The following is a 57,671-nucleotide window of genomic DNA, read 5'->3' on the forward strand; positions in this document are numbered from 1 at the left end:
TGGTCATGCAGCGCGCAAAGCTGAAAAAGGCCACGATGAACCGGCCTGTCGCCACGTTAAAAATCAACCGGGGCAACCTGCCCGCCATCAAGCTCGGGGCCGCGCAAATGCGTATCTCCCGGCGTAAGGGCAACGTGCGCGGGCAGGGCAGCGTGCTGAAAATCGGGCGCTTCACGTTCCGCGACGCCTTTATTCAGCAGCTTGCCAACGGACGCTGGCACGTTCTCCAGCGCTCGGGGAAAAGCCGGTACCCGATTGACGTGGTGAAAATCCCCCTGACGACGCCGCTGACCAACGCCTATACGGTGGAGACAAACCGCCTGATGCAAAGCGATATGCCCAAAGAGATGGCGGCGGCTCTGAAAAATCAACTGAGGCTTATCGTTAAACGATGATAAAGCACCCGAAAATCCGCAACGCCGTGCTGGACGCACTCAAGCTTTCGGTGACCGCCCCCTCCGTGACCTGGTATGACGGTCGCCCGAGCTTTTTGACCGCCGAAGACCTGCCCGCCGTCGCCGTCTATCTTTCGGGCGCTGAACCTACCGGGGAAACCCTCGATGAAGACGAATGGCGGGCAACGCTTCACGTCGAGGTTTTTCTCAAGGCGGTGAGCCCCGACACCGAGCTCGACCGGTGGATGGAGCAGCATATTTATCCGGTGGTAGGCGACATCCCGGCACTTTCAGACCTTATCGAAAACATCACGCCGGAGGGCTACGACTACCAGCGCGATGATGAAATGTCGACGTGGGGCTCTGCTGACCTGCGTTACACCCTGACTTACTTAATGTGAGGAATCTATGACCACACAACTCGAACCGACCAAAGGCGCGGGCACCACGCTTTGGATTTACACCGGCAGCGGCGATCCCTATGCCAATCCGTTATCGGATCAGGACTGGACGCGGCTGGCGAAAATCAAGGAGCTGACGCCGGGTGAAATGACGGCGGAATCCTACGATGACACCTATCTCGATGACGCCGACGCCGACTGGAACGGCACCGCGCAGGGGGCTAAATCGTCGGGTGACACCTCCTTTACGCTGGCCTGGAAGCCGGGCGAAAGCGGCCAGCAGGATCTGGTTAACTGGTTCTACGACGGCGCGGTGCGCGGGTACAAAATCCGTTACCCCAACACTGCCGTGGACGTTTTCCGGGGCTGGATCAGCAGCCTGGGCAAAGCGGTACCGGTAAAAGAGGTGATCACCCGCACGGTGAAAATCACCAACACCGGCAAGCCGGCGCTGGCGGAGAGCAATCAGGCCGCCGCGGTTCCGGTCTCGGGCGTCACCGTCACCCCGTCCGCCGCGAGCGTCGTGGTCGGGCAGAACAGCGTCATTGGCGTCACAGTCTTGCCTGACGGCGCGACCAACGGTTCTTTCAGCGCGGCGTCATCTGACCCTTCCGTTGCCACCATCACCGTCTCCGGCAAAAACGTGACGGCCAAAGGCGTCAAAGCGGGCACGGCGCAAATCATCATCATGACCAATGAGGGTCAGAAAGTGGCCATCTGTAACCTGACCGTCACGGCGGCCTAACGGAGCGAGCATGTTTTTAAAGTCTGAACTGTTTGAGTTTAACGGGGCGAAAACCACGCTGTATGAGCTCTCGGCGCTGCAGCGCGTTGAGTTGCTGCATTATCTGGCGGCGCAGGAAAAGGCCCTGCCGAAAGATGAGCCTGATGATCAGACTCTGGCGTCCGCGCTGGTCGAGCTCAATATCCGCGCCGGCGCGATGATCATTGCCATGTCGCTCTGGCACAGTGAGTCGCCAAAGCCGGATATTCACGACCTGCAGCAGCAGGTCATGAGCACCTGGCCGGTCGAGGCCATCGGCAAAGCGGATACGCAGGTCAAAATCCTGTCCGGCATGCTGAACCCGGAGCAGGGCGAGGTCACCACGGAAGCTGCGCCCTCAGAGTCGGTCGCTGAAGAGGAGACGGCGGAAAAGCGCTAACCCGTGAAAAGGGCTTTGTTATGCAGCTGGCGCGCGAGTTGAGACGACCCAACTGGCGCACCATGCTTTCAAACATGTCCTCCAGCGAGCTCGAGGAGTGGCATCAGTTCTATCAGACCCATTACTTCGAAGAGGCGTTACTTGATGCCCACTTTGCCTCGCTTAGCCTCCATATTTTATCGCTGGTGTGCGGGGAAACAGAACTGACCGCGGGCCATTTTAGCCTGCTTAAACCCAAGGTCGTGGAAGAAAATCACGAACCTGATGATGAACAACTAATGGCGATCGCAGAAAGCCTGCCAGGAGGAGTGCGCTATGGCCCAGCCAGTGGGTGATCTGGTCGTTAATCTTGACGTTGACGCCGCGAAATTCAATGAACAGCTCGGCTACGTGCGTAAGCAGTTTACCGGGCTGAGCGCCGCCGCCGTTGAGACGTCCGCCCAGGTTCAGCAGTCCTTCTCCCGTCAGGAGCTGGTGGCAAAACGGGTGGGGATATCCGTGGGGCAATACAACAACGCCCTGCGCAACCTCCCCGCACAGTTTACCGATATCGCGACCCAGCTCGCCGGTGGGCAAAGCCCCTTCCTTATCATGCTCCAGCAGGGCGGACAGGTTAAAGACTCCTTCGGCGGCGTATCGAACCTTTTCCGGGCGATTCAGGCGGCGCTCTTTGGCGTCAGTGATTCGGCTGACAAGTCTGAAGATTCGTTATCTGAGAATGCCAATGCGCTGGCGGAGAACGCCGAAAATCTGGGGAAGGTGCGTGGCCTGCTCACGCCGGCGACCCTGGGCTTTGTGGCGCTGGCCGTTGCCGTGGTGGCCGTGGCCTATTCGTTTGTAAAGGGTCAGGGGGTGCTCAGCGAATTTAACAAATCGCTGGTGATGACCGGTGACCGCTCGGGGCAGACTGCCAACAACCTGCTGGTTATGGCCGAGGCGATTGTGCAGGGCGGTGACTCCTTTACCGCCGGTACCGCGGCGCTCAATGCGTTAGTCAAAGCGGGGGCCAATCTCGGGGAAAACTTCCTGGGCGTGGCCACCTCCATTTCGACCCTGTCCGACGCCACCGGCACCAAAGTAGAAGATTTAGCGGCGGCGTTTGGCCGCATTACCTCGGATCCGCAAAGCGGGATGCGGGCGATGGCCGAGCAATATGGTCACGTTACCGCCCAGCAGCTGGACTACGTGAAAAGTCTGCAGGACTCCGGCAAATATACGGAGGCGCTTAACTACGCGAACACCGCTGCCGCCGCCGGCTTCAAGGACATGGCCGGGAACATTAAAGAGAACATGGGCGCGCTGGAGACCGCGGCGGACTACGTCGGCGACTCCTTCAAATCCATGTGGAACCGCCTGCTGGATATTGGCCGGGCGGACTCGCTTCAGAAACAGCTCGCGGACGCCACGGACAGGCTGTATGAGCTGGATAAAGGGCTGAGAAACACCGCCGCACAGGGGCAGCAGCGGTTTGGTCTGGAAACGGCGCGCGATCAGGCACGCCAGATGGTCTCCTCCCTGACCGAGCAGCTTCACGCCGAGCAGCGAAAAACCGACGAAAAACAGAAGCAGTCAAACCTTGAGCGCAGCTCGCTTCAGAATCAGCAGCACTTCCAGTCGATTTCTGACGCGGGTCAGAGCAAGGAAGAGCAAAGAACGCAGGAGTACCAGCGTCTTAATCAGTACATTGCCGAACGCCGCCGGCTTAATCAGGCGCTGAGCGACGATGAAATTGCCCAGATTAAAAAGGGTATTGAAGAGAAATATAAAGATCCGAAAACGCCCAAAGCGAAGGCGATCACCACCTCAGCGGGGGACAAGGCGACGGATAATGCGCAGGGTGAGCTGATGACCCTGCAGGCCCAGCTCAAAGTCCTGCAGCAGCACACCAGCGTGAACGACGTTATCAGCCAGCAGCGCAAAGACCTGTGGCAGACGGAGAATCAGTATACGGTGCTGGAGCAGGCGGCCAGCACCCGCCAGCTGTCTGCGCAGGAAAAGTCCCTGCTGGCGCATAAAGAAGAAACGCTGGAGTACAAACGGCAGCTGGCGGCGATAGGGGATAAAGTCGCGGCCCAGCAGCGTCTTAATGCGCTCTCCGATCAGGCCGATAAGTTTGCCCTGCAGCAGTCTGCAAAGCGCGCTGCGCTGGATGCTCAGGCGGATGGCGTTTCATCAAAACAGGCGGAAAGAGCCGCGACGCTGCAGCGTCTGCAGGAAAGCTATGCCTTCAATCCTGACGCTCAGAAACGGGTATTGCAGGAGCAGCAGGCAACGTATGCGGCAGAGGACGCGCTTCGGTCGAACTGGGTGGCGGGCGCGAAGCAGGGCTGGGCCGAATACGCCGAATCTGCAACCGATGTATTCACTTCGGTGCAACAGGTGGCGCAGGCGGGATTCAACGGCCTTGCTGACAGCCTGACAAGCCTGACGACCACCGGTAAAGCCAGCTTTAAAGAGTTTAGTGTCTCTATTTTAAAAATGATCGGTCAGGTCATCAGCCGGTTAATCGTGGCCTATACCGTCCAGACCGCGCTGGGGTGGATCAGCAGCAGCGCGTCATCTTCATCCTCAAACACATCCTTCTCATCAGGGGCCTACAGTAATTTGCAGCTGGCTTATAACGGCGGCTATATCCGCGAGTTTGACGTGGGCGGCTACACCGGGCACGGCGGTAAGTATGAGCCCAAAGGCATCGTTCACGGCGGGGAGTTCGTTTTCACCAAGGAGGCGACTAGCCGTTTGGGCGTGGCTAATCTTTATCGCCTGATGAAGGGCTACGCCACGGGTGGATACGTGGGATCCGGCGGGGCGGCGGGCAGGTTCGGTGCGACCGACATCAGCGTTTACGCCCCGGTGACCATCGGCGAGCAGTCTTCATCGAATGACGTCAGCAGCAGCGATACGGCAAACACCGCCAAACAGCTGCAGGGCATTGTTCAGCAGACAATATCGGACAGGCTCAGGAAGGAAATGGCTCCCGGCGGCCTGCTGTATAAAAAATAACTCCGCATGACGCATTCTGTAATTTTGGGAGAAGTGATGCCTACAGACACCTTTACCTGGCGAACGCAGAAAAGCGCCCAGGGTACTGATACGGTCAGAACGCTACAAGCGCAGTTCGGCGACGGCTACAAGCAGGTTGCCGCCAGTGGAATAAATGCCAAAGCTGAAACGTGGAACCTGAGCTGGACGGGTAAAAAATCGGAGGCGTCGGCGATCCGTCAATTTCTTCTGAGCCACGTGATTTCATCCTTCTGGTGGACGACTCCGTGGGGAGAGCGGCTCCTCTGGCGGGTAAAGTCTGATTCGGTGTCGGTCAGCTTTCCCGCGGGAGACAAGGCGACGCTGAGTTTCACTTTCGAGCAGGCGTTTGCACCATAACCATTTTGTATTACCTTACGCTCGCTCGGTGTTAGGATAATGCCATTTGTAACGGATGGGGATAGGGAAATGAAGGCTAAAATATTATTGTTTGCCATTTTTGCGTTAGTCGGTTGTCAATCACTAAATGATACACGAGGTAATGGTGAGGAGTTGACATTTATATCAAGAAATAGCGTTGACGAAGTTTCGCAATGCATTCTTGTTAAATGGCAAAATGAAAAAGATATTTTCGGTGTTCCCTATGGTGCATTCATTCAGCCATTTCCAGATGGAAAAACAGTCTATGTGAATGGTAATTATTTCATAGCTGATGTGACATCATCTGGGATAAATAAAACTACAGTTAAATTATATCAACTAGTATCGAAAGATAAATGGATTAAAATTACTAATAGCTGCCTTTAATCGATGCATTTAAAAGTAAAACACTGATAAAACAACTAAGCCCGCTTTATGCGGGTTTTTTATTGCCCGGAGTAAATATGAGTTTTAATCAGGATGTTCAGGCGCTGGAGCCGGGTCAACTGGTTCAGCTTATTGAAATAGACGGTACGGAATTTGGGTTTGATACCATCCTCAGATTTCACGCGCATAACATCGATGCCAACGGCTGGAAGTCATTTGCTGCTGAAAACCTGCCTTCAATTATCTGGCAGGGTAATGAATACGATCCGCACCCCTATGAGTTAACCGGTCTGGAGCTATCCAGCACAGGGTCGCAGCCAACGCCAACGCTTTCGGTAGGTAACGTGGGCAACTATGTTACGGCGCTGTGTCTGCAGTACGACGACATGGTGAAAGCGAAAGTCAAAGTTCACACCACGCTGGCCAAATATCTTGATGCTGCGAACTGGACGGCGGGAAACCCTACTGCCAGCCCGATTGATGAACGCGTACAGCTTTACTATATCAACGCCAAAAAAGCCGAGACGCGCATCCAGGTAGACTTCGAGCTGTGTTCGCCGTTCGATGTTCAAAGCCTGCAGTTGCCGACCCGCCAGATAACCCCGGTGTGCACCTGGTGCATGCGTGGATGGTATCGAACGGGGACCGGCTGCGATTACAACGGCACTAACTACTTTCTGAAAGACGGCACGCCGACGAGCAATCCCGCGCTGGATGTGTGCGGCGGCCGGATGTCGGATTGCAAGTTGCGTTTGGGTACCGAAAACCCGCTACCCTTTGGCGGCTTCCCGGCGGCCAATCTGCAGGGGAAATAATTATGCGTGAAAAACTCATCAGCGAAATCCGCGCGCACGTGGCCGCTGAATATCCGAACGAAGCCTGCGGGCTGATCGTCGAAACCGGTACCGGACAGCGTTTTATTCCCTGTCGCAACATTGCCGAAAACATGGCTGAAACCTTCATGCTGTCGCCGGATGATTATTTGGCGGCGAACGAGATCGGGGAGGTGATTATGGTGATCCACTCACACCCCGATGTGGTGCAGCTGGTGCCGTCAGAAATGGATCGCATCCAGTGTGACCACTCCGGCGTGGAGTGGGGGATCATGTCGTGGCCGGACGGTGATTTTTGTACGCTGTCACCGCGGGGCGACCGCGAGCTTGCTGGCCGCCGCTGGGTGCTGGGCCATGCTGACTGCTGGTCGCTCATCATGGACTACTACCGTATGGAGCACGGCATTGCCGTAAATAATTACTCGGTTGACCGTGAGTGGTGGGTCGACGGGAAAGAAAATCTTTATGACGATAACTGGCTAGCGGAAGGGTTTGTAGAGGTCGATGCTAGCAGCATGCAGCCGGGCGACATGATCATGATGTGCGTACAGGCGCCGGTGACCAATCACGCGGCGATTTATCTCGGTGATAACATAATGATTCACCACATGTTCGGCAACCTCTCTGCACGCGTTCCTTATGGCAAATATTATCGGGATCGGACGGTTCGCGTCGTCCGGCGGAAGGAGTTAGTTAATGCTTAAGACCATGACCCTTAAAGGTGCAATCGGAAAGAAATTCGGCAGGGTTCACCGTTTCCACGTGGCGGACATCAACGAGTTTTTGCGCGCGATGTGCTCCCAGGTGAAGGGCTTCAAAAAGTACGTTTCAAACGCCCATCTCAACGGGGTGAAGTTCGCTTTCTACAGCGGCAAAAACAACATCTCGCTTGAGGAGTTCGACATGTCCGCGGCGGCGACCGAGTACACAATGGTGCCGGTGATTGAAGGAGCGAAACAGGCAGGCATGTTGCAGATCGTGATTGGCGCTGTTGCTTTAGTGGCGGCCTTCTTTACCGCTGGCGCTTCATTCGCGGCGTTTGCCGGGATCAGTGCGGCCACGGCGACGGCAACCACCACAGCGCTGATAGGTATTGGTCTGAGTATGACCATCGGCGGCGTGGTGCAGATGCTTACGCCACAGCCCAGTTTTAACGTCGGGGCATCGTCTGACTCCGACAATAAAGCCAACTACGCCTTCGGCGCACCGGTCAACACGGTGGCAATGGGATACCCCGTGCCGCTGCTTTACGGCCAGCGTGAAATCGGCGGCGCAATCATCAGCGCGGGGATTTTCTCCAGCGATCAGCAGTAACCGTAATACAATTTTCAATTAACCCGCTCCGGCGGGTTTTTTTATGGGTGAAATATGCGACTTCTTGACGGCGAAACCATTATTCAGGGTGCGAAAGGCGGCGGCGGGAGTGCTCATACGCCGGTCGAACAGGCCGATGATCTGTTGTCCGAAGCGAAACTTAAGATGGTTCTGGCGCTTTCCGAGGGCGAGATTCAGGGCGACCTTATCGCGCAGCAAATCTTCCTTAACAATACCCCGCTGGCGAACGATGACGGCACCTATAATTTCACCGGCGTGAAGTGGGACTACCGTAAAGGCACACAGGACCAGACTTACCTGCAGGGCATGCCTGAAATTGATAACGAATCCTCGGTGGGCATCGAGGTGAAAGCCTCCACGCCGTGGACCCGGCAATTCTTAAACCTGATGCTCGATGCTGTCCGGATCAAGCTGAGCCTGCCGATTCAGTACCAGTACAAAGAAAACGGCGACATGGTCGGCACTGTCACGGAATATGCCATCGACCTTTCTGTCGACGGTGCGGCGTATAAAACGGTCGTCAACGGCAAGTTTGACGGAAAAACAACGTCAGAATATCAGCGTGACCATCGCATCGATCTGCCTGACTCGGCGTCAGGCTGGACAATCCGCGTGCGCCGCATCACTCCAGATTCAACCTCAACCAGGCTGATTAACGCCTTCAAGGTGTTTTCTTTTGCTGAGGTCATCGACAGTAAGTTGCGCTATCCGAATACCGCGCTGCTTTATGTCGAGCTCGACTCCAGCCAGTTTAACGGCAGCGTGCCGAAAACCACCTGCAAGCCAAAGGGTAAACTGATCCGCGTACCGACCACCTATGATCCGGTGACCAGAACCTACAGCGGGACGTGGTCAGGTGATTTCAAAATTGCCTACAGCAATAACCCCGCGTGGATTTTTTACGACCTGGTGCTCGATGAAATTTACGGCATGGGTAACCGCGTTGACGCAACCATGATCGACAAATGGGAGCTGTACAGCATCGCCCAATACTGTGACGCTGCAGTGTCCGACGGAGCAGGAGGCACAGAACCACGTTTTACCTGCAACGTGTTCATCCAGAACCAGCAGGACGCCTACACCGTATTGCGGGATCTGGCCGCCATCTTCCGCGGCATCACCTTCTGGGGAAACGACCAGATTTTCGTGCGCGCCGACGTTCCGCAGGACGATGTGGATTTTACCTACCACAGCTCAAACGTGGTCGACGGCATGTTTACCTACGCCGGGGGCTCCTATAAAAACCGCTTTTCTTCCTGTCAGGTCAGTTGGTCAGATCCGATTAATCATTATTCTGACACGATCGAGAGCGTGTATGAGCCTGAGCTTGTCGCCCGATATAACTGGAATGAGACACAGCTGACGGCCATTGGCTGCACATCTCAGAGCGAGGCGCACCGCCGCGGGCGCTGGGTGATCCTGTCCAATGCGAAAGACGGCACCGTGTCCTTTGGCGTTGGGCTGGACGGTTACATTCCCATGCCGGCAGAAATTATTGGCATCGCTGACCCGTTCAGAGCCGGGAAAGCCAACGGCGGACGCATCAGTGCGGTTAACGGCAACAACATTACCGTTGACCGGGTAGCGGACTACGGCATCGGCGCCCGTCTGGTAGTGAATCTGCCCGATGGAACGGCGCAAACCCGGACGATCAGCGGCGTCAGCGCTGATAAGAAAACGTTCACCGTTGCTACTGCCTACCGCATGACGCCGGTGAGCGGCGCCGTATGGGCCATCGACAGCGATAACTTAGCGATTCAATATTTTCGTATCACGTCAATCTCATCGAACGACGACGGCACGTTCACGATTGCGGGCGTGCAGCATGACCCGAATAAATACCGTTACATCGATGACGGGGTGAAAGTCGATTCAGCACCGATCACTGTGACGCCAACCAACGTGATGAAGGCACCGGCAAATATCGTGGTCACAGAAGTTGACCATATCGCGCAGGGGCTTACCGTCGCGTCGCTGCAGGCGTCCTGGGACAAAGTGGAAGGGGCGATCAATTACACCGCGCAGTGGCGCAAGGACAACGGCGACTGGGTTAACGTAGGTAAGACCAGCGCGCAGGGTTTTACCGTTCAGGGAATATATGCGGGCGTGTACGACGTGCGCGTCCGGGCGATCAACGCCGTCGATGTATCCTCTCCGTGGGGATACGCGGATTCGACCACGCTGAACGGTAAAGTGGGTAAACCCGGCACGCCGACAAATCTGCTCGCCAGCGACAACGTCGTCTGGAATATCAACGTGACCTGGGCATTTCCTGCAGGCAGCGGTGATACCGCCTATACCGAGTTGCAGCAGTCCACGACTGATGACCATCAAAACCCGACATTGCTGGTGACGGTTCCCTATCCGGGTTCGTCGTATCAGCACGGACCGATGGCGGCAGGCGTTCGCCGCTGGTACCGCGCCCGGTTGGTTGACAGGATTGGTAACGCAGGGGAGTGGACTGAATTCGTCATGGGGACGTCATCGGTCGACGTGTCCGAGATACTGGGCGACATCGCCGAAGAAGTGCTGAATTCTGACGTGGGCAAGCAGTTAGTTTCTCGGGTTGATTCTGTAGAGGATAGCGTCAAAGAGCTGGATGACGCTGTCACGTCTGCCAACGATAAAATTGATGCAGCTAATACCCACATCGATCAGGTGAACACGGATCTGCAGGGCAAGGTTACTGCCGCTAATACTCACATTGACCAGGTGAATACAGACCTGCAGAAGAAGATCACCGATATCACCGGCGGAGACGCTTCATCCATTGCTGATGTCATATCGCAAATCGAGACATTGCAGGACGTTGATTCCTCGATGGCGACGCGAATTGATGCGGTTGTGGCGAAAGCCGACGGCAATACCGCAGCGATTGCCAGTGAAGCCACCGCGCGGGCAAGCGCTGACTCAGCATTGAGCACCCGCGTAGATACAGTCACTGCAACGGCGAACAACAACAAAACCGCAATCACCACGGAAACAACGGCCCGAACTACGGCAGATACCGCGCTCGGTACCCGTATCACGAACCTGACGACCACCGTTGGCGGCAACACCACGGCCATCACCACTGAGCAGAAGGCCAGGGCGGATGCCGACTCTGCACTCGGCACCCGCATTGACTCAGTGAAGGCAACGACCGACGGCAACACCGCTGCGATTGCCAGTGAAACAACAGCCAGAACGAGTGCTGACAGTGCGCTGAGCACCCGAATCGATACCGTGACCGCGTCAGCTGGAAGTAACGCCGCGGCGATAACCGCCGAAGCGAAATCCAGAGCCGATGCGGATGGCGCCCTTAGCACGCGTATTGACTCAGTAAAAGCGACCACTGACAGCAACACGACTGCCATTACGTCGGAAACCACAGCGCGAACTTCTGCTGACAGCGCCCTGGGTACCCGTATCGACGCTGTTAAAACCACGACAGACGGCAACACCACCGCCATTACGTCAGAAGTGACGGCGCGGACGACCGCTGATAATGCCCTGGGATCAAGGATTGATAGTGTTAAGGCCGCGACTGATTCTAATACGGCATCCATTTCATCTATTCAGACTGCCCAGACCGATGCCGACCAATCCATGACAACAGTGATCAACAACAATGAGTCCAGCTACATCGCCAGCATTGAAACGTCGCTGGCTAATGACCGTGACTCGAAGGAGCAGCGAACGGCAACAGGCCAGGTTAAACAGCAGGTTGTTGAGTTCAATGCGCGTATTACTGAAACGCAAAGGACCGTTGCTGACGGGCAGCAGGCGTTCGCTGAATATCAACAAACGGTATCCGCATCAATTCAGGATCTGAACGATGCTAATTCTGAGCTATCAGCGACGGTGCAGACAACTTCATCGGCACTGGTTGACCTGAACGGTAAGGCCTCGGCGCAGTGGGGCATTAAGTTAGGGATAAACAGCAACGGCCAGTATTACGCCGCCGGTATGGGGATCGGGCTGGAGAATACGCCTGCCGGCATGCAGTCGACGGTGGCGTTCCTCGCAAATAACTTTGTGGTGATGTCGGACGTGAACGGCGCGCCGAAAGCGTTTTTTGCCATTCGCAATGGGCAGACTTTCATGAATGAAGCATTTATAGGTGAAGGCACCATTGATAACGCCAAGATCGGCAACTTCATTCAGTCAACGAACTACGTGGCTAATGTCTCCGGCTGGCGGCTGGATAAAGGCGGCACCTTTGTTAACTTTGGCTCTGGCTCCGGCGGCAAGATGAAAACCACCAACTCTACGATCAGCGTTGCAGATGGTAACGGAGTGCTGCGCGTGCAGATCGGCGAACTGACGGGGGTATTTTGATTGGCGAATTTTGGTATTCAAACCTGGAGTGCTTCGAGAACCCCAAATAATACGGGGCTGGTGAGGATCCTGATACTGGGCTCTATCTATCTTTCAAAAGACCAGGTGTCGGGGGCATGGTCGTATGCCGTGCCCGCTGGTTATATGGTGGCCGCCATGCAGTCTCCGGTCATGGGGGCTGCGCTTTCATCGGCCCGGCGAAAAATCACGACGACAACGACCGGCGTATCCCTCTCAAATGCCGGTTCTGATTATTCAACCGGGACGTTCACGGCGGCAGAGGGCTGGCTAATCGTCTACTTAGTGAAGCAATAACATGGCAAATTACGGGGCAATATTGGTCGATGAGTACGGTATTCCATTCTCAACGCCAGACACGACGCCGATGAGTCTGATCTCAAAGAATGTGTACAACTTTGGCGGAAGCGGTGGGGTGATTAACTTAGCCGTCTCTGTTTCCAGCCCCTTTGTTGTTGCCTTTAAATCCGACGTAACCGGTGTCTATGGACGGCTGGATAATAACGGTGGGGCATACACGCTTACGGTAGGCAGACTTGCCGGCGGCAGCGTAGGTAACGTCACTGTTTATATTTTTGGCATCGTCATCCCCCAGCCGAAACCGGCGTGGGGGATAGCGATAAACGACGCTCAGGGACGGTGCATACTGACCAATGAAACCAAGGTGATGAATCCACCCATCGCTGTTGGAACGCCGGGTAATCCGGCCAACCTGGGGTACAACATCGATACCACACTCAGCGGAAATTACGCGGTAATGCCACAGATGACGGGCTTAATGGTAGGCGTTATTCATTCTGGGGGCGCAACGCGCCCTTTCCAGTCACCCATTCAGACCTATGCATACTTCAACGGGTCAACTACTCGAATATCCTCTACCCAGACAGACAGTCCGGGAGGTGATCAGCTCGAGAATGTTGGCTATGCAAACTCAAACGACGTGGTATACGCACTTGATGTATCTGCTTATTAATCAATTAATTGAGATAAACGATCGTTTTCAACGATCAATTTCAGACAATTGATCTATTAAACCAATTATACCCTCATAAATATCGTTGTTATCGTTCTGTCATCAATATTTGTGGGACATAAAAATGACAAAAATTATGATGGCAATTGGTCTGGCGGTTTTGGTTTCCGGGTGCTCAGGCATTCTTGAGAAGCAGGCGCCCGTCTGTACTGGAACAGCATTGATCGCAGGGCAGGAAACTACCGTACAGATTTATGGCGTACGCAAGGTTGCCAGCCAAACCCAGTATAAAGCCGGTGACCCTTTTGGCTGGCGCTGGGTTAGCAGATCAAACTTCACATCGACGACGTGTGAAAAATAAATTACCCAACCTAAACAGACCCGCTTCGGCGGGTTTTTTATTATCTGGAGTAACGCAAACATGGCTTGGTATAAAACAGGCACAGTCGCGGTGGCGGCAACAAAGGTCACCGGTACCGGCACTAACTTTTTGGATGCCAAATTCGGCATCGGACCGGGGCAGGCCTTTTTGCTCCCAGCATCGGGTACCGTTAAAATCTATGAAATCGCCAGCGTTGAGGATGCAACTCATCTGACTCTTACCACATCAGCCGGAACCGTGGCTGCTGGAGCCGCTTACGCGGTGATGAGCTTTTATACGGATTCGATACCTGACTTTTCCAAACGCCTGGCCGCGCAGCTGGGTTACTACCAGTCACAGATGGACGGTTGGCAAACTATCATGACGGGAACTGGCGCTGTCAGTGTGACGGCCCCTGACGGGACGGTGGTAAATATCAGTAGTTTTGCAAAACTGACGTCCGACATGGCAAAAGCTTACACCGACGGTGGTCTTCTGAATGCTACGGTGACGCCAAACAGTCTGGGGAATGTGACTGATTTCAATATTTACTACCAGACAGCAAACGCGAATGCGATCCTTGACAACGGATACCCGATTGCAAAAGCAGGGACGCTTTATGTGACTAAGTCAGCCTATGGCTGCCAGCAAATGTACATCACATTCCAGGGAGAGGCGTTTGTTCGTGGACTCACCGGTGCTTTCACCCCAGCAGCGCCTAATTGGTCAGACTGGTGGCCGATTTTCACAGGTAAAAATATTATTCCTGTTGCCAATGGAGGAACCGGGGCAACTACAGCCGCCGCAGCACGTACCGCATTAGGCGCAGCGCCCACTGCTGCCCCAGTGTTCACCGGGGGGGTAACTCTGAATGGGACTGTTGCTATTGAAGGGACGCAGTTAAACCTAAGGGCTTCCGCATCCTCTGGCGGCTGGCCGTTCTTCGTCACTTTTATGGCTGGCCAGGGTAATAACCTTGCATATTCTCGTATGTACTCCGAGAACAGTGGTGATTTGACAATGGCTACAGCTGTGAATGGTAGCCCCAAATATTTCCAACATACTGCCAGTGGGGATCTTCTGGTTCCGAGGAATATTCAGTGTGTGTCCCTTACTCAAACGTCTGACCGTGATAAGAAAGACTTCATCACGCCGATCCTCAATGCGCTGGATAAAATTAACGCCATTGACGGCGTTACCTTCACATGGAAGACGGATGGCACACCATCAGCGGGTGTGATTGCTCAGGATTTGATGAAAGTGTTGCCTGAAGCCATTGGCTCGACCTTCGATGAGAACGACGAGTACGGCACAGAGGAACAGCAGGTAGAGAAGCAAGTTATGGACGAAGAGGGCAATACGACCAGAGTGACTGAAACGGTCAGCGTGACCAAGCTGGTCCGCAAGCGTGACGAATCGAAACGGTCATACACTGTGGAATACAACGGTGTTATTGCGCTGGCCGTGCAGGCTATCAAAGAGCTTTCAGAAAAGGTTGCAGCAATGGAAGCTTACATCGGGCCTGAAAATCTGGCCACCATGTCAAAAGAACCCACCACATAATTTCTTCCCTTGCCGATCAGCGGCATAACAGAAATGTTGATGATCGGGCTTTTCAGCACGTAATGCCCATGATTATACTGTATGCATGAACAGTGTTTATGGGCGTGAATTATGAATATCTTTTACCCAATTCCTGAGCCAATAAAGCTCATGATCCCTTTCTTTCAAGATAAAGTACAGGCAGGATTTCCTTCTCCTGCACAAGACTATATTGAGAAAGGTATTGATTTAAATGAGCTTTGCGTGAATCACCCTGCAGCGACTTACTTTGTAATGGCAACCGGCATGAGCATGATGGATGCGGGCATCTATGAGGGATCATTGCTTGTGGTTGACCGCAGCCTGCAGGCAAAGCACGGTGACATAATCATCGCTTCATTGGCAGGAGAATACACAGTCAAACGGCTTTGTACGCACCCAGTCTTTCAACTTGTGCCTATGAATCCCGATTTCCCCCCAATTGTCTTGCATGACGGCGGTGATGAGTTGGAAGTCTTCGGGGTCGTCACCTTCAGTATTAACGGGTTTCAATAATGTTTGCCCTGGCTGATGTGAATAGCTTCTATGCCAGTTGCGAAACTGTGTTCAGGCCGGACTTAAAGGGGCGACCTGTAGTGGTTCTCAGCAACAACGACGGGTGTGTCATTGCCAGAAGTGCTGAGGCCAAAAAGCTTGGCATCAAGATGGGCGACCCATTTTTCAAAATGCGTGACCTTTTCGACAAGCACAATATTGTCACATTCAGCAGCAACTATGCGCTTTATGCAGACATGAGTTCACGTGTCATGACCGTGCTTGAGGAAATGTCTCCGGCGGTCGAGGTCTATTCTATTGACGAAGCCTTCATGAATTTACAAGGCGTCAGTAATTGTCAAAATCTGGAAGAGTTCGGGCGCGAAGTGAGGGCGAAAGTTCTGCAATGGACTGGGCTCACGGTTGGCGTAGGCATTGCGCCAACTAAGACTCTCGCTAAGTTGGCTAACCATGCTGCAAAGAAATGGACGAAGACAGGAGGTGTTGTTGACCTTTCACTACTTGCAAGACAACGTAAGCTTATGGCCTTAGTGGACGCTGGGGATGTGTGGGGTGTGGGTAGGCGTATATCGAAAAAGCTTAATGACATGGGCATAAAGACAGCACTGCAGTTAGCGGATACGCCAACGCCGCTGATCCGTAAGAATTTTAATATCGTGCTTGAACGCACAGTAAGAGAGCTGCGCGGTGAGCCGTGTTTAGAGCTTGAGGAATTTGCGCCGACCAAACAGCAAATCGTCTGCTCTCGCTCATTCGGTGACCGGGTGACGGAATATGACCTGATGCGTGAAGCGATATGCAGCCATGCAGTGCGGGCGGCAGAGAAGCTGCGCGGGGAGCATCAGTACTGTCGCCATATTTCTGCATTCATCAAAACAAGCCCGTTCGCTGTGAATGAAGTCTATTACGGCAAAACTGCAGGTACAAAGTTGCAGATTCCCACTCAGGACAGCCGCGATATCGTAGCCGCTGCCACGCAGTGCCTAGATGCAATCTGGCAGGATGGCCACAGGTTTCAGAAGTGCGGAGTTATGCTGGGTGATTTTTATAGCCAAGGGGTGGCGCAACTTGGTCTATTTGATGAGTACAAACCACGTTCAAATAGTGAACAGTTGATGGCTGTGCTTGATGGTATCAATCACAGTGGAAAAGGGCGTGTCTGGTTTGCGGGGCAAGGTATTCAAAAGTCATGGGAAATGAAACGCCAGATGCTATCTCCCGCCTACACAACGCGCTTCAGTGATTTGATGCGCGTGAAAGTCTAAATGAGCGGATCAGATATTGGTTCAATCAACTCAGGTCCGTTATTTCTGATACTACCTACCTTCTTTGTTACCGGGTGCCACTCAAATTTACCCGGTGGAACAGACTCTGTTTCGGCAATTTCAAGAGCCCGTTCAGGGGAAGTATCAACATCCAGCCATTCCAGCGCTTGTACGCGGTCAAGAACGAGCGGACGGCGGTCATGTATGTCTAACAGCCCTTTATCACTTGCTGCCGTTACAATAACGAAACCATCATCGTCCGGAGCTTCTGGCGCCTCCGGATGAAAACGGCTTATGGCAGCGAAGAACAGCGGAGTGTGTGCTCTGTGGTAAATGAAGTACGGCTGTTTGATCTTCGCGTCAGAAGGGTCTTTCTTCCATTCAAACCACCCATCGGCCATTACTAATGCCCGCCCATTTTCGAACAACGGTTTAAACATGCGGCTCGTTGCGACCGTTTCGACGCGTGCGTTTATCATGGGCGGACGCTTTGACTCTTTCGCCCATCCTGGCTGATATCCCCAATTCAGCGGGTCAAGATAGATTTTATCGTCACGCTGATTGAGCAGAAGAACGCGAGTACCAGGCGCGACGTTATAACGGTCGAGTGGGATATCATCGATGGCGCTGGCAAACTCCCTGTCAGGCGCCAGAACTTCAATATAATGCGATCGGGGTTCGTACTGGGAGAAACGTCCACACATAAAGAATCCTCCAAAGCGAGGTTTCAAGTATAGCTTGTTAAGACGATATATTGCTCAGCAAGGGATAGTGGGAGTATGCTAAAACCCTTCTTTTCAAAAGGATATTGAGAATGGACACAACTGAAGAGCTCGGTGGAACGTATTTCTACCACGGGCACGCAAACGTAACTGCCCCAGAACTATTTAACCTTATATTGATAGAAAGCTTCGCTGACCGGACTGGGATAGAAGTTTCAAGTGCTGCACTCATCCTCTCAGGGCAGCCCTGGATACCAACGCGCGGTAAACCCGCTGGCACTACCGCCGGAACTAGCGTGGCGTCAAAACTATCGCGAGCGGTTTTCAAAGATATGAGATTTCCCCCCGGCGTCAGCATGTACATGCCTACCGGTAAAAATCTCAAAACGTTGAGTTTTGCTAAAACCAACAGGGTAGGTGCATTTATCGGTAGATCGATTCCTTGGCTTGGCTATGCTGAAATCGTGATTCTATTGCAGTTGGTAGCTGCAGACACACGGCGAAAATACAATCTCATTGCCCGGCCATCAGACAAAATTGCATGGACCTCATTCTGATGACTGAAGAAGAAATCGAAAATCAGGTTCTGGAATTTTTCCGGCAAGAACTCTCAATACCGATTTCAGAAGATTGGAAAGAAATCGCCTTAGGATTTGATACGCCACTTCAGGATTATGCGCTTGGCGACGAGCTTATGGATGCCATCAATGATTATGATGAAAAGTTTGGCGTGGACATGTCTGTAATGAGTTTGGCACCTTACTATCCTTGGGAAAATCTTCCGTTATTAACCCGTTGGTTTAAGGCCAGGAAAGAAGAAGTAGAGAAGAGACGAAAGCCCCTAACGGTGCGCATGTTCGCCGAGTCGGCTATTGCGCAGTTATGGCTATATGACTAAGGGGCTTTCGCCCCTTTTTAAATCATGCAGTCTGACGATCATTCCACGAGTCGGAAAATATGATGTTTCCATCATTATGCTTCCATGTAATCTTCTCGTATCTAAGTTCAACCGTCTCCATGTGATTGTCGTTAGGATTACTGTTTGATGCCATAGCTGGCGTGATTGAAACGATACGCACCTTTTCTAACAGCATGTTGAAGTATTCCACTTCCTGGCCGGCATCGTTTATACGATACCATTTGATCTCGGCAGACTCGAGGTTCTGGCCAGTCGCTACAGCTTTATAAATATAAGGGCTGGAACAGTCAAAATCTTTCACGATCAACAGAGGCGAATGCATGCGCGTGCCTGTGACTTTGCCCGTAGCATTATCAGTAGGGATCATCAGGTTGTGGTGAAAACCTTTGACCTCGATGCTTTTTTCACGATCTTTGACATCCACACCGCCATTGATCAACGCCCCACCATCATCTTTAAGCCATAAGTAAGCTGGTATTGCCATAACAATAAACCCATTAATAAATTGTGGATTTAAGTTATGCCAGTAGAGCTGAATAGACAATTAGGAAACGCGGGTAAACGTAATTTTCAGAAGTTTATTATGTGTTAAAGAATATCGATTACAGGCACAAGAAAAACCGGCTCGTTGGACAGGAAGAAAAAATAAAAAAGCCCTCGAGAAGAGGGTCAGTGAATCATCACAAAAATTTAGTTAGGAACAGGAGGGTTACTCCTTTGTTAACAATAACTGATAACTATAATTTGGCTTAAGTATCTTTAGTTTCGTAGTTAAAAAAAGAGCCCGTGTTAACGACGGGCTATCAGTAGGTAGGTATTCATGGCCTTTGCAGGCTTGCTGTTCTTGTGTCAGCTGATTTGAGAATAGTGCAGAGTGGTGTTTTTGCCAGATTTCAGGCACAAAAAACCCGGCTCAATGGCCGGGTTGAATAATGATTTCGGTTTATTAACTGGCGTTCTCGCAACCTGGCTGGCCACGGTCAATAACTTCAGTTCCTTCGACTAGGAAGCCGAACTTACCAAACAAGAAGGAGTGGTTGAACTGGGTTACAACAACATCAGACAGCGCCACAGAACACTTATTCTTCTCAATAGCTCGGTCAATAGCTGTTTTAACGTTTGGAATGCCGAGTGGGAAGATAACAACTGGGGCTGAATCTTCCGCTGTGACGCGCGCACCTTTAACGAAGTTGTTGGAATTAATATTGTAGTTTTTCGTGCTTGCTACGGTTAAATCTGCAACTCGTGAGCTGCATCCTGCCAATAACATTACCACTGCGGCTAAAGCCAATGCCTTATTCATTCTTTATTTCCTATGATTGCAATAGGAAATATCTTATCACACTATATAGTTTAGGACACAAAAAAACCGGCTCGGTGGCCGGGTTAAGCGACTTGTTGTTCTGCTTTAATTAGACGAGCAGCTGCTTGTTGAACGGTGGTAACAGGAACAACTCTAATCGAGTGCTTATCACCAATCTCTTGCAATGTATGAAGAGCCTCATTTAATTTAACAAATTGAGGTTTTCCATATGTTGGATCATCATCCTGTGGTCGATATACCAAGAATTCAAATGTATTTCGTGTAAATATATCATGATCTTTAACAGATAATAGGTCTAATATTCTTGCTTTGTTACGGTCTAAGTGGTTTGCAAGATTTGTTGGTATCAATCGATCAGTATTAATAGCGATATTTGTGCTCAAATAAAATATTTTTGCAGCCCTTGCCTGTCCATCAACCTTAAATTCTTTGTTGAAGTATTGCTCAAATGATGGCTTATCACTTATCACTTTTGCTTTAAACTGGCTAGCCCATGTATTTTCAGATGAGTACCTTTCATCGTTCTCATCCTCAGAAGAAAAGAAATCTAAGGATGACAGACTTGCTGTTAATTGTACCGCTTGCCTTAAAACACCAGTCATGTCGCTGGATTGTGCGTGCGATACTTCACCTAACCTAGCAGCAACAACTGGTGACACCCACCCAGAAAAGTTATTATATTTTTTTAGATGACTCTCTAGGCTTTGAATAATCAATTCAATAATTGAGTTAAAATTATTACTTTTATTACCATACATGGCTTTTACAACATGTGGACGGATCGCGTTACAGACTCTTACAGAGCCATCTTCAGCATACGCGGCTATAATCACAGTGAATTTTTCCCCAGAACCCATCATAGGTTCAAGGTAAACAGGAGCCCAATTAGCCGTAAAATTCGGGGCTCGTTGTGCGATAGTAAAAAGTTCTTTGTAATTAAGCATTTAAAAAATCCGATTGAGATGCACCAGCCCGTATACTAATCATAGATTTTAGCAGGTTTTGCCTCACAGACAAGAAATCCCCCAGGGAATCTACAATAACTTTATCGCCAATGAGACTGCCAATTGCATTCTCAACAACATGGTTAGAAATTAAATTGTCAGTCCAAAAATTACCATTGTTGGATATTTCATTTTTTTCTATTTCATTCTTGCAAATATTAACTGCTAATGAAAACAGCTGATTATCCCACCTGGTTGGCGAAGTCTCTGGCGGATATGATGCATGTAAAGTCAAACCATGGTCTATTAGGTGAAACTCATTTCCATCGTAAAGTAAATTTCCTGGGTGCCGGTCAGCATTAAAAATTAGTTCATCAAAGAATGATGCTGATTGTAAGTGAACCCATTTTTTCAACTTCTCTATGATAAATTCTTTTTCAGAATCTTTTGCGAGATAATGAGAAAGGTTTGGATAACCAATATCACTACTGCCGAAAAGTGGCTTTTCTTCTATGTCAAAAAGTAAAATAGGCTCAGGGATTGGAAGGTTAAGTTCTCGACCGATTTGTGCACATAAAACTTCGCAAAGTAATTCTCTATCAGGAAGATACTTGGCTATAACTTGTATCTCTTCATTGCAGACGAAAGCAAATCCTCTTCGCGCCCCGTTTATTCCTTCTCCAACGGGACGAGAACCCTCCAGAAGAATGCCGACCTTTAACGCTTCCATTAGATTTATCTCCAATTTCCCGGCAAAATAAGATTAACGCCCCGATCTTTGCCAGGTGCGCTGCTGTATGTATTTTTCGGCAAATGCCGCAAAAACTCAGAGCATAATAGATCCGAAAGGGTTCAACACAAATACTGGGGATATATCAGGGGAGAGGGGGGGTATATAACCGATCAGAGCATTCAACCTCAAGGCCTCTGACCGGTTGCTGTCATGACAGGGAAAAAATATTTATGGCTTGTTTTGTTGAAAAAACATTCCCCAAAACCATTTTCAACTATATGAAGTAAAAGGGATTTATTTAGCGCTCAACGTCATTGGATTTACTCGGAAAAGTAGTGTTATCTGATTGATTAAAAAGTATTTAATACAGTTTTAACAGTGCTGCCGTACAGGCAGCTTAGAAACACATCAACCGAGCAACCCCGCTCAGGTTCACGTTCACTGCCGTACAGGTATCACATCTTTCACAAATTCATCCCACCAGACTTCTTTCCAAAAACTCTTTCCGCCATTTTGTCGGCGTCGTCCCCAGCCGCTGGCGGAAGTGATGACGCAGGGTTTCCGGTGAGCCAAATCCTGCCTGTTCGGCGACGCGATCAATACTTAAACTGCCGTTTTCCAGCAGGGCACAGGCTTTTTCCAGCCGCACGGTCAGCATCCATTCGCCCGGCGTACTGCCGGTAGCATCGTGAAAACGACGCAGGAAAGTCCGGCGGCTCATCCCTGCCTGCGTGGCGAGTTGTTCAATGACCAGCGGCGTATTGAGATGGCTGCGCAAATCATCCAGCATGGGCGCGAGCGTTTTGGTCTGGTGGCGCGGAACCGGCTGCTGGATAAGCTGCGCCTGATTTCCCTCACGCAGCGGCGGTGTCACCATACGTCGTGCCGTTCGGTTGGCGACTTCAATGCCGTAATCACGACGGATCAGATGCAGACATAAATCGACGCCCGCCGCGCCACCGGCTGAGGTAATTATGCTGCCCTCATCGACATAAATCATGCCGTGCTCGACCTGTACGTTGGGAAATCTCTGTGCCAGGACGTCGGTGCTGTTCCAGTGCGCGGTGGCGCGTTTGCCGTCAAGCAAACCGGCAGCGCCAAGCACGAAACTTCCCGCGCAAATCGATACAATTCTCGTCCCGTTTTGATGCGCTTTTTGCAGTGCCGCAATCAGCAGCTCAGAAGCCGGTTCGTGAATGCTCCGCCAGCCCGGGATAACAATCGTTCCGGCGTCTTCGAGCAATTCCAGCCCGCCATCGACCACCAGCCGGACGCCGCCTTGTGCGCCAAAGGTTCCTTCTTCTACAGACGCAACGGATAACTCGTAAAGTGGTTCGCCGGTAAGTTCATCGGCGCGACCGAAGGCTTCAACCGCAATGCCGAATTCAAAAGTACACAGACATTCATAAGCCAGCAGAACCAGACGCCGGTTTTTCGGGGCATGAGAATGGGCAGAGGCAATCGTCTTCATTTCAGCTTTGAGCATTAAAGTGAATCCTCATATTGGCATGATCTTGACGATACATGGCATCGGGCCTGATTTCTACCGCGCGCGCAATCTTACATGCTGTCGTTCTCTGAACATTTGCAGGAATACGGTATGAAGAACACCCTGGCACTGATGGCAGTCTGTCTGGCAGCGCTGATGTCCGGACTGGAAATCTCCAGCGTTCCGGTGATTTCGCCGGTACTAGAACAGCAATTACACGCCAGTTTTCGCAAGTTACAGTGGATTATGAATGCCTACACGCTGGCCTGTACGACAGTGCTGATGGCGACAGGTACGCTGGCCGACCGCTATGGACGCAAGCGGATATTCATTATCAGCATCGCTGCTTTCGGGCTGACGTCTCTGATGTGCGGTCTGGCCGGCAGTGCAGCCTGGCTGATTGCCGGACGCTTTCTGCAGGGACTGAGCGGCGGCGCCATGCTGACGTGCCTGATTGCGATTTTGTCGTCACAATTTCCGCAAGGAAAGGCACGCAGTCAGGCCTTTGCTGCCTGGGGGATTACGTTTGGTTTCGGACTGGGGTTTGGGCCGGTTATCGGCGGCATGCTGGTGGCGTGGATGAGCTGGCATTGGGTATTTCTGATCCACGTATTTATCTCCATCATCACGCTGGTTCTGGCACTTATCAACGTGGTGGAATCGCGGGACACACAGGCGAAAAAGCTTGATGCGGGCGGTTTGCTGACGCTTTCTGCCACCGTACTGGGCGCGACGTATCTCATCACGCAGGGGAGTGTCCTTGGCTGGAGCGGTACGCTGGCACGCACCTTGTTACTGCTAACGTTGCTGAGCGCCGTGTGGTTTGTGCGGATAGAAAAACGTCATCCGCACCCGATGTTTGATTTTTCAGTCTTTCGTATCCGGCCATTTTCCGGTGCGCTGATGGGCTCGATTGGCATGAACTTCAGCTTCTGGCCGCTGATGATTTATCTTCCGGTTTATTATCAGGGCGGGTTGGGCTATGACAGTGTCACAACCGGACTGGCCTTGCTGGCGTATACCTTACCGACATTACTGATGCCGCCGCTGGGCGAAAAACTTACCGCAAGGTTTGGTGCCGCAAGGCTCATTCCGCTGGGGTTATTCACGATAGGAGCGGGCTTTATGCTAATGCAAATTGCTGTCATTTATCATCAAAGCCTGCTCCCCGGTGCGCTGCTGGCGGGCGCTGCACTGGGCATGACCAATACACCCGTCACTAATACGACAACAAGTTCGGTACCCGGTAGCCGCGCTGGCATGGCATCGGGAATGGATATCAGCGCACGGCTGATTACGCTGGCTATCAATATTGCGCTGATGGGCAGTCTGCTGGTTGCGGGCATAGCGGAAAGTCTGAAGAAAATCATACCCGGCGCAGTGAATTATCATGTGCTGGCTGAACGCATTGCCAGTGGCAGTGAAGTGACGTTAGCGCGTAGTCAGGTGGAACAGGCACTGACGGCGGGATTTGCGGGAACTCTGATGTATGGCGCGATTGGCGTCTGGACTCTGGCCCTGATGAGTTATTTATTGTTTAACGTGAGAGGGCAATGCAAGACCACTTCCTGCGAGCCTTACTGACATAGAAAATCAGCGTTGCATAGCCTGCAGCGCTTTTTTGCGTAATGCCTTCCATTTGCCTGAAATATAATCACTTTTCCTACGCATCTTTTTGCAGAATATGGCGTGATAGTCCGGTATGGCGGGGCTTCACGGATTTATATGTGATGCAAAATGATAATTTGATTAAGTACGACAACTGGCGTACATTGAGGCCACATGAGTTTCAGAGAGATCAAATGGAAGGTGATCGAATGTTTAAAGAATGGAAATATTGAATTTGAGGCAAGACGCGAAATTCAGCTAAAGAATTTGTTAAGCACGGGCGACATCTCGCCTTATGAAGTGGCTGCTTTAATCGGCAGGGCTTCCGGGGATAATTATCAGGTTCGTCCGTTCCATTTCGACAGCAGTATTGATGTCCACATTATCACTGTCATGAGTGCCGGGATTCAGTGGTACATCAAGTGGTACTTTACAGAGCCAACCAGTGTTTTCATCAGCGTTCATCATTAAGGAAGAATATGATCATTTATAAAGTAGGGGATGAGAAAAAGGCGGTATGTAGCGTCTGTGAGGCTTTACGGACCGTAAGTTATCAATTGCGCGATGTGCCGTTTGATGATGGCAGCGGTATGGTGAAAAATATCATCGCGGGCGTGTGTAAAACCTGCGACAGCGTCGCGGTGATCCCTTTTCAGTCTGTACCGGCCATCAGAAAACAGTTACAGATACAGCGCAAAGCGGTGGAAAGTCGTGTGCCTGCGCACATGATTGACCTGCTTAATATGGCGAGTGCGCAATTAGGCGCTACGCCGGATTTTGTGCCGTTGCTCCTCAAATATTATATCCATCAGTTGGCATCAAACCCGGAAGCTGCCGGACGTCTGGTGACCCTGATGACGTCCGAACTGGCTACCGGCCTGGCAAATAAGCGCCTGTCCCTTAAGGGGCGTGAAATCGGTAATGATATCGATAAGCTCAAAGTCCTTTCTCAAATCGACAACACCACCGAATTACTCAAAGGTGTGGTGCTGACTATTCATAATGACCTGCTGGTAAACCCTGACGTGCAGCGCATCGCCTTGTTGAAGAGTTTTGTCGCCACTGTTGCCTGACCCCCGTTCTCTCCCGCGAAAAAATCCGATCCTCCTCACATAAAGTTCCCGCACTTTCTGCCGATAACTGTTCCAGATAAATCCAATTCAAAAAGGAACAACATGTTTAACCGTATGAAAGTGGTCACGGGAATCGTGATCTTACTGGTGGTCTTCGGTGCTTTACAGTTGGTATCCGGAGGCTTGTTCTTTAAATCTTTAAAGACAGATAAAGACAACTTCACCACTTCTCAGCAGATCCGTTTACAGCAGGCAGAATTCAATGCCAGCTGGATCTACCTGCTCCAGACCCGTAACACCTTAAACCGTGCCGGTATCCGTTTCATGCTCGACGCTAACCAGATGGGCAGCGGTGCGACGGTAAAAGAGCTGATTGATACGGCAACGAAAGATCTGCAAATCGCCGATCAGCATTTCGCCAATTATCAAAAAATCCCGGTGGATGCCAGCCAGAATCCGCAGTACGCCGCAGATGCGAAAAAACAGTATCAGGTACTTCATGATGCGCTTTCTGAACTGATAGAACTGATTGGTCTGGGCCGCATCAACGACTTCTTCGAGCAGCCTACGCAGCAATATCAGGACAACTTCGAAAAAGCCTTCGTGACCTATATCGATCAGAACGACCATCTCTACAACAACGCGGTGAAAGTGAGTGAAAGCTCCTTTACGCATGCGATGTGGATGTTCGGTACGGTCCTGATTGTATTGCTGATATTCATCATTCTGGCGTGGACCGGCGTGCAGCGCATCCTGATTCATCCTCTGAAAAATATCGTCGATACCATCCGCAAAATTGCAACCGGTGATCTCACGCATGAAATAGTCGTGAAAAGCCGTAATGAAATCGGCCAGCTTGCCGATAGTCTCAAGTACATGCAGGACGAACTGATCCGCACGGTATCCGGGGTACGTCACGGTGCTGATGCCATTTACAGCGGCGCGAGCGAAATTTCGGCGGGTAACAGTGATTTGTCTTCCCGTACAGAACAGCAAGCTTCTGCGCTGGAAGAAACTGCCGCCAGCATGGAACAGCTGACTGCAACGGTGAAACAGAACGCTGAGAACGCCCGTCAGGCAAGCCAGCTGGCACTGAGTGCGTCAGAAACCGCGCAGAAAGGCGGGAAAGTGGTGGCAAACGTGGTTGATACCATGAATGACATCGCCAGCAGCTCGAAGAAAATCACCGACATTACCGGTGTTATCGACGGGATTGCTTTCCAGACTAACATTCTGGCGCTGAACGCCGCGGTCGAAGCCGCCCGTGCAGGCGAGCAGGGACGTGGGTTTGCGGTCGTGGCCGGTGAAGTTCGTACCCTGGCGCAGCGCAGCGCGCAGGCAGCAAAAGAAATTAAAGGGCTGATTGATGATTCTGTCAGCCGCATTAATACCGGTTCAGTACTGGCAGAAAGCGCCGGTGAAACCATGAATGACATGGTGAACGCCGTCACGCGTGTCACCGACATTATGGGCGAAATCACCTCGGCTTCTGATGAGCAGAGCCGCGGGATTGAGCAGGTTGCACAAGCTATTACTGAAATGGATCGGGTGACGCAGCAGAACGCCTCACTGGTTGAAGAATCCGCTTCCGCTTCGGCGGCACTGGAAGAGCAGGCCAGCCTGCTGACGCAATCTGTGGCCGTGTTTACGCTGAGTCAGACCACAAATAACAACGTGCGCCAGAACCCGGCCTCTTCGGCAAGACTGCCTCTGTTGACTCCGAACCTTTCAGGTTCTAAAGCCGGTAAAGGTGGAGCACAAAGTACAGATTTGACCGAAAACTGGGAAACCTTCTGAGCCACGTACATCGCATGCTTTATAGGCAAGATTGTGCCGGTCAGGGCCGGCACATAAAAGAGGTTATCCATGTTTAAGCACATCCGTGTGTCCACCTGCATGTTTTTGTTATTAGTCGTTTTTTTTGTGATGCAACTGGTGAGCAGCGGCTTATCATTGTATGCCGCCCACACGGATAAAATGAATTTTGAACAGATATCAAACACTGCTGAGCAGCGTGATGCGCTTAGTCAGAGCTGGTCTTATCTGCTGCAAACCCGCAACACCCTGAACCGCGCGGCCACGCGTCTGGCACTGAAACAGCCTCAGGAAACCGTCACACAGCTGATGGCCGACGCGAAAAACAGCCTGAAAAGTGCTGAGGATTCCTACGCTGCTTTCCTGGCTCTGCCGCGCAGAACTGAAAAGGCCGCTGAGCTGACCGCCGTTAACAAGGCCAGCTACGAAGCCCTGCACGGCATGTTGCAGGTATTGATTGATTCATTATCGCGTGGCGACATGGATGCGTTTCTCGCCAGCCCGACTCAAAAATATCAGGACCAGTTCCAGAAAGATGTTGGCAATTATGTCGCGTATGTCGGCGGTCGTTTCCAGCAGGCGCAGACCCAGACCGCGGCGTCTTATCAGAGCGTGATGATCAACACCACGGTGATCACTCTGTTATTGCTGGCGCTGACGGCACTGGCGCTGGTAGTTACCCGTCGGATCCTGTTCCGCCCGCTGACCACTATGCGTGCCCATTTTGACCGTATCGGTTCCGGCGATATTTCTGCGCCAATCGCAGTAAAAGGGCGCTATGAAATCAAGGTGATGCTCGAAAGCCTGCAACAGATGCAGACCTCGCTGGCAGAAACGGTGCGTACCGTTCGCCACGGCGCTGACACCATGTTTGCTGGTCTGAAAGGCATTGCGGCAGGCAATACCGACTTGTCTTCACGCACCGAACAACAGGCTTCAGCGTTGGAAGAAACGGCTGCCAGCATGGAGCAGCTGACCGCCACGGTGAAACAGAATGCTGAGAACGCCCGTCAGGCGACGCAGCTGGCGCGTGATGCCTCGAATACCGCTGAGAAAGGCGGCGAACTGACCGGCAATGTGGTGAAAACCATGAATGACATTGCAGGCAGCTCGAAAAAAATCAGCGCCATTACCAGCGTGATTGATGGCATCGCATTCCAGACCAACATTCTGGCGCTGAACGCCGCTGTCGAAGCCGCGCGTGCGGGTGAGCAGGGGCGCGGATTTGCGGTTGTCGCCGGTGAAGTACGCAGCCTTGCGCAGCGCAGCGCGCAGGCAGCGAAAGAAATTAAAGCATTGATCGATGAATCAGTCAGCCGCGTCAGTCAGGGTTCGGTACTGGTGGAATCCGCCGGTAACACGATGGATGACATCGTTCGTGCTGTTACCCGGGTGACCGACATTATGGGCGAAATCGCCTCAGCCTCTGACGAACAAAGTCGTGGCATTGAACAGGTTTCTATTGCCGTGACGCAGATGGATCAGGTGACACAGCAAAACGCCACGCTGGTTCAGCAGGCTGCATCTTCCACGCATACGCTGGAAGCAGAGTCTGAAAACCTGACCCGCGCGGTGTCGGTGTTCCGTCTTGCAACCGCCGCTGGTGCTTTGCCGCGCCACAATGCGCCGGCTCAGGGCTTTACACCACGCCAGCTGGCTCAACCCGCTTTAATTGCCGCGCCCGCGCGCGCAGGTTCTGCGGATAACTGGGAAACCTTCTGACAGGGTCGTCCTGATGAAGAGTCAGCGGATGAAAAGTAATTGGGTACACGTAACACCACCTGTCCATTAATGGAGCTGCACCATGAATCAACCAGGCTCGCCAATGAGTGCTGATAACACTTCGATCATGGCTCAGATGATCCAGCGTTTACCGCTGTCAGATACCCATTTCCGCAGGATAAGTGAACTTATCTATCAGCGTGCGGGAATTGTACTGGCAGACCATAAACGTGAAATGGTCTACAACCGCCTTGTCCGGCGATTACGTATCCTCGGCCTGAATGACTTTGGTAGTTATATGGCGTTGCTGGAAAGTGACAGTAACAGTCCGGAGTGGCAGGCATTTATTAATGCGCTGACTACCAACCTGACGGCGTTCTTTCGCGAGGCGCATCACTTTCCGATTCTGGCGGAACATGCCCGTTCACGCCCGAATAATTACAGTGTGTGGAGCACGGCGGCGTCGACCGGTGAAGAGCCGTATTCTATCGCCATGACGCTCAGTGAAGCGCTCGGTCCGCGCATGGCAAGCTGCCGTATTCAGGCGAGTGATATCGACACACAGGTGCTGGAAAAAGCTACGGCCGGGGTTTATCGCCTCGAAGAGTTGCGCACGCTCAGCCCGCAACAGTTACAAAAATTTTTCCTCAAAGGCACCGGCCCTCACAGTGGTCTGGTGCGTGTGCGTCCCGAGCTGGCGCAGATGGTGGCTTTCCAGCAGCTGAATTTGCTGGCGAACCAGTGGCAGCTGAACGGTCCGTTTGATGCAATTTTCTGCCGTAATGTGATGATTTATTTCGATAAAGAGACACAGGAGAAAATTTTACGCCGATTTGTTCCGTTACTTAAACCGGGTGGTCTGATGTTTGCCGGACACTCCGAGAACTTCAGCCAAATCAGCCGGGAATTTTATTTGCGCGGTCAGACTGTCTACGGTCTCGCCAAGGAGAGGTAATGAATAAAATCAGAGTATTGAGCGTCGATGATTCGGCGTTAATGCGTCAGCTGATGACTGAAATCATTAACAGCCATCCGGATATGGAAATGGTGGCGACGGCGCCGGATCCCCTTGTGGCGCGTGATCTCATCAAAAAGTTCAATCCGGACGTGCTGACGCTGGATGTCGAAATGCCGCGTATGGACGGGCTGGATTTTCTGGAAAAACTGATGCGCCTGCGCCCGATGCCGGTGGTCATGGTGTCGTCGCTGACCGGTAAAGGGTCGGAAATCACCCTGCGCGCGCTGGAACTGGGGGCGATTGATTTCGTCACCAAGCCGCAGCTGGGGATCCGCGAAGGCATGCTGGCTTATAGCGAAATGATTGCCGATAAAATCCGTACCGCGTCAAAAGCGCGTCTCAATAAAAGCGTCAATACCGAACAGCCGCGCATTCTCAGTCATACGCCGTTGCTGAGCAGTGAAAAGCTGATTGCTATCGGGTCATCAACCGGCGGCACCGAGGCGATTCGCCACGTATTGCAACCACTGCCGCCGACCTGTCCGGCGCTGATGATCACGCAACATATGCCACCGGGTTTTACCCGCTCGTTTGCGGAACGTCTGAACAAGTTGTGTCAGATAACCGTAAAAGAGGCCGAAGACGGCGAACGCGTTCTGCCGGGCCATGCGTACATCGCGCCGGGTGACCGGCATATGGAACTGGCGCGCAGTGGCGCTAACTATCAGGTTAAGTTGAACGACGGTCCGGCAGTGAACCGCCACCGTCCGTCGGTTGACGTGTTATTCCGTTCGGTGGCGCAGTACGCCGGACGCAATGCCGTCGGGGTGATCCTGACGGGAATGGGCAATGACGGTGCCGCCGGCATGCTCGAGATGCACCGCGCAGGGGCTTACACCCTTGCACAAAACGAAGCCAGCTGTGTGGTTTTCGGTATGCCTCGTGAGGCTATCGCCACCGGTGGCGTAAACGAAGTGGTGGATCTTAGCCAAATCAGTCAGCGGATGCTGGCACAAATATCAGCCGGTCAGGCATTACGTATTTAATTTTTCAGCCTCGTGCTGGGTAGCAAACCTTAGGAGTAGATAAAACATGGCCGATCCAAATCTGAGATTTCTGGTAGTAGACGACTTCTCTACCATGCGTCGTATCGTGCGCAACCTGCTGAAAGAGCTGGGCTTCAACAACGTTGAAGAAGCAGAAGACGGCGTTGATGCGCTGAACAAACTGCGTTCCGGCGGTTTTGACTTCGTGGTATCCGACTGGAACATGCCAAACATGGACGGTCTGGACTTGCTCAAAACCATCCGTGCTGATGGGGCACTGGCTAAATTGCCGGTGCTGATGGTGACGGCAGAAGCGAAGAAAGAAAACATCGTTGCAGCCGCGCAGGCCGGTGCCAGTGGTTATGTTGTAAAACCATTTACCGCCGCCACGCTGGAAGAAAAACTCGGCAAAATCTTCGAAAAACTGGGCATGTAGGAGCACACCTATGGCAGAGATACCAATGCCTGCAAATGATGCAGCAACCGCGGGCGATATTATCGCCCGCATTGGGCAACTGACCCGTATGTTGCGTGACAGTATGCGTGAACTTGGCCTGGATCAGGCCATTGCTCAGGCAGCCGAAGCGATCCCGGATGCACGCGATCGCCTCGATTATGTGGTCACCATGACAGCCCAGGCCGCCGAACGCGCCCTGAACTGTGTTGAAGCCGCACAACCTCGTCAGAACAAACTTGAATCTGCCGCGAAGAAACTTGATAAGCGTTGGGATGAATGGTTTGAGAATCCGATTGAATTGTCGGATGCACGCGAGTTGGTGACGGACACCCGCAGCTATCTTAAAGAAATCCCTGAGCACACCAGCTTTACCAACGCTCAGCTGATGGAAATCATGATGGCGCAGGACTTCCAGGATCTGACCGGTCAGGTAATCAAACGCATGATGACCGTGGTTCAGGAAATTGAAAATCAGCTGTTAATGGTGCTGATGGAAAATATTCCTGAACAACAGGTTAAGCAGAAACGCGAAACTGACAGCCTGCTCAACGGCCCGCAGCTTGACGCGAACGGCGTCGGCGTGGTCGCTTCACAAGAACAGGTAGACGACCTGCTGGACTCATTAGGTTTCTGATGTGTCCGGACGTGAGCAATAAGCACCTCTTTGTATCTTACTGAGGGGTGTTTTCCCTATCCGCAATTTCAATTTTCGGCATTCATCTGCTGAATAGCCGCTATTTTTCCTCTCTAATTCATCCATAAGACTTCGCCGCTTTTGTCATGCTATGCATGAAATTATGCCCGCTGCGTTTTATGTGCCGGGTAAATGCTGACAGGAACCGCCGGTGGCTGAAGAAAGCGATCTCGAAAAAAGTGAGGCCCCCACCGCACACAGGCTTGAAAAAGCACGTGAAGAAGGGCAAATCCCGCGTTCGCGTGAACTGACCTCCGTGCTGATGCTCGGCGGCGGTTTAACGCTGCTGTGGATGTCCGGCGAATCAATGGCGCGGCAACTTGGGGTGATGATTTCTCAGGGGCTGAAATTCGATCACGGCATGGTCAGCGATGATCGTCAGGTTTTGCAGCAGATGGCGACGCTGCTCGGGCGCGCGGTATGGGCGTTATTGCCGGTAATCGGCGGTCTGGTACTGATCGCACTCGCGGCGCCGTTGTTGCTTGGCGGCCTGATGTTCAGCGGCAAATCCTTTGAATTCAAATTTAGCCGAATGGATCCGATTGCCGGATTCAAACGTTTATTCTCCGGACAGGTGCTGGCCGAACTGCTGAAAGCCATCCTCAAAGCGTTACTGGTCGGCACCGTCGCCGGATTGTATTTGTGGCATAAATGGCCGGACATGATGCGCCTGCTGGCGCAGCCGACCATTCCGGCGCTCGGTGAAGCGCTGAATATGGTGGTGTTCTGCGGGCTGATGGTGGTGCTTGGACTGACGCCGATGGTCGCTTTTGATGTGTTTTGGCAAATCTGGAGCAATCTGAAAAAACTGCGCATGAGTAAGCAGGACATCCGCGACGAACATAAAAGTCAGGAAGGTGATCCGCACGTTAAAGGGCGAATTCGTCAGCAGCAACGTGCTATGGCAAAGCGTCGCATGATGGCCGATGTGCCGAAAGCGGACGTGATAGTCACCAACCCGACGCACTACGCGGTGGCGTTGCAGTACAGTGAAAACAAAATGAGCGCGCCGAAGGTTCTGGCGAAAGGTGCCGGAGAAGTGGCGCTGCGTATCAAAGAACTGGGTGCGGAGCACAAAATTCCGATGCTGGAAGCGCCGCCTCTGGCGCGTGCGCTTTACCGGCACAGTGATATTGGTCAGCAAATTCCGGCGGCATTATATGCGGCCGTGGCCGAAGTGCTGGCCTGGGTTTATCAGCTCAAACGCTGGAAGCGTGAAGGCGGATTAATTCCGAAAAAACCTCAACATTTGCCAGTGCCTGACGGTCTGGATTTTGCAGCAGGAGAGAGTGATACCCATGGCTAATCTGGCCGCGATACTGCGTTTACCCGCCAACTTTAAGTCCGGACAATGGCAGGTGCTGGCAGGTCCAATTCTTATCCTGATCATCCTGTCGATGATGGTGCTGCCGTTGCCACCGTTCATCCTCGACTTGCTGTTTACCTTTAACATTGCACTTTCCATCATGGTGCTGCTGGTGGCGATGTTCACCCAGCGTACTCTGGAGTTTGCCGCGTTCCCGACCATTCTGCTGTTTTCCACCTTATTACGTCTGTCGCTGAACGTGGCCTCGACGCGTGTGATCTTAATGGAAGGTCACACCGGCGGCGCGGCGGCGGGGCGGGTCATCGAAGCATTCGGCCACTTCCTGGTCGGCGGTAACTTCGCCATCGGTATCGTGGTGTTTATCATTCTGGTGCTGATTAACTTTATGGTTATCACCAAGGGTGCCGGACGTATCGCCGAAGTGGGCGCGCGTTTCGTACTCGACGGAATGCCGGGCAAACAGATGGCAATCGACGCGGATCTTAACGCCGGTCTGATTGGCGAAGATGAAGCGAAAAAGCGCCGCAGCGAAGTCACGCAGGAAGCGGACTTCTACGGTTCGATGGACGGTGCGAGTAAATTCGTTCGTGGTGACGCCGTCGCCGGTCTGATGATCATGATCATCAACGTCGTCGGCGGCCTGCTGGTTGGTGTGTTGCAGCACGGAATGGATCTCGGTCATGCGGCTGAAAGCTACACCCTGCTGACCATCGGTGACGGTCTGGTTGCGCAGATCCCTGCGCTGGTTATCTCCACTGCCGCCGGTGTTATCGTGACCCGCGTCGGGACCAACGAAGACGTCGGCGAACAGATGGTGACCCAGCTGTTCCGCAACCCGCGCGTGATGATGCTGAGTGCCGGTGTTCTGGGCTTGCTCGGGATGGTGCCGGGGATGCCCAATCTGGTCTTCCTGATGTTTACCGCTGGCCTGTTAGGCCTGGCATGGTGGACACGCGGACAGGAGCAGAAAAAACCGGCGGCGAAAGAAGATATTCCGGCTGCGGCTGATAACGGCAAACAGATGGTCGAAGCCAGCTGGCAGGACGTGCAGCTTGAAGATCCGCTGGGGATGGAAGTCGGTTACCGCCTGATCCCGATGGTGGACTTTGCGCAAAACGGTGAACTGCTCGGACGTATCCGCAGTATCCGTAAGAAATTCGCGCAGGAAATGGGCTACCTGCCACCGGTTATTCATATTCGTGACAACCTCGAACTGCCGCCTGCGGGCTACCGTATTCTGATGAAAGGTGTGGAAATCGGCACCGGTACGGCACATCCGGGGCGCTGGATGGCGATTAACCCTGGCAGCGCAATTGGCGAACTGCCGGGCGAACCGACGGTGGATCCGGCATTCGGACTGGCGGCTGTGTGGATTGAACCGGCCATGCGCGAGCAGGCGCAAATTCAGGGCTTCACCGTGGTTGAAGCCAGTACCGTGGTGGCGACGCACCTCAATCACCTGATCAGCCTGCACGCAAGAGAACTGTTTGGCCGTCAGGAAACGCAGGAACTGATGGAGCGTGTGACCAAAGAAATGCCGAAGCTGACGGATGATTTCATTCCGGGCGTCATTTCGCTGACCAACATGCACAAAGTGTTGCAGAACTTACTCGCGGAGCGGGTCTCTATCCGCGATATGCGTACCATCGTCGAAACGCTGGCGGAGTACGCGCCGAATCAGCCGGATCCGAACGAACTGACCTCCGTGGTCCGCGTTGCGCTGGGCAGAGCCATCACCCAGCAGTGGTTCCCTGGCAATGGCGAAGTGCAGGTTATCGGCCTCGATACCTCGCTGGAACGCCTGCTGTTACAGGCATTGCAAAGTGGCGGTGGCCTCGAGCCGGGTCTGGCAGATCGCTTGCTGACGCAGTCCGAAGCCGCGTTGCAGCGTCAGGATATGCTCGGCGCGCCGCCGGTGCTGCTGGTGAATCACGCGCTGCGTCCGCTGTTGTCGCGTTTCCTGCGCCGCTCGCTGCCAAATATCGTGGTGATGTCAAATCTGGAAATGACCGACAGCCGCCAGATCCGCATGACTGCTACCATCGGCGGCGAATAATATGCGCCGCGTGGTGATATTGCTGCTGGGAACCCTGAGTCTGTCTGCGATGGCTGCAACAGGCACATGGTCTGACAGCCGCCACGGCGTCACTTTGCAAAATCGTGGCGTGATGATGTCATCGGCGGCACTGGCAGCGACGAATTCCGCACCTGTCAGACAGCGAACGTCCGCGACTATTACCACTATCAGCTGGAAGTACGAACTGTTCGGCGCAAGACCGGCGGGCTTACAAGTGCAGTTGTGTAATACGCAGAATCACTGTGTTGTGCTGGATGCCGGGGGCGGAATGACGAAATCTTTTTATGGCCAGGCCGCGATTTCCCCGCTGAGATTTATCTATTTCGTGCCCGGTACGGGCGCGCTGAATGCGCCACTGCGGGTAGTCAGCAATCAGGTGATTGTGAATTATCAGTAAGGCAAGGCGCAGTAAGGCAGGGCGCATTTCAGTGCACCACACTTTACGTTTGTACTCTCTCACTCCGGTTCTGTTTTCTACTCCCCGTTTCTTAATCTATTTTCCTGAAATACATAGCGTTATTTCATGGTTCGGGCTGTGACGCCGACACTCTACACTCGAAAAAATTGCCTTTTCACCTGTGGAGTATGACCTCAATGAAAGCCCGTGTTCCTTCCCTGTTATTTTTGCTCATGATGGTGGTCACCCGCGTGGACGCCGCAACGCCCGCCGATACGCTGGTGGTGGCCGGTTCGCTTGAAGGTATTATCAGCCTGGATCCGGCGGAAAGTTTTGAAACCGTCAGTTCCGGCAATCTGGTTAACCTGTATCAGCAACTGGTGGCTTCTGACCGTCAGCATCCTGATAAATTGGATCCGGATGCTGCCGCCAGCTGGCAGCCGGGGCCGGACGGTCATAGCCTGATCTTTACCCTTAAACCTGATCAGAAATTTGCCAGCGGCAATCCGCTGACCACTGATGACGTGATTTACTCCTTTACCCGCGTAGTCAAACTCAATAAAAGCCCGTCATTTATTCTGGGAGAACTGGGCTGGACGCCGGAAAATGTCGACGGCAATCTGAAAAAACTGAGTGATGATAAGGTGCAGCTCAGCTGGCCTGCTGATATCGGCAGCGGGTTAGTACTGAGTATTTTATCCGCGCCCGTCGCCGGAATAGTTGACAGCAAACTGCTGAAAGAACATGTCGAACAGAACGATTTCGGCAACAGCTGGCTGCGTTCCCGTTCGGCAGGCAGCGGTGCGTTTGAGGTACGTAATTATGTGCCGCATGAAGCGTTAATCTTCAAACGTAATAAGAACGCGAAGCCTTTGGCCAAACTGGAAAACGTGCTGTTTAAGAACGTCGGTGACCCGTCAACCCGCCGGTTACTGGTGCTCAATGGTGATGCTGACGTGGCGTATGATCTGGGGGCAGACCAGTTCAGCTCGCTGCAAAAAGAAAAGGGCGTGCATGTCGCGCAGTTCCCGGCGGCGAAAGTGTTCTATCTGGCGTTTAACGTCGGCGATACCACACAACCGGCGCTGTCGAATCCGGCTTTATGGGAAGCGGCGCGCTGGCTGGTGGATTATCAGGGCATTTCGACTGACCTGCTCAAAGGCCAGTACGGCATTCATCAGACCTTCCTGCCTGACGGTCTGGCCGGAGCCATTGACGACCAGCCGTTCAAATATGATGTTGCGAAAGCCAAGGCTATTCTCAGCAAAGGCGGTATCGCACCGGGCACCAAAATTGATTTAATCGTGATTAACCAGCCGCCATATTCTGATATCGCACAGGCATTACAGGCCAGTTTTGCCAAAGCCGACATCAATTTAGTGGTGCACCCGCTGGTGGAAAGCGACGTGCTGACCCGTATGCGGGCGCACAAATTCCAGTCCATTTTCACTTACTGGGGCGCGGATTATCTGGATCCAAATACCAACGCGAGCACTTTTGCGTATAACGTTCCCAATGGCCCGAAAACGCTGGCTCAGCGTATTCAGTGGGTAATTCCGGAAATCAGCAAACAGACGCGCGCCGCTGCCGCAGAATCCGATCCGGAAAAACGCAAAGCGCTGTATGCCGATTTACAACGTGAGCTGCAAAAAAGCTCGCCGTTCGTGGTGGCGTTGCAGAGTAAATTGCTGGTGGCAATCCGCGACAACGTGAAGGGCGCGAGCCAGAACGTGGCGGGCAGTCAGCTGTATCTTGATACGGTGAGCAAGGAATAAACCACCGGTCATTTCCCGCCGGAACTCCAAAATTAAAATGCGCAGGGAGGATTTTATCCTCCCTCTTTTATTGTGTTATTTCCGCTACTATTACCTCACCGCAATATCACTAAGACTCTCATGCACATCTCATCTGAAGAGCAGAAAATGTCATTAAAAGGGCAGAAAACCGGCGCGCTGTGTTTCGCTGCCGGCGGGCTGATTTATCTGCTGGCGGAAAAAATCAGCGCATCCGGTTGGCATAATCCTGCCTATTCCTGGTTGCATAATTACATCAGCGATTTGGGCATTGCGTCATGTGGTGAGACGCCAGATGGCAGGGATATTTGTTCGCCTCTTCACAACGTGATGAACGCCGGTTTCGCGGCAGAAGGCGTGCTCTTTTTTCTGGCCTGCTGGTTATTACGTCCCGTTTTTAAAGGGCAGGGAGAACGTGCATTTGTATTTTTCGGACTGCTGCATGGACTCGGCGGCCTGATGATCGCTGCTTTTCACAGCGGGGGAGGAACGGGCGGAATTACGGTTCATCAGACCGGCGCAGTGCTGGCGATTGCGGGCGGTAATTTGTGTTTACTGTCGGCGGGATGGATAAAACGTCAGCAAGATGGCTGGCGGGGATTTGCGCTTCTGAGTCTTATTCTGGGTAGTCTCGGACTGATCAGCATGGTCACTATCTCGTTCGATGTTTTACCGGTCGGACTCATCGAGCGGCTTTCTGTCTATACCATTACCGGCTGGCAAATCGGCACCGGAATATGGCTCAGCATTAAGCGCTAAGGGCTGGTTAAGCTTTTCTTTCGTAAAAATCGTGCTCCCTCCGCGATATTTGCAGAAGGAGCACGTCAGACTTAGCCGATCGTCATCAGGCTGGCGTTCCCGCCAGCCGCAGCGGTGTTTACGCTTAATGAACGCTCATGCAGCAGACGTTCCAGAAGGATGTTGTCCTCACCGCGTGCAAAACCCTGCACCGAGATAATCGCGCCGGAACGCTGGGCGATGGTCTGACACAGTTCGCGCAACTGATCGGCGTCACCGTGATAAATCACTGCATCGAATACCGGTTGTGCATTTTGCCAGTCCTTGGTGAAATCAACGCGTTCCTGCACGGCTTTTGGCAGCAGGTTAAACAGATCACGTTGTAATGGCGCTTCCGGCCACATAATGCGGCAACCGGTGGCGGTAACTGCCGCCAGCTGAGTCAGCGCATCTTCCTGATTATCGGCCAGTGCCAGAACACGTTCGCGCGGCAGCAATGCGTAAGTGTTGCGCTCGCCGGTAGGCCCAGGCAGGGTGCGCAATGTACCGCCCTGGCTGGTGTGTGCGAAACGCTCGCAGACAGCGACTAACTCTTCGCGGTGCTTCTGCTCCGTGGCCCATTTTTGCAGCGCACGGTGCGGAGCCAGCAGGGCTTCACGCACGGACGTATCCAGCGGCAGTTCACTGTCCTGACGCAGCAACGTTTGCTGTACGGCATCCTGGGGACGGCTGCTCAGCAGGCGATACAGATACAGCGGACCACCGGCTTTTGGTCCGGTCCCCGACAACCCTTCGCCGCCGAACGGCTGCACGCCAACGACGGCACCGACCATGTTGCGGTTTACGTACATATTGCCGACGTGCGCCTGCTGCGTGACCCGATGAATGGTTTCATCGATACGGGTATGAATACCCAGCGTCAGGCCATAACCGGCTGCATTAATCTGACCGATCAGCTTATCCAGATCCTGACGGGCATAACGCACCACGTGCAGTACCGGTCCGAAAATCTCTTTCTTCATTTCTTCAAAGCTATCAAGTTCGATAAGCGTCGGTTTCACAAAGGTGCCGTACGCCCATTCCTGCTGATCGGCAGTAAATTCCTGCGTTGCCTGATACACGGTGCGGCCTTTGGCGCGCATGTCATCGATGTGTTTTTCGATGCTTGCTTTGGCTTCAGCGTCGATAACTGGCCCGATATCAGTACAGAGGCGTTCAGGATTACCCATGCGACATTCCGCCATGGCACCGCGCAGCATTTGCAGCGTGTGATCAGCCACGTCTTCCTGAATACACAGCACGCGCAGGGCGGAACAACGCTGACCGGCATTGTCGAAGGCCGATGCGACGACATCCGTCACCACCTGTTCGGTCAGTGCGGAAGAATCGACAATCATCGCGTTCAGACCACCGGTTTCGGCGATAAGCGGCGTCGGACGGCCTTGCGGATCCAACCGTCCGGCAATGTTGCGTTGCAAAATCCCTGCGACATCCGTTGAGCCGGTAAACAGTACGCCGCGCACGCGTTCGTCATTGACCAGCTGCGAACCGACCGTTTCACCCTGACCTGGCAATAGCTGCAATACGCCAGCCGGAACACCGGCTTCATGCAGAATACCCACGGCTAATGCCGCAATCAGCGGTGTCTGTTCCGCAGGTTTTGCCAGCACGCTGTTACCGGCGGCAAGAGCGGCAGCAATCTGACCGGTGAAAATGGCCAGCGGGAAGTTCCACGGGCTGATACACACCACCGGCCCGAGCGGACGGTGCGTGTCGTTGGCGAAATCTTCACGGATCTGACCGGCGTAATAATGCAGGAAGTCCACGGCTTCACGCACTTCGGCGATGGCGTTATTAAAGGTCTTTCCGGCTTCACGCACCAGCACGCCGAGCAGATTCTGCAACTGCGCTTCCATCAGTTCTGCACCGCGTTGCAGAATTGCGGCACGCTCTTCGGGAGGCGTCGCAAACCAGATAGCGCCGGCGGCGGCAGAAGCGTCCAGCGCACGGCTGATTTCAGCTTGCGTTGCTTCGCGTACATACCCGACGATATCGCTGCTTTGTGACGGGTTGATCACCGGCAGGAATTCGCCGTCGTCAGTTGGTGCATCAATAATCGGTTGGGCTTTTACCGGATGACTGGCGCTTTGCAGCAGGGCGCTGGAAAGGGAAGCCAGACGGTGCTCGCTGGACATATCCAGACCCGCAGAATTCACGCGTTTGTCACCGTACAAATTTCTCGGCAGGGCGATACGCGGATGCGGCAATCCGACCTGACCTTCGCTGGCGGCCAGCGCTTCGACGGCCAGAACCGGATCGGCAACCAGCTCTTCAATAGGCAGCGTAGTATCGGCGATACGGTTAACGAATGAAGTGTTCGCGCCGTTTTCCAGCAGACGACGCACCAGATACGCCAGCAGCGTTTCGTGCGTGCCGACCGGTGCATAAATACGGCAAGGGCGGTTTAGTTTCCCCTCGGAAATCTTGCCGACAACCTGCTCATACAGCGGCTCACCCATGCCGTGCAGGCACTGAAACTCGTACTGACCCGGATAATAGTTATTGCCGGCCAGCTGATAAATAGCGGCAACGGTGTGGGCGTTGTGCGTGGCGAACTGCGGATAAATCAGGTTAGGCACCGCCAGCAGTTTGCGGGCGCAGGCCAGATAGGAAACGTCGGTGTAAACCTTGCGGGTATACACCGGGTAATCTTCCAGTCCTTCCACCTGTGCACGTTTGATTTCGCTGTCCCAGTACGCGCCTTTAACCAGACGGATCATCAGACGGCGACGGCTGCGTTGCGCCAGATTAGTCAGGTAATCAATCACCATCGGACAGCGTTTCTGATAAGCCTGAATAACGAAACCGATGCCGTTCCAGCCTGACAGTTCCGGTTCAAAGCAGAGTTTTTCCAGCAGATCGAGGGAGATTTCCAGACGGTCTGCTTCTTCAGCGTCAATATTAATGCCGATGTCATAACTGCGTGCAAGCAAGGTGAGTGAAAGCAGGCGCGGGTATAATTCTTCCATCACGCGCTCGTACTGCGCGCGGCTGTAACGCGGATGCAGGGCGGAAAGTTTGATGGAAATGCCGGGGCCTTCATAAATCCCGCGACCATTTGAGGCTTTACCTATTGCGTTGATCGCCTGCTGATAAGACTGCAAATACGCCTGTGCGTCTTTTTCGGTCAGCGCCGCTTCGCCCAGCATGTCGTAGGAATAGCGGAAACCTTTTTCTTCGTGTTTGCGGGCATTCGCAAGCGCTTCGGCGATGGTTTCACCTGTGACGAATTGTTCGCCCATCAGGCGCATCGCCATGTCCACACCTTTGCGGATCAGCGGTTCACCGCTTTTACCGATAATGCGGTTCAGGGATTTCGACAGACTGGCTTCGTTATGTGTCGACACCAGTTTACCGGTGAACAGCAAACCCCAGGTCGCAGCATTGACGAACAATGAAGGACTGCGGCCCAGATGTGAATGCCAGTTACCGTTGCTGATTTTGTCGCGGATTAACGCGTCACGCGTGGGTTTGTCCGGAATACGCAACAAGGCTTCGGCCAGACACATCAGCGCCACGCCTTCCTGAGAAGACAGTGAAAACTCCTGCAACAGACTTTGCACCATACCGGCGCGGCCATTTGCACTCTTCTGGTTACGCAGTTTGGTGGCAATGTCGGCGGCCAGTTTAAGGGCTGCGTCGCCAAGTGGGGCAGGCAAACGGGCCTGTTCAAGCAGCATGGACACCGCTTCAGGTTCCGGGCGACGATAGGCGGCAGTGATGGCGGAACGGCTGACAGACTGAGGCAAAATCTGCTCGGCAAAATCAAGGAAGGGCTGATGCGTTTCCTGAACCGCCGGTAATGCCGCATCTTCGCTTTCGCCAGTGGCAGCGCCGTTCAGCGCCGGAATTTCCGGCAACGCATCGCCATTTTCCAGACGTTCCAGATAGGAAAAAATCGCCTGCTTAATCAGCCAGTGCGGCGTGCGGTCAATTTTATGCGCCGCCTCTTTTAACCTGTCGCGTGTGCCTTCGTCCAGCTTCACGCCCATCGTTGTCATACCCATGCGCAACCACTCCATATAAAAAGGTTCAGGTGAATTCATTATCTTTATGGCAAGCAATATCTTCTATGTTGCAACCTTGTGCAACCCTGTTAATGCAGGAAGTATGCCTGATGTGATTTATTTGGCATTTTTAACAAATCCCCAGGTCATTAAACGCCATTTCTGGCGGATGTCTTTATCAGTAAAAGGCCTGTGAAAGGTGCAACCGTAGTAATTGCAATGTGCAACCCGCATACAAAATAACTGTGATGAAGGGAGAATTTCAGGTATCAAAATTGTTAAAACATTTGAAATATGTCCGCCACTGAACCAGTATCCGGCACGACAGGATTTTTGAACAATAACCCTACTTATGACGCTGCTTCCTGGCGGACAACGATAAAAAATAGGGAGAGTAATGCTGAAATCCAAGCCGGTTTCAGCCATCATCTTGCCCCGGCAGGTTTTTGGCAGCCCTTCTTTAGAAGGACGTCAGGACAGACAGGTGCCGGACAACATCGCAAATAAGAAGAAAGTGGAGAATGGAATGACAGTAAACACACCGATGCTGGTGACGTTTTGTGTTTATATTTTCGGGATGATTTTGATAGGGCTCATCGCGTATTTACGAACCAAAAACTTTGATGATTATATTCTGGGCGGACGCAGTTTAGGCAGCGTGGTCACAGCACTCTCGGCCGGGGCTTCTGATATGAGCGGCTGGCTGTTAATGGGATTACCGGGCGCGATTTTCATTTCCGGAATTTCCGAAAGTTGGATAGCGATTGGTCTGACGATCGGTGCGTATCTGAACTGGAAACTGGTTGCAGGGCGCTTACGTGTGCATACCGAAGCCAACAATAATGCGCTGACGCTGCCGGATTATTTCACTCATCGTTTTGAAGATTCCAGCAAACTGCTGCGTATTATCTCCGCGATTGTGATTCTGGTGTTTTTCACCGTGTATTGTGCGTCCGGCATCGTGGCCGGTGCGCGTCTGTTTGAAAGTACTTTCGGCATGACATACCAGACTGCGCTGTGGGCCGGTGCGGCAGCGACCATCCTTTATACCTTTATTGGCGGTTTTCTGGCGGTCAGCTGGACCGATACCGTACAGGCCAGCCTGATGATTTTCGCGCTGATCCTCACACCGGTGTTCGTTATCCTGGCAGTCGGCGGTATTGATACCTCAATGATGGTAATCCACGCCAAAAATCCTGAATATACCGACATGTTTAAAGGCATGAATCTGGTAGCGGTCTTGTCACTGCTGGGCTGGGGTCTGGGCTATTTTGGTCAGCCGCACATTCTGGCGCGTTTTATGGCCGCCGATTCCCATCGCACCATTCGCAGTGCACGCCGTATCAGCATGACCTGGATGATTTTGTGTCTGGCAGGCACCGTCGCGGTGGGCTTCTTCGGAATTGCGTACTTCAGCAATAATCCGGGCGAAGCGGGCAACGTGACGCAAAACGGTGAGCGCGTGTTCATCGAGCTGGCGAAAATCCTGTTCAACCCGTGGATTGCCGGTATTTTGCTGTCGGCCATTCTTGCGGCGGTGATGAGCACCCTGAGCTGCCAGCTGCTGGTGTGTTCCAGTGCCATCACTGAAGATTTGTACAAAGCGTTTCTGCGCAAAGGGGCGAGTCAGCGTGAACTGGTGTGGGTGGGTCGTCTGATGGTGCTGGTGGTTGCGCTGGTGGCCATTGCGCTGGCGGCGAACCCTGAAAACCGCGTGCTGGGTCTGGTAAGCTATGCGTGGGCTGGTTTCGGTGCAGCATTTGGTCCGGTTATCCTGATTTCGGTCATGTGGAAACGGATGACGCGTAACGGTGCGCTGGCAGGTATGATCGTCGGTGCGGTTACGGTTATTTTGTGGAAACAATACGGCTGGACTGAACTGTACGAAATCATTCCGGGCTTTATCTTCGCCTCACTGGCTATCTGGATTGTGAGCCTGATGGGACGCAAACCTTCTGCTGCGGTGGAAGAGCGCTTCACAACTGCGGAAGCGGAATACAACACTATCTGATAAACCCTCTGTTCTGAGGTTGCACATAACGGGGTCGTCCTGACCCCGTTTCACCGCATTTCCCGCCACATTCCCTGCATGTTCCTCACTTCGTTCTGACTTTTCATGCGCATTTTCGCGGACATTTTCAAAAAAGGATCGGTTACCTCTTGTATTTCTTTTTGCAAGAATGATAATCACTATCGTTTCTTTTTACTTTTCTTTACAGAGACCTTACAGTTTTTGCAGCTCAACGGGGTCAGGAGTTTTCGCAATGTTCGTTCCGTTTCTCATTATGTTTCGCGAAGGGCTGGAAGCGGCGCTGATTGTCAGCCTGATCGCCAGTTATCTAAAACGGACGCAACGCGGGCTGTGGCTCGGTGTGGTCTGGATTGGCGTGTTCGTCGCCGCGGCGTTGTGTCTGGCGCTGGGGCTGTTCATCAACGCCACTACCGGTGAGTTCCCGCAAAAGCAGCAGGAATTATTTGAAGGCATCGTGGCCGTGGTCGCGGTGTGCATTCTGACGTACATGGTGTTCTGGATGCGCAAAGTGTCCCGTTCCATCAAGGTGCATCTGGAAGGCGCGATTGATAATGCGCTCAATTCCGGACGCGGGCAGGGCTGGGCGCTGGTGGCGATGGTGTTTTTTGCCGTCGCGCGTGAAGGACTGGAATCGGTGTTTTTCCTGCTGGCAGCTTTCCAGCAAGACGTGGGGATTGCAGCGCCGATTGGCGCAATGCTCGGGCTGGGTGCGGCTATCGTGCTGGGTTTCCTCATCTACTACGGCGGTGTGAAACTGCATCTGGCCAAATTCTTCAAGTGGACCAGCCTGTTTATTCTGTTTGTGGCAGCCGGTCTGGCAGCGGGCGCTGCCCGTGCTTTTCACGAAGCGGGATTGTGGAACGGTTTGCAGGATATCGCGTTTGATTTAAGCAACACGCTGTCCACGCATTCACTGTTCGGCACCTTGCTGGAAGGGATGTTTGGTTATCAGGAAGCGCCAAGCGTCAGCGAAGTGCTGGTCTATTTCCTGTATCTGATCCCGGCGCTGTTCTTCTTTTTCATGCCTCAGGGAAAATCCTCTGTGGCTGCCACGGCTGCTTCTGCCGGGCAAAAAACACAACGTTAATTGTATAAACCTAATTGTATAAACCTGTTTATCACTTTGCCTTTGTCATGGAGTTGTACATGCCACATTTTCGCCGTAAAGCTTTACAGATTGCACTGTTGTCTCTGCCGGCTTTTGCGCTGAGCGCTAACGTTCTGGCAGCCGACGTTCGTCAGGTCAAAATCACTGTGAACGATAAGCAGTGTGAGCCGATGGCGCTGAGCGTGCCCGCCGGTAAAACACAGTTTGTTATCCACAACGACAGCCAGAAAAACCTGGAATGGGAAATTCTGAAAGGCGTGATGGTGGTGGAAGAGCGTGAAAACGTTGCACCGGGCTTCACTCAGAAAATGACCGCTAATCTGGAGCCGGGCGAATATGACATGACCTGCGGCTTGTTGAGCAATCCGAAAGGCAAACTGACCGTGACTGCAGAAGGCGCGGCGATCTCCGCTAAACCGGACGCGATGGCGCTGGTCGGGCCGATTGCAGAGTATAAAGTGTATGTGACGCAGCAGGTTGCTGAACTGGTTTCTCACACTAAAGCGTTCACGGATGCGGTTAAAAAAGGCGATCTGGCGAAAGCGCAGTCTCTTTACGCTTCGACCCGTGTTTACTACGAGCGCATCGAACCGATTGCTGAACTGTTCTCTGATCTGGACGGCAGCATTGATGCCCGTGAAGATGATTTCGAGAAAAAAGCCGAAGATCCAAACTTTACCGGTTTCCACCGTCTGGAGAAAATCCTCTTCGCCGATAAAACCACCAAAGGCGCGGAGCCTTTTGCTGACAAGCTTTACACCGACACGGTCGATCTGCAAAAACGCATCACTGATCTGACCTTCCCGCCAAGCAAAGTGGTCGGCGGTGCGGCAGGGCTTATCGAAGAAGTGGCAGCCAGCAAAATCAGCGGCGAAGAAGACCGTTACAGCCGCACCGACCTGTGGGATTTCCGCGCTAACCTCGACGGCGCGCAGAAAATCGTTAATCTGCTGCGTCCGTTGCTGGAAAAAGCCGACAAACCGCTGCTGGATAAAATCGACACAAACTTCAAAACCGTCGATACCCTGCTGGATAAATACAAAACCAAAGACGGTTACGAGAATTACGAAAAACTGTCCGATGCAGACCGTAACGCCATGAAAGGCCCGATCACCACGCTGGCCGAAGATCTGGCTAAACTGCGCGGTGTGCTTGGTTTAGATTGATAAGAACTCCTCCCCCTTCGCAGGGGAGGAGCGTTTTACCGAGGCATAGCAATGAGTCACAAGAATAATAATCAAGATGACGTTTCTTCTTCCCGCCGCAGCTTGTTAAAAAGCGTGGGATTGTTAGGCGGGGCATTTGCCCTTGGCGGCGCAGCGACTGCGCAGGCTGAGAAAACACCCGGAGCTAAAAAAGAATACGCGCCAGGCACTGTTTCCCCCGATGAACGCTGGGGCAAGCAACCGTATTATGGTGAACATCAGGCGGGTATTTTAACGCCACAACAGGCATCGATGATGCTGGTGTCATTTGATGTGCTGGCAACCAGTAAAGCTGACCTCGAGCGTCTGTTCCGCCTTCTGGATTCCCGTTTTGCTTTCCTGACCACCGGTGGTACCGCGCCATCGCTGGATCCTAAATTCCCGCCGATGGATTCCGGGGTGATGGGGGCAGAGATTTATCCCGATAACCTGACGATGACACTCTCCGTTGGCGAATCGCTGTTTGATGAACGTTTCGGCCTGGCGCCACACAAGCCGCTGAAATTAAGCCGCATGACGCGTTTCCCGAATGATTCACTCGACGCGAAACTGTGTCACGGCGACCTGTCACTGCAAATCTGCGCAAACAACAGCGACACTGTGGTTCACGCACTGCGCGACATCATTAAATACACGCCGGATTTACTCAGCGTGCGCTGGCGTCGTGATGGGTTTATTTCTTCCCATGCGGCGCGCAGTCAGGGCAAAGAGACGCCGATTAACCTGCTGGGCTTTAAAGACGGCACGGCCAATCCCGATTCCAAAGACAAATCGCTGATGGATAAAGCCATCTGGGTGACGACAGATCAGGCAGAACCGGCCTGGACAACGGGTGGCAGCTATCAGGTCACACGTCTGATCCCGTTCAAAGTGGAATTCTGGGATCGCACGCCGTTGCAGGAACAGCAATCCATTTTTGGCCGTCATAAAGCGACCGGCGCGCCACTGGGCATGGAAAAAGAACACGATGTCCCTGATTACACCAAAGACCCTGATGGGAAGGTGATCCCGCTGGACGCGCATATCCGGCTGGCGAATCCGCGCACCAAAGAGACCGACGACAACCTGATGCTGCGACGTGGTTACAGCTATTCGCTGGGTGTGACCAATTCCGGACAACTGGAAATGGGGCTGATCTTTGTCTGTTATCAGCATGATCTTGATAAAGGGTTCCTGACGGTGCAAAAACGCCTGAACGGTGAAGCGCTGGAAGAATACATCCGTCCCAATGGCGGCGGTTTCTTCTTCACGTTGCCGGGCAATAAAGATGAGAGTCACTATCTGGGACAATCGTTAATCGAAGCCTGACATTGCTCCTCCCCCTGCGAAGGGGGAGGATAAAAAGCAGAAATCCTTTTTACGCTTAGTAACGTAATTCACTATCTGTTAATACTCCGCTTCATTCATAAAAATCTCAGTAATGTCATGATGATAAATCGCGAAAATGATTTATTACGATGCCTGCCCTGAGATTGCTATGACCATCAACCATTCCCGCAGAAAACTGCTGATTTTCGGTATCGGACTGTCCCTGACTGCACCGCGTCTTTATGCTGCGCAAAAGGCAGTACGCATCGCGATGACCTCGGATGCCAGCCAGATCCACCTGGCATTACCGGCAGCGGATAAGCGTTGTCGCGTGTTTATACTCAGCGCGCCGGAGCGGGTGGTGATCGACATGCCGATGACATCTTTTCCGCCGGAACTGGAACATGCGCTAACCGTGGTGCGGCAAAAATTCCCGTGGGTGGCAGAAGGGCGTCTTGCTCATTTCAGCCCGGATGTGGCGCGTATTGTGTTACAGGTGAAGGGGAAACCGGTGATGACGCGCAGTACGGAGAATGGCGTGCTGAAAGTGTCGATTACAGAAAAGAGTGCCGTGCAGGATGTATCGGAGGCGATCCCGGTGACCACCACCACGCCGCGTGCAGAGAAACCGCTGCTGGTGATGATCGATCCCGGTCATGGCGGTAAGGATCCGGGGGCGATCGGCAATGAAGGCACTTACGAAAAGCATGTGGTTTTGCACATCGCCAGACGACTGCAAACATTGCTGGATGAACAGCACGGTATTCACGCGGTGCTTACGCGGCAGGATGACGTATTTATCCCGTTGTATCACCGCGTCAGTCTGGCACATCAGCACGAAGCGGACTTGTTTATTTCCATTCACGCCGACGGGTTCACCAACGATCAGGTGTCAGGCGCATCGGTTTTTGCGCTGTCTGAGCACGGCGCCGGCAGCGCGATGGCGCGGTATTTATCGCAAAGTGAAAACAGCGTCGATGTGCTGTACGACAATGATTTTAAGACTGACGATCAATATCTTAAAGAAACGCTGTTTGATCTCGATCAGCACGAAACTATTCACCGCAGCATGGATTTTGGCAGTCATCTGGCGGCGAATATTGTCAAAGTGCATCACATGCACAGTCCGCATCCGGAACAGGCCGGTTTCGCAGTTTTAAAATCACCACGCATTCCCTCGGTGCTGGTGGAGACCTCTTTCATCACCAATAAACACGAAGAGAAACTGCTCGGCGAGCCGGTCTTTCAGGAGAAAATGGCGCGCGCACTGGCGGATGGGATTAACAGTTACTTCATCAATGAAAAGAAAAATAATCTGCTGAGCTGAGGAAAATTAAGGCCGCGTACCGGGGATCTGAAAAAGATCCGCGTGATCCTATTGACGTCAGGCACAAACTTTTTTACATTTTGGTAACGCAAATGTTTCAGCTGTCATTATACTGAAATTATAAAGCGGTAGTTTTTAAGATGTACAAGGCAAGTTTTCACAAGGTGTACGGCAGGTGCCGTAAATAACACTGCGGGGAGCGCGAATGGTAAAGTCCATGTTTGGGCTGGTGATTGAAAATAACAGGCTTCACTCATTCACTCGTTGTTGTTGCTTAAAAGCAAACGAGGGCAAGGCTTCCGACTCTCCAATATTAACCCAATCATTTTCAGTTTATTCCTACCGTTTTCTAAAGATGTTTTCATCCACGCTACAGCAACCCTGTTCTTTAACTGACCCCTTAAAACCTGCTCAATCTCATGCGAATCGCATTGGCTATTATTCTGGCAATTTCATTGTTTGGGTCAGCGGTTTGTCATTATTGACAATGCCTCCTTGTGAACCGAAAGCAGCCAAAAGATTATTGCCTAATCGCTTTGGTCTATTTTCCTCTTCACGTTATTCATTGGCTCTACTTGGTCTAAAAGGAGACCAAAACCTCATTTGTTAGTGAAACATAACCGTGCGGGCATTACGCCTTAGCGTTAAGTGAATCAAACTGTAAGGTGCCACTATGGGAAGACAGAAAGCAGTGATCAAAGCTCGTCGTGAAGCAAAACGTGTAATTCGTAATGATTCACGCAGTCACCGCCAGCGCGAGGAAGAATCTGTGACATCACTGGTACAGATGGGCGGTTTGGAATCGATCGGAATGGCTCGCGACAGTCGCGATACTTCCGCCATCGAAGCACGTACTGAAGCTCAGGGTCATTACTTATCAGCCATAGAGAATAAGCAGTTAATTTTTGCTACCGGCGAAGCAGGCTGCGGCAAAACATTTATCAGCGCTGCGAAAGCAGCAGAGGCATTAATTCACAAAGAAATCGACAGGATTATTGTGACACGTCCGGTATTGCAGGCCGATGAAGATCTCGGTTTCCTGCCCGGCGATATTTCTGAAAAGTTCGCGCCTTATTTCCGACCGGTCTACGACATTTTATTACGTCGCCTGGGCTCATCATTCCTGCAATATTGTTTACGACCGGAAATAGGCAAAGTTGAAATTGCGCCATTCGCTTATATGCGCGGGCGTACTTTTGAAAATGCGGTGGTTATTCTGGATGAAGCCCAGAATGTCACGGCCAGTCAGATGAAAATGTTCCTGACGCGTCTCGGTGAAAACGTGACGGTCATCGTTAACGGTGATATTACCCAGTGCGATTTACCACGCGGCGTAGTATCAGGGCTCAGCGATGCAATGTCCCGCTTCGAAGAAGACGAGATGATTGGCATCATTCAGTTTGGCAAAGAGGATTGCGTGCGTTCAGAACTGTGTAAACGTACTCTGCACGCTTACTCTTAATTCCCATTTAGTCCCACAACATTCTTTAAAAAGGCCGCTCAAATGATGGGCGGCCTTTCTTTCTGTCAGATCGTTCACGCTTAGACAATCTCCCGTAATCCGCAAATAAAACAGTCTTATAAAACACTCTGACTGATAACCGTTTTCATCTAGACTAACCGCTTCGCCTACAGGCTATTTTCATAAGGATGCATGATGCTCCGCCGTTTTTTCTCTTATTACGTGCCGTATAAGAAACTGTTTTTCCTCGATTTCGGCTGCGCAATACTGGCCGGATTGCTGGAACTTGGTTTTCCTATGGCGATCAAAACCTTCATTGATAAATTATTGCCCGCGCACGACTGGGTGCTGATTATCGGGGCGACGGTCGGATTGCTGCTGATTTATCTGTTCAATACTGCGCTGATGGCGATCGTCAACTACTGGGGACACGCGCTGGGCGTCGGCATTGAAACCGATATGCGCCGTCAGGCATTCAGCCATTTACAGAAACTCTCATTCCGTTATTACGACAATACGAAAACCGGTCACATCATTACCCATGTGACGAAAGATCTCGAAGAAGTGGGCGAGGTGGCGCACCACGGGCCGGAAGATGTCTTTATCGCAATAATGACGTTTATCGGCGCGTTCATTCTGATGGCGACAGTGCATGTGCAACTGGCGCTGATGACCATCATTATTGTGCCGGCCATGACCTGGATGGTCAGCCGTTACGGCGCGCAGATGACCGAAACCTGGCGCAGATTGTTCGGGCAGGTCGGCAATTTCAATGCCCGCATCGAAGAAAGTATCGGCGGCATTCGCGTTGTGAAAGCTTTTGCCAATGAAGAACATGAGCAAAAACTGTTTGCCTCGGACAACGACAGATACCGCACCACCAAACTGAAAGCCTATCAGATAATGACCGCCAGCCTGACGCTCAGCTATCTGAGTACGCGTCTGGTTCAGCTGATCGTGATGGTGGCGGGTACCTGGTACGTGATTAACGATCAGCTGACGTATGGCGGATTTGTTGGTTTCTTGTTGCTGGTGGAGGTGTTTTTCCGCCCGGTGGCAAAAATCAGTTCGGTGCTGGAAAGTTATCCGAAAGGCATCGCCGGTTTTAAACGCTTTACGCAACTGATCGATACCGTGCCGGACATTGTTGACAGGCCCGGCGCGAAGGTGGTCAGCCATCTGCGCGGTGATATTCATTACGAGAATGTGGTGTTCGGCTATACCCCGGCCAGCAAAATTCTTAACGGCATCACGCTGTCGATTAATGCGGGCGAAACGCTGGCGTTTGTCGGGCCGTCGGGCGCGGGGAAAACCACATTATGTTCGCTGTTGCCGCGTTTTTACGACATCGACAGCGGCAGTATTACTATCGACGGCATTGATATCCGCGACATGACGCAAACCTCGCTGCGCCATAACATCGGCATTGTGCAGCAGGATGTGTTCCTGTTCGGGGGCACCATCCGTGAGAATATTGCTTACGGTAAACTGGGTGCCAGCGAAGAGGAAATTCGTCTGGCCGCCAGCCGTGCGCGTCTGGATGATGTGATCGACGGACTGCCGCTGGGGATGGACACGGTTATCGGCGAGCGCGGCGTTAAGCTTTCCGGCGGCCAGAAACAGCGCCTGTCGATTGCGCGTATATTCCTGAAAAATCCACCGATCCTGATCCTCGACGAAGCCACGTCGGCGCTGGATACGGCGACGGAGCAGGCTATTCAGCAATCGCTGGCGGAGTTATCCGAAGGGCGCACAACGCTGGTGATAGCTCACCGTCTGGCGACGATTCAGAATGCTGACCGGATTGTAGTGGTGGATAAAGAAGGGATTGTCGAGCAGGGGACGCACGGCTCTCTGCTGGCACTTCAGGGGCGCTATGCGCAGCTTCATGCGGCACAGTTTCGCTGATAAGCGGTGACGAAAAATCCGGCATAACGTTGCCGGATTTTTTGCAAACAGTCTGAATTTACAGCACTTTTTCGAGAAAGCGACGGGTGCGTGCATGCCGTGGGCGGTCAAGAACCTGCGCCGCGCTGCCGGTTTCCACTATCGCGCCATCCACCATAAATACCACCTGATCGGCCACCTGCCGCGCAAAGCCAATTTCGTGTGTCACCACCACCAGCGTAACGCCTGACTGCGCCAGTTTCTTAATCACGTCCAGCACCTCGCCCACCAGTTCGGGATCCAACGCTGACGTGGGTTCATCAAATAACATCACTTTCGGATTGAGTGCCAGTGCGCGGGCAATCGCGATGCGCTGTTGCTGTCCGCCAGACAAATGCCGCGGCCAGGCCTGCGCTTTTTCACGCAGCCCCACGGTGTCGAGCAGTTCATAGGCGCGGGCGATAGCCTGTTTGCGGCCCAGTAATCCGTGAACCACGGGCGCTTCGATAATATTGTCCAGCACGGTCATGTGCGGGAACAGATTGAAATTCTGGAACACATAACCGACGTGTGTGCGCTGTTTCAGAATGGCGCGTTCTTTCAGTTCATACAGCGTGTCGCCCTTACGCCGGTAGCCGATGTAATCGCCGTCAATCTGAATAAAACCTTCATCAACACGTTCCAGATGATTAATGGTGCGCAGCAGCGTGGACTTTCCCGAGCCGGAAGGGCCGAGGATCACCGTCACCGTGCCCGGTTCGATGCTCAGACTGACGTTATCCAGCGCCTTGTGTGCGCCGTAATATTTGCTCAGATTGCTGATGTCGATGCGCCCGACCGTCGCAGTGTGCGGTTTATGCACAAACGGTGTTTCTGCGGGAGCCTCTGCAGGGCGGTTAACGAATAAATCAAAGGCTTCGGACATAGAATTTTCCCTTTACTGAGGACGGGCGACGCGCCACTGACGCAGACGCTGCAACGGAGTGGGCGCGACCTGACGAACGGTGCCGCGCGAGAAATAACGCTCGACGTAATACTGTAAAACCGACAGCACGGTGGTGATCAGCAGATACCAGATGGTTGCTACCATCAGCAGCGGGATCACTTGCTGCGTGCGGTTGTAGATCACCTGCACGGTATAAAACAGCTCCGGCATAGACAGCACGTAAACAATCGACGTGCCTTTCGCGAGGCTTATCACTTCATTAAAACCAGTCGGCAGAATCGAGCGCAGCGCCTGCGGCAAAATAATGCGGAAGGTACGGCGGTAGGCCGGTAAACCCAGCGCAGCGGCGGCTTCGTGCTGTCCGTGCTCAACGCCTAAAATGCCGCCGCGGATAATTTCTGCGGTATAGGCCGACTGAACCAGCGAGAGACCGAGAACGGCAACCGAAAACTGATCCAGTAAATCAACGGTTGGCGTGCTGAAAAAGGAGATCGTGGTGAACGGAATGCCCAGCGACAGGTTGTCGTACAGATAGGAAAAGTTGTAGAGGATAATTAACACCAGCAACAGCGGCAAAGAGCGGAAGAGCCAGATGTAACCCCAGGCCAGCGCATTCAGTAAGTAAGATTTCGACAGGCGGGCGAGTGCCAGAGCGGTACCGAAAATCACGCCAAACACGGTTCCCAGCAGGGTGAGTAACAACGTTTTTCCAAGGCCAGATAAAATCACCGGGTCAAAAAACCATTGCCGGAACACGCCCCATTCCCAGCGAGAATTTGTCGCAATCGACTGAATAATCCCTAATAAAATAAACGCTGAAAAGACTGCACCGGCCAGCCGCCACGGATAACGTGCTGGCACCACTTTCAGCGGGGGATGATTCACAGATGAAGGGGCATTTTCGCTCATAGTCTTTCTCTTTCTGTTTGCTGCTGATTACGACACCGGAACGTCGGCGGTCAGTTTTTTGGTAAACGGCAGACGCCCGTCATAAGGTGGTCGGGAATACACTTCCGGATCCAGCCGTGTGTCAAACTGCGGCTGATAACCATGAGACAGATATAAACCGACAGCTTCCGGCTGGCGGAAACCGGTAGTGAGAAACACCTGCCGGTATCCGTAAGCGGCGGCGCGGCGTTCCAGTTCATGCAGAATCTTTTGTGCCAGGCCCTGACGGCGCAGCGACCGGTCCGTCCAGATACGTTTCAGTTCGGCGGTTTGTGCGTCGTACCGCTTATACGCGCCCATTGCAATGGGCGCTCCGTTTCTCAGCAGGACAATAAACGCGCCGTCCGGTCTGGCGAATACGCTGTCATCCTCAGGTTCCTTACTGGCGAAATAGTCGCCGTAGCGTTCACGGTATTCGCCGAACAAGCCCTGAATTACCGGCGCAATCATCGGGTCTTCCGCTACGGTCTGGATAAATACGTCTTCGCTCATCATGGCGTCCTCTGATTAATCGCCCAGTCCCGGCGGGTTAATTTCTGAATGATCGATTTTCTCAACGCTTTCGCCCCAGCGGTCCAGCACTTTGATATAAGCACCGCTGGCAATGGCGCTGTTAAGCGACGCCTGAACGGCATCCACCAGTCCGTTACCTTTTTTCAGCGTGACGGCGATATTGGCGGTCTTCGGCCAGCCGCCCGGCACTGTGCCGACCAGTTTGGTTTTGCCGGTCAGCAGCGCTTTGTAAGCACCGGTCACGTTCGGCCCGAAAGTTGCGTCGGCGCGGCCAGACTGAATCGCCAGCGTGGCGGCGGCGTCATCGGTGACATATTGCGGTTTCAGCGCAGGTAATCCTTTGGCCTGATTCTCTTTGTCCCAGGCCAGCAATACGGCTTCCTGATTGGTGCCGGAACCGACGATGATGCGTTTACCGGCGATATCCGGCGCGGATGTAATGGAGGTAATTTTACTGTCGTTTTTCACGTAAAAGCCCAGCGTGTCCTGGCGATAGGTCGCGAAATCAAATTTAGTTTTGCGATCTTTGGTGACAGTAATGTTGTAGATGGCTGCGTCGTATTTCCCCGACGTCACGCCCAGCGGCCAGTCTTCCCATGAAGCCGGAACCACTTTGAGTTTCAGGCCTAAACCATCCGCCACCAGACGGGCGATGTCGGCTTCGCTGCCAATCACGGTTTTGTTATCACGGGCATACAACCCGAATGGCGGGGCGCTGCCGAGAACCGCCAGTGCTACAGTCAGCGTGCCCGGTTCGACGAACTTAAAGTTAGCCGGGATTTTTGCCACGGCTTCCGGGCTTTTCGGCGTATTAACCGGGGTTTCATTGGCCACCAGATCAATACCCGGCGCGGCACAGGCCAGCGTGGAAAGACTTAATAACGCCACGATACCCGTGGTCTTTATAGCTGCTAATTTTACGCTATGTTTCATCATTATTATTTTTACCCTGCATTCTTATTGTGTGGTGGCTTATTGTTTGGTGATAACGGTGAAGTGACGCTTTCACTATTCCCGAGTGTTACAGGGATGTAAAACAACAAAATTAAATAATCAAAGAGAGAAAGTGAAAATACACACAGGTTTAAAAACCACGAAAAACGCCCGAAATTTCCGGGCGTCATGTGCATAAAATTAAACGGTTTAGTTACTGCGAAATTAATTCATCCAGAGCTTTCTCAGCCAGTTGCTGGAAATATTCCGCCGCAGGATAAATAGCCGATTCGTCCGGATTAAATTGCGGATGGTGGAGGCCAAAATCACTGGCGGAACCGATGCTGACAAATGCCCCCGGCACGTGGTGCAGGTAAAACGCAAAGTCCTCACCGCCCATTTGTGCCTGCGCAACTTCGGTTTTATAGCCAAATTCGTCAGCCGCTTTCAGGCTGAACTCGGCCCAGCGTGGCGTATTAACCACCGCCGGTGGCCCGCCAAACCAGTGTAATTCGGCTTTAGCGTCCAGTGCGTCCGCCACACCGGCGATCACTTTGCGGATACGCTGCGGAATTTGTTCGCGGATTTCGCTGTTGTGCGTGCGCACCGTGCCTTCGAGTTCCACGGTTTGAGGTAACACGTTCCATGTATTGCCGCCTTCAATGCGGGTGACGCTGACCACCGCCGCCTCCTGGGCGCTGACATTGCGGCTGACCACGGTTTGCAGCGCCGTCACGATGTGGCTGGCGGTGACAATACTGTCGACGCCTTCTTCCGGATGCGCGGCGTGCGCGCCTTTGCCAGTCACGGTTATCTGGAAGCGATCCACGTTGGCGTAGAACGCGCCGCCTTTGGTGGAGAAGGTGCCGACCGGTAATTCCGGCGCATTGTGCAGACCAAAAATGGCATCCACATTTTCCAGCGCACCGGCTTTAATCAGCTGTGACGCGCCGCCAAATCGTTCTTCCGCAGGCTGGAAAAACAACCGCACGCGACCCGGCAGCTGATCTTCCCGCGCCTTAAGTAAATATGCGGCACCAAGGATCACTGATGTATGGAAATCATGTCCGCAGGCGTGCATTACGCCGGGCTGCTGTGAACTGAACGGCACGCCGGACGTTTCCTCAATCGGCAGCGCATCGATGTCAC

54 protein-coding genes and 3 pseudogenes (2 of these 57 cut by a window edge) are annotated in these 57,671 nt (G+C 52.7%); 44 read left to right on the forward strand and 13 right to left on the reverse strand.

All coding sequences use genetic code 11. From position 1 onward, the window contains the following. The 20 genes and pseudogenes from J1784_RS12235 to J1784_RS12325 form a co-directional block, all read left to right on the forward strand. A protein-coding gene (locus J1784_RS12235) for a phage tail protein (RefSeq protein WP_112166087.1) crosses the window boundary here: on the forward strand, positions 1–395 show its 3' portion. It extends 160 nt beyond the left edge of the window; the window shows 395 of its 555 coding nt (coding positions 161–555); its start codon lies off the left edge, out of view; it ends in the stop codon at positions 393–395. Further along, on the forward strand, positions 392–796 hold the full coding sequence (locus tag J1784_RS12240) for a phage minor tail U family protein (RefSeq protein ID WP_112166089.1): 405 nt from the start codon (positions 392–394) through the stop codon (positions 794–796). The genes J1784_RS12235 and J1784_RS12240 overlap by 4 nt, the downstream gene beginning before the upstream one ends. A gap of 7 nt (positions 797–803) precedes the next feature. After that, entirely contained in the window at positions 804–1,541 is a 738-nt protein-coding gene (locus J1784_RS12245; protein ID WP_217149451.1) for a phage tail protein, read from the forward strand. A 10-nt stretch (positions 1,542–1,551) separates the two neighbouring features. Beyond that, the gene (gene gpG, locus J1784_RS12250) at positions 1,552–1,959 is read left to right on the forward strand and encodes a phage tail assembly chaperone G (RefSeq protein ID WP_217149452.1); all 408 of its coding nucleotides are present in this window, start codon (positions 1,552–1,554) and stop codon (positions 1,957–1,959) included. A gap of 20 nt (positions 1,960–1,979) precedes the next feature. After that, positions 1,980–2,294, forward strand: a complete 315-nt coding sequence (locus tag J1784_RS12255; RefSeq protein ID WP_112166094.1) for a phage tail assembly protein T — start codon at positions 1,980–1,982, stop codon at positions 2,292–2,294. Further along, a pseudogene (locus J1784_RS26880) lies at positions 2,275–3,138 on the forward strand (phage tail length tape measure family protein); the annotation flags it as partial. The gene J1784_RS12255 and the pseudogene J1784_RS26880, both read left to right, overlap by 20 nt. Positions 3,139–3,144: 6 nt before the next feature. Continuing rightward, positions 3,145–4,962, forward strand: coding sequence for a phage tail tape measure protein (locus J1784_RS12260; RefSeq protein ID WP_420803969.1), 1,818 nt, complete (start codon positions 3,145–3,147; stop codon positions 4,960–4,962). Positions 4,963–4,998: 36 nt separating this feature from the next. Next, positions 4,999–5,340 carry a phage tail protein gene (locus J1784_RS12265; protein ID WP_217149454.1) on the forward strand — a complete coding sequence of 114 codons (342 nt, stop codon included), beginning with the start codon at positions 4,999–5,001 and terminating at the stop codon, positions 5,338–5,340. A 69-nt stretch (positions 5,341–5,409) separates the two neighbouring features. Continuing rightward, positions 5,410–5,748, forward strand: coding sequence for a hypothetical protein (locus J1784_RS12270; protein ID WP_217149455.1), 339 nt, complete (start codon positions 5,410–5,412; stop codon positions 5,746–5,748). 77 nt (positions 5,749–5,825) lie between these two features. Then, positions 5,826–6,563, forward strand: coding sequence for a phage minor tail protein L (locus J1784_RS12275; protein WP_217149456.1), 738 nt, complete (start codon positions 5,826–5,828; stop codon positions 6,561–6,563). Between the two features lie 2 nt (positions 6,564–6,565). Then, on the forward strand, positions 6,566–7,285 hold the full coding sequence (locus J1784_RS12280; protein ID WP_217149457.1) for a C40 family peptidase: 720 nt from the start codon (positions 6,566–6,568) through the stop codon (positions 7,283–7,285). Continuing rightward, positions 7,278–7,895 (forward strand): tail assembly protein, encoded by a 618-nt coding sequence (locus J1784_RS12285; RefSeq protein WP_217149458.1) that lies wholly within the window; start codon positions 7,278–7,280, stop codon positions 7,893–7,895. Before J1784_RS12280 ends, J1784_RS12285 begins: the two co-directional genes overlap by 8 nt. Positions 7,896–7,949: 54 nt before the next feature. After that, positions 7,950–10,473 (forward strand): annotated as a pseudogene (locus tag J1784_RS26885) (TipJ family phage tail tip protein); the annotation flags it as partial. A gap of 1,295 nt (positions 10,474–11,768) precedes the next feature. Next, positions 11,769–12,236 (forward strand): annotated as a pseudogene (locus tag J1784_RS26890) (DUF1983 domain-containing protein); the annotation flags it as partial. Then, positions 12,237–12,551: a hypothetical protein gene (locus J1784_RS12300; protein WP_217149459.1), complete on the forward strand. Its 315-nt coding sequence runs from the start codon at positions 12,237–12,239 to the stop codon at positions 12,549–12,551. A 1-nt stretch (position 12,552) separates the two neighbouring features. Continuing rightward, on the forward strand, positions 12,553–13,227 hold the full coding sequence (locus J1784_RS12305; protein WP_217149460.1) for a hypothetical protein: 675 nt from the start codon (positions 12,553–12,555) through the stop codon (positions 13,225–13,227). Between the two features lie 124 nt (positions 13,228–13,351). Continuing rightward, positions 13,352–13,588: a phage exclusion lipoprotein Cor gene (gene cor, locus J1784_RS12310; RefSeq protein ID WP_217149461.1), complete on the forward strand. Its 237-nt coding sequence runs from the start codon at positions 13,352–13,354 to the stop codon at positions 13,586–13,588. A 60-nt stretch (positions 13,589–13,648) separates the two neighbouring features. Continuing rightward, positions 13,649–15,151 (forward strand): pyocin knob domain-containing S74 family peptidase, encoded by a 1,503-nt coding sequence (locus tag J1784_RS12315; RefSeq protein WP_217149462.1) that lies wholly within the window; start codon positions 13,649–13,651, stop codon positions 15,149–15,151. A 111-nt stretch (positions 15,152–15,262) separates the two neighbouring features. Further along, entirely contained in the window at positions 15,263–15,685 is a 423-nt protein-coding gene (gene umuD / locus J1784_RS12320) for a translesion error-prone DNA polymerase V autoproteolytic subunit (RefSeq protein WP_217149463.1), read from the forward strand. Further along, positions 15,685–16,950, forward strand: a complete 1,266-nt coding sequence (locus J1784_RS12325) for a Y-family DNA polymerase (protein ID WP_217149464.1) — start codon at positions 15,685–15,687, stop codon at positions 16,948–16,950. The genes umuD and J1784_RS12325 overlap by 1 nt, the downstream gene beginning before the upstream one ends. On the opposite strand, the gene J1784_RS12330 is transcribed toward J1784_RS12325, so the two are convergent. Beyond that, positions 16,947–17,654, reverse strand: coding sequence for an SOS response-associated peptidase family protein (locus J1784_RS12330; RefSeq protein WP_217149465.1), 708 nt, complete (start codon positions 17,652–17,654; stop codon positions 16,947–16,949). The genes J1784_RS12325 and J1784_RS12330 overlap by 4 nt on opposite strands. A 110-nt stretch (positions 17,655–17,764) precedes the next feature. On the opposite strand from J1784_RS12330, the gene J1784_RS12335 reads away from it, so the two are divergent. Beyond that, positions 17,765–18,229 (forward strand): STM2901 family protein, encoded by a 465-nt coding sequence (locus tag J1784_RS12335; RefSeq protein ID WP_217149466.1) that lies wholly within the window; start codon positions 17,765–17,767, stop codon positions 18,227–18,229. Beyond that, positions 18,214–18,570, forward strand: coding sequence for a DUF1493 family protein (locus J1784_RS12340; RefSeq protein WP_217149467.1), 357 nt, complete (start codon positions 18,214–18,216; stop codon positions 18,568–18,570). Before J1784_RS12335 ends, J1784_RS12340 begins: the two co-directional genes overlap by 16 nt. A gap of 22 nt (positions 18,571–18,592) precedes the next feature. Here J1784_RS12340 and J1784_RS12345 read toward each other — a convergent pair whose 3' ends face one another. The 5 genes from J1784_RS12345 to ftrA form a co-directional block, all read right to left on the reverse strand. Continuing rightward, a complete protein-coding gene (locus J1784_RS12345) occupies positions 18,593–19,075 on the reverse strand; it encodes an Hcp family type VI secretion system effector (RefSeq protein ID WP_217149468.1) in 483 nt (160 codons plus the stop codon). 462 nt (positions 19,076–19,537) lie between these two features. Next, positions 19,538–19,894: a putative periplasmic lipoprotein gene (locus J1784_RS12350; protein ID WP_217149469.1), complete on the reverse strand. Its 357-nt coding sequence runs from the start codon at positions 19,892–19,894 to the stop codon at positions 19,538–19,540. An 83-nt stretch (positions 19,895–19,977) separates the two neighbouring features. Beyond that, positions 19,978–20,859, reverse strand: coding sequence for a hypothetical protein (locus J1784_RS12355; protein WP_217149470.1), 882 nt, complete (start codon positions 20,857–20,859; stop codon positions 19,978–19,980). Beyond that, complete coding sequence (locus tag J1784_RS12360; RefSeq protein WP_217149471.1) at positions 20,852–21,589, reverse strand: HipA family kinase; 738 nt, start codon at positions 21,587–21,589, stop codon at positions 20,852–20,854. The genes J1784_RS12355 and J1784_RS12360 overlap by 8 nt, the downstream gene beginning before the upstream one ends. Before the next feature lie 475 nt (positions 21,590–22,064). Further along, complete coding sequence (gene ftrA, locus J1784_RS12365) at positions 22,065–23,078, reverse strand: transcriptional regulator FtrA (RefSeq protein WP_238485503.1); 1,014 nt, start codon at positions 23,076–23,078, stop codon at positions 22,065–22,067. A 114-nt stretch (positions 23,079–23,192) separates the two neighbouring features. Between ftrA and J1784_RS12370 the strand changes: the two genes are divergently transcribed. The 14 genes from J1784_RS12370 to J1784_RS12435 all read left to right on the forward strand — a co-directional run bounded on the left by J1784_RS12370 (position 23,193) and on the right by J1784_RS12435 (position 38,807). After that, the gene (locus J1784_RS12370) at positions 23,193–24,665 is read left to right on the forward strand and encodes an MFS transporter (RefSeq protein ID WP_217149472.1); all 1,473 of its coding nucleotides are present in this window, start codon (positions 23,193–23,195) and stop codon (positions 24,663–24,665) included. A gap of 198 nt (positions 24,666–24,863) precedes the next feature. Then, positions 24,864–25,160 (forward strand): hypothetical protein, encoded by a 297-nt coding sequence (locus tag J1784_RS12375; RefSeq protein WP_217149473.1) that lies wholly within the window; start codon positions 24,864–24,866, stop codon positions 25,158–25,160. An 8-nt stretch (positions 25,161–25,168) separates the two neighbouring features. Continuing rightward, entirely contained in the window at positions 25,169–25,762 is a 594-nt protein-coding gene (locus J1784_RS12380) for a hypothetical protein (protein ID WP_217149474.1), read from the forward strand. Positions 25,763–25,864: 102 nt separating this feature from the next. After that, positions 25,865–27,559, forward strand: coding sequence for a methyl-accepting chemotaxis protein (locus tag J1784_RS12385; RefSeq protein WP_217149475.1), 1,695 nt, complete (start codon positions 25,865–25,867; stop codon positions 27,557–27,559). A 69-nt stretch (positions 27,560–27,628) separates the two neighbouring features. Beyond that, positions 27,629–29,299, forward strand: coding sequence for a methyl-accepting chemotaxis protein (locus tag J1784_RS12390; protein ID WP_217149476.1), 1,671 nt, complete (start codon positions 27,629–27,631; stop codon positions 29,297–29,299). Positions 29,300–29,381: 82 nt separating this feature from the next. Continuing rightward, the gene (gene cheR / locus J1784_RS12395; RefSeq protein ID WP_120508217.1) at positions 29,382–30,254 is read left to right on the forward strand and encodes a protein-glutamate O-methyltransferase CheR; all 873 of its coding nucleotides are present in this window, start codon (positions 29,382–29,384) and stop codon (positions 30,252–30,254) included. Then, positions 30,254–31,303, forward strand: coding sequence for a protein-glutamate methylesterase/protein-glutamine glutaminase (locus tag J1784_RS12400; RefSeq protein WP_217149477.1), 1,050 nt, complete (start codon positions 30,254–30,256; stop codon positions 31,301–31,303). The genes cheR and J1784_RS12400 overlap by 1 nt, the downstream gene beginning before the upstream one ends. Before the next feature lie 46 nt (positions 31,304–31,349). Next, complete coding sequence (cheY, locus tag J1784_RS12405; protein ID WP_120131074.1) at positions 31,350–31,739, forward strand: chemotaxis response regulator CheY; 390 nt, start codon at positions 31,350–31,352, stop codon at positions 31,737–31,739. Positions 31,740–31,749: 10 nt separating this feature from the next. Further along, positions 31,750–32,394 (forward strand): protein phosphatase CheZ, encoded by a 645-nt coding sequence (gene cheZ / locus J1784_RS12410; protein ID WP_112291593.1) that lies wholly within the window; start codon positions 31,750–31,752, stop codon positions 32,392–32,394. Between the two features lie 211 nt (positions 32,395–32,605). Further along, a complete protein-coding gene (flhB, locus tag J1784_RS12415; protein ID WP_217149478.1) occupies positions 32,606–33,760 on the forward strand; it encodes a flagellar biosynthesis protein FlhB in 1,155 nt (384 codons plus the stop codon). After that, entirely contained in the window at positions 33,753–35,837 is a 2,085-nt protein-coding gene (gene flhA, locus J1784_RS12420; protein WP_217149479.1) for a flagellar biosynthesis protein FlhA, read from the forward strand. Before flhB ends, flhA begins: the two co-directional genes overlap by 8 nt. A 1-nt stretch (position 35,838) precedes the next feature. Then, a complete protein-coding gene (locus J1784_RS12425; protein WP_217149480.1) occupies positions 35,839–36,255 on the forward strand; it encodes a flagellar protein FlhE in 417 nt (138 codons plus the stop codon). Between the two features lie 197 nt (positions 36,256–36,452). Beyond that, positions 36,453–38,030: an ABC transporter substrate-binding protein gene (locus J1784_RS12430; RefSeq protein ID WP_217149481.1), complete on the forward strand. Its 1,578-nt coding sequence runs from the start codon at positions 36,453–36,455 to the stop codon at positions 38,028–38,030. 147 nt (positions 38,031–38,177) lie between these two features. Next, a complete protein-coding gene (locus tag J1784_RS12435) occupies positions 38,178–38,807 on the forward strand; it encodes a DUF998 domain-containing protein (protein WP_217149482.1) in 630 nt (209 codons plus the stop codon). A gap of 71 nt (positions 38,808–38,878) precedes the next feature. Here the strand turns inward: J1784_RS12435 and putA are convergent, their stop codons facing one another. Both putA and J1784_RS12445 read right to left on the reverse strand, forming a co-directional pair. Further along, positions 38,879–42,853: a trifunctional transcriptional regulator/proline dehydrogenase/L-glutamate gamma-semialdehyde dehydrogenase gene (putA, locus tag J1784_RS12440; protein WP_217149483.1), complete on the reverse strand. Its 3,975-nt coding sequence runs from the start codon at positions 42,851–42,853 to the stop codon at positions 38,879–38,881. Between the two features lie 117 nt (positions 42,854–42,970). Continuing rightward, entirely contained in the window at positions 42,971–43,282 is a 312-nt protein-coding gene (locus tag J1784_RS12445) for a hypothetical protein (protein WP_217149484.1), read from the reverse strand. Between the two features lie 97 nt (positions 43,283–43,379). On the opposite strand from J1784_RS12445, the gene putP reads away from it, so the two are divergent. The 8 genes from putP to J1784_RS12485 all read left to right on the forward strand — a co-directional run bounded on the left by putP (position 43,380) and on the right by J1784_RS12485 (position 53,203). Beyond that, on the forward strand, positions 43,380–44,864 hold the full coding sequence (gene putP, locus J1784_RS12450) for a sodium/proline symporter PutP (protein WP_217149485.1): 1,485 nt from the start codon (positions 43,380–43,382) through the stop codon (positions 44,862–44,864). A 253-nt stretch (positions 44,865–45,117) separates the two neighbouring features. Further along, complete coding sequence (gene efeU, locus J1784_RS12455; RefSeq protein ID WP_217149486.1) at positions 45,118–45,972, forward strand: iron uptake transporter permease EfeU; 855 nt, start codon at positions 45,118–45,120, stop codon at positions 45,970–45,972. A 59-nt stretch (positions 45,973–46,031) separates the two neighbouring features. Next, a complete protein-coding gene (gene efeO, locus J1784_RS12460) occupies positions 46,032–47,159 on the forward strand; it encodes an iron uptake system protein EfeO (protein WP_420803968.1) in 1,128 nt (375 codons plus the stop codon). Positions 47,160–47,210: 51 nt separating this feature from the next. Next, the gene (gene efeB / locus J1784_RS12465) at positions 47,211–48,506 is read left to right on the forward strand and encodes an iron uptake transporter deferrochelatase/peroxidase subunit (RefSeq protein WP_217149487.1); all 1,296 of its coding nucleotides are present in this window, start codon (positions 47,211–47,213) and stop codon (positions 48,504–48,506) included. Between the two features lie 271 nt (positions 48,507–48,777). Further along, on the forward strand, positions 48,778–49,833 hold the full coding sequence (locus J1784_RS12470; protein WP_274387325.1) for an N-acetylmuramoyl-L-alanine amidase: 1,056 nt from the start codon (positions 48,778–48,780) through the stop codon (positions 49,831–49,833). Between the two features lie 205 nt (positions 49,834–50,038). After that, complete coding sequence (locus J1784_RS12475) at positions 50,039–50,443, forward strand: hypothetical protein (protein ID WP_217149489.1); 405 nt, start codon at positions 50,039–50,041, stop codon at positions 50,441–50,443. Between the two features lie 63 nt (positions 50,444–50,506). After that, positions 50,507–51,295: a phosphate starvation-inducible protein PhoH gene (gene phoH, locus J1784_RS12480; protein ID WP_217149490.1), complete on the forward strand. Its 789-nt coding sequence runs from the start codon at positions 50,507–50,509 to the stop codon at positions 51,293–51,295. 195 nt (positions 51,296–51,490) lie between these two features. Beyond that, positions 51,491–53,203 carry an ABC transporter ATP-binding protein gene (locus J1784_RS12485; protein WP_217149491.1) on the forward strand — a complete coding sequence of 571 codons (1,713 nt, stop codon included), beginning with the start codon at positions 51,491–51,493 and terminating at the stop codon, positions 53,201–53,203. A gap of 58 nt (positions 53,204–53,261) precedes the next feature. Here the strand turns inward: J1784_RS12485 and J1784_RS12490 are convergent, their stop codons facing one another. The 5 genes from J1784_RS12490 to J1784_RS12510 form a co-directional block, all read right to left on the reverse strand. Continuing rightward, on the reverse strand, positions 53,262–54,107 hold the full coding sequence (locus J1784_RS12490) for an amino acid ABC transporter ATP-binding protein (protein ID WP_238485504.1): 846 nt from the start codon (positions 54,105–54,107) through the stop codon (positions 53,262–53,264). Positions 54,108–54,119: 12 nt separating this feature from the next. After that, on the reverse strand, positions 54,120–55,037 hold the full coding sequence (locus J1784_RS12495) for an amino acid ABC transporter permease (protein ID WP_217149492.1): 918 nt from the start codon (positions 55,035–55,037) through the stop codon (positions 54,120–54,122). A gap of 27 nt (positions 55,038–55,064) precedes the next feature. Next, complete coding sequence (locus tag J1784_RS12500) at positions 55,065–55,568, reverse strand: GNAT family N-acetyltransferase (RefSeq protein WP_217149493.1); 504 nt, start codon at positions 55,566–55,568, stop codon at positions 55,065–55,067. Positions 55,569–55,583: 15 nt separating this feature from the next. Then, positions 55,584–56,525: an ABC transporter substrate-binding protein gene (locus J1784_RS12505; RefSeq protein WP_217149494.1), complete on the reverse strand. Its 942-nt coding sequence runs from the start codon at positions 56,523–56,525 to the stop codon at positions 55,584–55,586. A 211-nt stretch (positions 56,526–56,736) separates the two neighbouring features. Next, positions 56,737–57,671, reverse strand: the 3' portion of a protein-coding gene (locus J1784_RS12510) for a M20 peptidase aminoacylase family protein (protein ID WP_238485505.1). The gene runs 265 nt beyond the window's last position; the window shows 935 of its 1,200 coding nt (coding positions 266–1,200); its start codon lies off the right edge, out of view; its stop codon occupies positions 56,737–56,739.

It is taken from the genome of Rahnella ecdela (assembly GCF_019049625.1).
GTDB classification, from domain to species: domain Bacteria; phylum Pseudomonadota; class Gammaproteobacteria; order Enterobacterales; family Enterobacteriaceae; genus Rahnella; species Rahnella ecdela.

What these genes read in the sequence shown, in the direction of transcription:
- J1784_RS12240 (WP_112166089.1), top strand. Translation starts at nt 392, where the DNA reads ATGATAAAGCACCCGAAAATCCGCAACGCCGTGCTGGACGCACTCAAG.
- J1784_RS12245 (WP_217149451.1), top strand. Translation starts at nt 804, where the DNA reads ATGACCACACAACTCGAACCGACCAAAGGCGCGGGCACCACGCTTTGG.
- gpG (WP_217149452.1), top strand. Translation starts at nt 1,552, where the DNA reads ATGTTTTTAAAGTCTGAACTGTTTGAGTTTAACGGGGCGAAAACCACG.
- J1784_RS12255 (WP_112166094.1), top strand. Translation starts at nt 1,980, where the DNA reads ATGCAGCTGGCGCGCGAGTTGAGACGACCCAACTGGCGCACCATGCTT.
- J1784_RS12265 (WP_217149454.1), top strand. Translation starts at nt 4,999, where the DNA reads ATGCCTACAGACACCTTTACCTGGCGAACGCAGAAAAGCGCCCAGGGT.
- J1784_RS12270 (WP_217149455.1), top strand. Translation starts at nt 5,410, where the DNA reads ATGAAGGCTAAAATATTATTGTTTGCCATTTTTGCGTTAGTCGGTTGT.
- J1784_RS12275 (WP_217149456.1), top strand. Translation starts at nt 5,826, where the DNA reads ATGAGTTTTAATCAGGATGTTCAGGCGCTGGAGCCGGGTCAACTGGTT.
- J1784_RS12280 (WP_217149457.1), top strand. Translation starts at nt 6,566, where the DNA reads ATGCGTGAAAAACTCATCAGCGAAATCCGCGCGCACGTGGCCGCTGAA.
- J1784_RS12285 (WP_217149458.1), top strand. Translation starts at nt 7,278, where the DNA reads ATGCTTAAGACCATGACCCTTAAAGGTGCAATCGGAAAGAAATTCGGC.
- J1784_RS12305 (WP_217149460.1), top strand. Translation starts at nt 12,553, where the DNA reads ATGGCAAATTACGGGGCAATATTGGTCGATGAGTACGGTATTCCATTC.
- cor (WP_217149461.1), top strand. Translation starts at nt 13,352, where the DNA reads ATGACAAAAATTATGATGGCAATTGGTCTGGCGGTTTTGGTTTCCGGG.
- J1784_RS12315 (WP_217149462.1), top strand. Translation starts at nt 13,649, where the DNA reads ATGGCTTGGTATAAAACAGGCACAGTCGCGGTGGCGGCAACAAAGGTC.
- umuD (WP_217149463.1), top strand. Translation starts at nt 15,263, where the DNA reads ATGAATATCTTTTACCCAATTCCTGAGCCAATAAAGCTCATGATCCCT.
- J1784_RS12325 (WP_217149464.1), top strand. Translation starts at nt 15,685, where the DNA reads ATGTTTGCCCTGGCTGATGTGAATAGCTTCTATGCCAGTTGCGAAACT.
- J1784_RS12330 (WP_217149465.1), bottom strand. Translation starts at nt 17,654, where the DNA reads ATGTGTGGACGTTTCTCCCAGTACGAACCCCGATCGCATTATATTGAA.
- J1784_RS12335 (WP_217149466.1), top strand. Translation starts at nt 17,765, where the DNA reads ATGGACACAACTGAAGAGCTCGGTGGAACGTATTTCTACCACGGGCAC.
- J1784_RS12340 (WP_217149467.1), top strand. Translation starts at nt 18,214, where the DNA reads ATGGACCTCATTCTGATGACTGAAGAAGAAATCGAAAATCAGGTTCTG.
- J1784_RS12345 (WP_217149468.1), bottom strand. Translation starts at nt 19,075, where the DNA reads ATGGCAATACCAGCTTACTTATGGCTTAAAGATGATGGTGGGGCGTTG.
- J1784_RS12350 (WP_217149469.1), bottom strand. Translation starts at nt 19,894, where the DNA reads ATGAATAAGGCATTGGCTTTAGCCGCAGTGGTAATGTTATTGGCAGGA.
- J1784_RS12355 (WP_217149470.1), bottom strand. Translation starts at nt 20,859, where the DNA reads ATGCTTAATTACAAAGAACTTTTTACTATCGCACAACGAGCCCCGAAT.
- J1784_RS12360 (WP_217149471.1), bottom strand. Translation starts at nt 21,589, where the DNA reads ATGGAAGCGTTAAAGGTCGGCATTCTTCTGGAGGGTTCTCGTCCCGTT.
- ftrA (WP_238485503.1), bottom strand. Translation starts at nt 23,078, where the DNA reads ATGCTCAAAGCTGAAATGAAGACGATTGCCTCTGCCCATTCTCATGCC.
- J1784_RS12370 (WP_217149472.1), top strand. Translation starts at nt 23,193, where the DNA reads ATGAAGAACACCCTGGCACTGATGGCAGTCTGTCTGGCAGCGCTGATG.
- J1784_RS12375 (WP_217149473.1), top strand. Translation starts at nt 24,864, where the DNA reads ATGAGTTTCAGAGAGATCAAATGGAAGGTGATCGAATGTTTAAAGAAT.
- J1784_RS12380 (WP_217149474.1), top strand. Translation starts at nt 25,169, where the DNA reads ATGATCATTTATAAAGTAGGGGATGAGAAAAAGGCGGTATGTAGCGTC.
- J1784_RS12385 (WP_217149475.1), top strand. Translation starts at nt 25,865, where the DNA reads ATGTTTAACCGTATGAAAGTGGTCACGGGAATCGTGATCTTACTGGTG.
- J1784_RS12390 (WP_217149476.1), top strand. Translation starts at nt 27,629, where the DNA reads ATGTTTAAGCACATCCGTGTGTCCACCTGCATGTTTTTGTTATTAGTC.
- cheR (WP_120508217.1), top strand. Translation starts at nt 29,382, where the DNA reads ATGAATCAACCAGGCTCGCCAATGAGTGCTGATAACACTTCGATCATG.
- J1784_RS12400 (WP_217149477.1), top strand. Translation starts at nt 30,254, where the DNA reads ATGAATAAAATCAGAGTATTGAGCGTCGATGATTCGGCGTTAATGCGT.
- cheY (WP_120131074.1), top strand. Translation starts at nt 31,350, where the DNA reads ATGGCCGATCCAAATCTGAGATTTCTGGTAGTAGACGACTTCTCTACC.
- cheZ (WP_112291593.1), top strand. Translation starts at nt 31,750, where the DNA reads ATGGCAGAGATACCAATGCCTGCAAATGATGCAGCAACCGCGGGCGAT.
- flhA (WP_217149479.1), top strand. Translation starts at nt 33,753, where the DNA reads ATGGCTAATCTGGCCGCGATACTGCGTTTACCCGCCAACTTTAAGTCC.
- J1784_RS12425 (WP_217149480.1), top strand. Translation starts at nt 35,839, where the DNA reads ATGCGCCGCGTGGTGATATTGCTGCTGGGAACCCTGAGTCTGTCTGCG.
- J1784_RS12430 (WP_217149481.1), top strand. Translation starts at nt 36,453, where the DNA reads ATGAAAGCCCGTGTTCCTTCCCTGTTATTTTTGCTCATGATGGTGGTC.
- J1784_RS12435 (WP_217149482.1), top strand. Translation starts at nt 38,178, where the DNA reads ATGTCATTAAAAGGGCAGAAAACCGGCGCGCTGTGTTTCGCTGCCGGC.
- putA (WP_217149483.1), bottom strand. Translation starts at nt 42,853, where the DNA reads ATGGGTATGACAACGATGGGCGTGAAGCTGGACGAAGGCACACGCGAC.
- J1784_RS12445 (WP_217149484.1), bottom strand. Translation starts at nt 43,282, where the DNA reads ATGATGGCTGAAACCGGCTTGGATTTCAGCATTACTCTCCCTATTTTT.
- putP (WP_217149485.1), top strand. Translation starts at nt 43,380, where the DNA reads ATGACAGTAAACACACCGATGCTGGTGACGTTTTGTGTTTATATTTTC.
- efeU (WP_217149486.1), top strand. Translation starts at nt 45,118, where the DNA reads ATGTTCGTTCCGTTTCTCATTATGTTTCGCGAAGGGCTGGAAGCGGCG.
- efeO (WP_420803968.1), top strand. Translation starts at nt 46,032, where the DNA reads ATGCCACATTTTCGCCGTAAAGCTTTACAGATTGCACTGTTGTCTCTG.
- efeB (WP_217149487.1), top strand. Translation starts at nt 47,211, where the DNA reads ATGAGTCACAAGAATAATAATCAAGATGACGTTTCTTCTTCCCGCCGC.
- J1784_RS12470 (WP_274387325.1), top strand. Translation starts at nt 48,778, where the DNA reads ATGACCTCGGATGCCAGCCAGATCCACCTGGCATTACCGGCAGCGGAT.
- J1784_RS12475 (WP_217149489.1), top strand. Translation starts at nt 50,039, where the DNA reads ATGGTAAAGTCCATGTTTGGGCTGGTGATTGAAAATAACAGGCTTCAC.
- phoH (WP_217149490.1), top strand. Translation starts at nt 50,507, where the DNA reads ATGGGAAGACAGAAAGCAGTGATCAAAGCTCGTCGTGAAGCAAAACGT.
- J1784_RS12485 (WP_217149491.1), top strand. Translation starts at nt 51,491, where the DNA reads ATGCTCCGCCGTTTTTTCTCTTATTACGTGCCGTATAAGAAACTGTTT.
- J1784_RS12490 (WP_238485504.1), bottom strand. Translation starts at nt 54,107, where the DNA reads ATGTCCGAAGCCTTTGATTTATTCGTTAACCGCCCTGCAGAGGCTCCC.
- J1784_RS12495 (WP_217149492.1), bottom strand. Translation starts at nt 55,037, where the DNA reads ATGAGCGAAAATGCCCCTTCATCTGTGAATCATCCCCCGCTGAAAGTG.
- J1784_RS12500 (WP_217149493.1), bottom strand. Translation starts at nt 55,568, where the DNA reads ATGAGCGAAGACGTATTTATCCAGACCGTAGCGGAAGACCCGATGATT.
- J1784_RS12505 (WP_217149494.1), bottom strand. Translation starts at nt 56,525, where the DNA reads ATGATGAAACATAGCGTAAAATTAGCAGCTATAAAGACCACGGGTATC.